Origin of the sequence: Proteus sp. fly-1013, from assembly GCF_040140245.1 — a bacterium.
GTDB classification, from domain to species: domain Bacteria; phylum Pseudomonadota; class Gammaproteobacteria; order Enterobacterales; family Enterobacteriaceae; genus Proteus; species Proteus mirabilis_B.
In genome coordinates this window covers 57,672-115,342 of the sequence record NZ_JBEEWD010000010.1, presented here as the reverse complement: position 1 = coordinate 115,342, position 57,671 = coordinate 57,672, and the positions used below count along the sequence as shown (strand labels likewise).

The following is a 57,671-nucleotide window of genomic DNA, read 5'->3' as shown; positions in this document are numbered from 1 at the left end:
GATGCAAAAGATGTCTTTATTTTCCGCTATGCGCATAACTCATCAGCCGAATAATAATATATATGCTTTATTGATGAGCATAGGAGGTCAAAAATGAATGAAATGATATTTAATGATGATAATTCTAAATGCTTATTAATAAAGCAATTTACTAATAATGTTTTTATGATGTTAGTAACAGATATTAATGGCATCATTATTTATGCAAATGAAAAATATTGTGAATTTAATAATGTTCACTTTGAAAATATAAAAGGTAAAAAATACAAATTATTTAACTTAATTGATGAGAATCAAATTAATTGTTGTGTGAATGGCAATAATGATAATAAGGGAGTATATCGATTAGAAGCTAAGAGAAATAACGATACACAACAAGATGTATGGGAAGATATTAGTATTATCCCTGTGTTTGATGAAAGTAATTTAATTTCTCACTATGTGTTTATTAGCTTAGATATTACTGATAAGGTAGAGCTAAGAAACGAGTTATTTAATAAAAGCTATATTGATTCATTAACTGGAATATCTAATCGATTAAGTATTGTTGAAAAAATCGAAAATGAACGCTTAAATATTTCACAGCCATCTTCATTTTGCCTTGGTATTATAGATTGCGATAAATTCAAATCTATCAATGATCAATTCGGGCATCATGCAGGCGATAAAGTATTATGTGAAATATCAAAACGGTTGTCACAATTAGAAAATAATGAAGTCTATTGTGGGCGGCTTGGTGGCGATGAGTTTGCTGTGCTTTTCCCTAAAGGATTACGTTCTTGTTCTGTGATTTTGTTAGAAATAATAGAATCACTTTGGAAATCAATGGAAAAGCCCATCGATATTAATTCAGATTTTATGTTAACCCCTTCAATTAGTTTAGGTATTGCTGAATATCCTAAAGATGGAAAAACATTATCTGAATTATTAAAGTCTGCGGATGAAACACTTTATTCTATAAAAGAAATGGGTGGTAACAAATATGGATTTTATTCCGGATTTTAAATAAAAGATTTTAAATAGAAAGTTTTTTAGTAAAGATATATTAAAAATAACGTTATCTCTTTTTAACGAAGAGGGAGGTGACTGTTTTTAAAATATATCTAGCATTCCTGATGAAATATAAGAGTAAATTTAAAATAATACTAAATATTAGTTTTAGATAAATGTTTATTAGAGGATTTTATTATGATGAAAGCGGTTATCCCTGTTGCTGGATTAGGTACTCGTATGTTACCTGCAACGAAATCAATTCCTAAAGAAATGCTGCCTATTGTTGATCGCCCTTTAATTCAATATATTGTTGAAGAGTGTGCTCAGGCTGGCGTCGAGGAAATTATTTTAGTGACTCACTCTTCTAAAAATTCAATTGCGGATCACTTTGATACCAGCTTTGAATTAGAAAATATGCTGGAACAGCGTATTAAAAATAAATTATTAGAAGAAGTGCGTTCAATTTGTCCTGATAATGTGAAAATTGTCCAAATTCGCCAAGGTCACGCCTTAGGTTTAGGCCATGCAATTTGCTGTGCACGTCCAGTTATTGGCAATAATCCATTTATTGTTTTACTGCCTGATGTTTTATTAAATGCACACTATTGCGATCCTCAACATGATAATTTATCAGCAATGATAAAACGTTTTGAAAAAACAGAACGTAGCCAAATCATGGTTGAACCTGTGCCAATGAGCCAAGTGCAACAATATGGCGTTGTAGATTGTGAAGGTGTTTTCTGTCCTCAAGGTAATTGGGCACCTATTCGTCGTATCGTAGAAAAACCAAATCCTGAAGATGCGCCTTCTAACCTTTCTGTTGTTGGTCGTTATGTTTTTTCTGAAACTATCTGGGAATTATTAGATGGTCTACCTGCTGGCGTAGGCGGTGAAATTCAATTAACGGATGCGATTGATTTATTATTGAAAAAAGAAGTCGCTGAAGCATATACCTTGGTGGGTAAATCACATGACTGTGGTAATAAGCTAGGATATATGAAAGCCTTTGTTGAATATGGCTTACATAATTCTGCCTTAAAAGAAGAATTTGCTTCTTGGATGCAGGACTTTTGTGAAAAAACATTGTTACCCAAAACAGAAGTCATAGAAGAAGATGAAGTAAGTGAAGAACAAAAGATAGTTGCTATCTTTTGAGTTTATCTTGAAATAATATGCAATCTGCCGACCGAACTCAGATAGCGGTCGGCAATAGCAGGAGAGAAAGGCAATGTCTTTTAGGCACTTATCTCGTTGTAATTTTCTATTTTCTACCTTTTTTATTTTAGGTTTGTTGCTTATGGTTTCTCCTTCAATACAGGCAGCAGATACTCAAGTAGGATGGGAACAGTTTAAAGAGCGCTATATTAAGGATGATGGGCGAGTTATAGACAGCGCTAACAAAAATATTTCACACTCTGAAGGTCAAGGCTATGGCATGTTAATGGCTGTAATGAGTGATGATCATGAAACATTTAATAAGTTATGGCGCTGGACAGCTGCTTCTCTTTATCGTGGTGATTTAGGCTTATTTAAATGGCGTTATGAGCCAGAAAATAGTGAACATACCCCTGATCCTAATAATGCGACAGACGGTGATATCTTAATTGCGTGGGCATTATTAAAAGCGGGTGAGAAATGGAATGATGAAAGTTATCTTTCAGCTTCTGATTCTATTCAACACGCTATTTTGGAACATACTTTAGTTAAGACAAAAAATTATACCGTACTTTTACCCGGTATTAATGGTTTTAAAACGCCAGAAGAAATTATTATTAATCCATCCTATTTTATTTTCCCTGCATGGAAAGATTTTTACCGCACAAGCAACGATGTTCGTTGGAAAGTGTTAATTAATGATAGCCAATCTTTACTTAGAAATATGCGATTTGGTGAATATCAATTACCCACTGACTGGGTAAGCTTATATCCAGATGGAAAGATAGAGCCTAGTGAAAAATGGCCTGCGCGATTTAGCTTTGATGCAATACGTATTCCGCTTTATTTAGCTTGGGCACATGATGAATTAGCGCTACAACCTTTTATGCAGTATTGGCAGCAATTTGATCGTTATAAAACGCCTGCTTGGGTAAGTATTGATGCTCAAGAGCGCGCTGAATATAACCTTACTCCCGGCATGATGGCGGTGAGAGATTTAACGATGAAAACACCTATTGAAGATGTCGATTTAAGTAAAGATACGGATTATTATTCTTCAGCTTTACACCTATTAGCGGCATTTGCTCAAAACGGGCAATAAGTATATTTAGTTAATTTTAATGATAGATAGCTTAAATGCTTTTTAATACAGAAAGGCATTAAGCTATCTATTTTGTTTATATCGATAGTGCTAAAAATATCACTTTATAAATTATTTATACTTATTCGTTTTTAATAATTTAATAGTAATTTGTTATCTCTATTTTTCATAACGCTATGTTTATTAAATAATAAATAAACATTAAACTATGATCTAAGAATAATTTATTTAATGATATTTATGCTAAAGTTATCTCAGTAATTTGATAGTGTTATTAATATAATTTCTCATCAATAATAGAGGTGGATAAATGAAAGTTTCAGCACGCAATCAGTTAGTCGGTAAAGTTGTTGATATTATTGAAGGTGCCGTTAATAGCGAAGTGATTTTATCTTTAGCCCATGGTGAAAAACTTGCCACGATTATTACTAAAGAGAGCTGTGATAGTTTAAAGATCAAAAAAGATGGCGAAGCAATTGCCATTATTAAAGCACCGTGGGTTGTCTTAGCACTACCTGATTGCGGTTTAAATTTCTCTGCACGTAACCAATTTGCAGGTAAAGTAACTCATATCGCACAAGGTGCGGTGAACTCTACCGTTCATTTAGAAACAGCTAAAGGCTTAGAACTGACAGCTGTTATTACAAATGAAAGCTTACAAGAGATGAAATTGGCAAAAGGCAGTGATGTTTTAGCACTAGTGAAAGCATCAAGTGTGATTGTTGCGACACGCAAATAATTACAGGTTTATTTTTTGAAATAAAGAAAGAGGCTAAATATTTAGCCTCTTTCTTTTTGATATTACTTATCTTTTTGAATTTATTATCCCGATCATCTTTTATTCAGGTAATAAAAATTAATTATCTGTACTACCTGCGACTTTCAGTTTGTCATAGATATAATTTTTATAACTGTTAACTAATTTCTCATCTTCACAGTCATTTAATTTACCTTCACATAAATGGCGCATTTGAATGTTTGCTTTGTAGAAAGGAGATAATGGCAAACGAGCACGCTCTAAGATCATGCCGCCTAAGAAGCTAATATCAGTTAATTCACCCATTGTTATTGGCGCACCTTGCGACAGGTTATCTCTTAAGGTGAACTGAGTAATATACGAAGGGTTATTAAAAGGTGACTGATAATTTTTTAACTCTATATTAGGTTGATGATCACCAAAATAGAGGAACATCGTTGGCTTTTCTCTTTGTGCAACAAAATTGGAAAAATCTTTAATTGCTGGATCACTGGTAACGATTTTTTCCATATAGTGGCTAAATTTACCCGGTGCATTACTGCTTTCGGTATGACCTGCAATTTGGTACATATCTCTGTGCGATTCATCATAAGGGCCATGTTCATACATGGTTAATGAGAATATGAACAAGGGTTTATCTGTGCGTTTCTTCAGTATCTCTTCAACGTAACCCAGCATATCGACTGTCGATATTTTCCAGAGGTTTTCCTCTAATGTTCCCGGGTAGCCAAGCTCTTGAGGTTGAATGATTTCATCAATTCCCATTTTTTCATAAGCGTAACCAGCATGGTAAGCACTACGATTAAACGGGGTGAGTAAAACGGTGTAATAACCTTCAGCTTTTAGTTGGCGGAATAAACTTTCATTAAGATTATCGACAACAAAATAGAATACAGAGTTTTTACGCGCACCAAAATCATCCGTATTTAGCCCTGTTAATACAGAAAATTCAGAAAGCCAAGTACCACCACCAAAGGTTTGTACACGTAAAGGGCTTTGCGCACTGACATTTTCATCTTTTTGGAACATAAATAGATCAGGCAGTGCAACATTGGTATCAAATTGATAAATATGAGGGTTAACTGTCGATTCCTGTAATAAAACGACAATGTCAGGTTTTATGTCTGTCTGTGTTTCTGGTAATACGGTTTTATTGGCTTGTTCAAGGAAGTAATTCGCATCTTCCTTGAAATAAGGAGGATGATAAGCCGTTTGGTAGCCAGACATGATTAAATTAGTGACAGTGCCTCGTCCTCCCGGAAGTGTACCTTCCCATTCGGCTTGCCATTTTTCTACGGTGAAATGGATGGTAGTAAATCCGATGACTATTAAGAGTAAGCTACTTATACGCAAGGCTGGGCGTGATTTTTGGGAAAAACGCCAAGCAATAGACATATTGATAAGAAGCCATATTAGCATCGCAACCAATGCAACACCGGCTTCCCAATAATGACCTAATGTCCCTAAATTCGAGCTATCAAAAGCCAAATCAAAGTCAGAGAACATTAATGTTTCTTTGTAATAATGGACTTTGAGCTGATTAATAAACTTAGTTATCAGGAAGAGTGTACCGGTGGTAATAGCCGAAAATAAGATACGAGCAGATAAAATAAAGCAAAGAGAGAAAAGAATAAAATAAGCACCAACTGAAAGAAGTGCCGTATAAATAAATGTTGTTTTCTCAAAAACAATAAAGAGTGAGGCTATAAGAATAAGTGCAAGATAAGCACTTCCTAATATTTTTTTCATATCTCTTCCGAGTATAGCGATAAAGAATAAAGGGGTATTTTACAAATATTGTAGGCGATAACCTTAAATAGGCTAAATAATTTTATTTAGCCTAAGTTAACATCTGTATTTAGAATAACCCTTTGTCTCGTAAAATATGAAGATCTTTTTTGCGGCGAGTAAAACCTGTGCGATCAAAATATTCTAAAATTTGCACTGCTAATTTACGCCCAACGGATAATTCATCACGGAAGTCTGCGGCGGTAACACTGCCATTGCTTTCATTATATTTCACAATGATAGATGCAAATTTTTCTATTGCTTGGTGTGTATAATAGCGATCAGCAATAATCGGAATAATTAAACCTAATTGCGCTGCTTTACGTAATAATGAGCGGATCACCTTCTCATCATTTTTCATTTCATTGGCAAGATCACGTACCCACCAAGGTTCAGATTGCTCAAAGTAGACTTTGGCATTTTGCCATAACGCATCTTGTTCTGGAGAAAAGGCAAGACCATGAGTTGGAAGATGAAGCCAGCCACGACTTTGGCTAATAGCACCGTCTTTACGTAATTGATCAATTAAGTGGTAGACCAATTCATCATGATAAGTAGGTAGTGCCATTCGTTTTAAACGAGAGCGACCCACACCCATTTGATCATTATGTTGTTGGTGATATTCCTCAAGGGTATCGAGTAATTTCTGTTTTGCATTATCAGCATTCTCTTTAGAAAGAATAACGCCTGCAACACTGACTAGGTCAAAGGTTTCTAATAACTGAGTTAGCGCACTCTCTGTTAATTGCTGAGCCCAAGCAAACTGACTTAGAGAGAGCTCACCTTTTGGTAAACATAACGCTAAATGGGCACTAACGCTGTCTGCGCTATCAAGTTGGTGTAGCCAAGTTAAGAACTCAGCTTGTCGTTTACCTCTACGTGGCGAGTGCAAATGTAAGACTTTCGCTGCGGCTAAAGTGCGTTGAGCGCTGATATCACGCAAGATAAGTCTATCGTTATCCACCAGCCAAAGGGGTTCATCAAGAATAAGCTCAGCTAACGGTGGTGTTTCATTAGCATCATTTAAAAGAGCAACACGACCCGTAATATGGCGTGTACCGTGGTGAATATGTACAGGCTGCCAATGCTTTAAAGGTTCATCTACAATTAAACTGACTAATATTTTATGCGATTGATAGTTAGGTGCTTGAGAAAGCAGCCAATCACCACGAGAGACGTTTTCTTTACTGACATCACCTGTGATGTTAATTGCAATACGATGACCTGCACCAGCTCGCTCTACGGGCTGATTTTGTGCATGTAAGGCTCTTATTCTTACTGGTTTATCTGCACCAGTTAGCCAAAATGTATCGCCAACAGAAATTTGCCCTGCAAGTGCGGTACCTGTGACAACTAATCCTGCCCCTTTAATGCTAAAAACACGGTCTATTGCTAAACGAAAACGCTTATGCCATTGAGGGTGTTGTTGCTCTTGTTGATGCAACTCAACAAGATAGTCACGAAGTGCTGGAATACCTTCACCAGAAGGGGCTGCGGTGACAAAAATATCAGGTTGTTGCCAGCCTAAATTGGCTAATACGTCGATTGTTTGTGAACGAACTTCTTCAATTCGCTCAGGTGTAACGCGATCTGCTTTGGTAAGAATAACGGTAACTTGAGGACAGCCAGCAAGACGTAAAATAGAAATATGTTCGATGGTTTGTGCCATAACGCCATCATCACAAGCCACAATTAATAGTGCATGAGAGATCCCACCGACACCCGCGAGCATATTTGAAAGGAATTTCTCATGGCCGGGAACATCCACAAAACCAATTGAGGTACCATTATCTTGACGCCAATAGGCATAACCTAAATCAATGGTCATGCCGCGTTTTTTCTCTTCAGGTAAATGGGTAGTATCTACCCCAGTAATGGCCTGTATAAGAGTGGTCTTTCCGTGGTCTACGTGACCTGCTGTCGCAAAAATCATAGTAAAAGTGCCTGTATTAATGCATTTTCATCCTCAAGACAGCGCAGATCAAGCCACAGGCGACCATCAGTAATTCGACCAATAATCGGCTTTTCTAAATTACGCCAATGCGCAGCTAGCGCATCTAACTGGCTACCTTTTCCATCTTTGGCTTCAAAGGTAAGTGCTGCACTCGGTAAACTTTCAATAGGTAACGAACCACTGCCTATTTGAGAAGCACATGAGGATATCGTGATATGGTAGTTATCCCCATAATATGCCTGAAAATGAGGCAATAACCGTTGCGCCATATCATTAATTTCTGTTTGTGTCCGAGTTAACAAACGTAATGTCGGAATTTCAACAGCCATTTTTTCAGGTTGCTGATAAAGGCGTAATGTGGCACCTAAAGCGGCTAATGTCATTTTATCAACACGTAATGCACGCTTTAAAGGATGGCGCTGAATAGCCTCAATCCACACTTTTTTACCAAGGATTATCCCTGCTTGTGGACCACCTAATAGTTTATCGCCAGAGAAGGTAACAAGGTCGATACCTTGTTGCAGATAATCCTGTGGCATTGGCTCTGAAGGTAAACCTAAGGCGGCTAAATTAGTCATTGAGCCACTACCTAAATCGATAGCGGTTGGTAAGTTCATCTCTTTACCAAGCGCAGCAAGTTCGTCGCCATGCACTTCAGCGGTAAAGCCTTGAATACAATAGTTGCTAGTATGAACTTTCATTAGCAAACCCGTATTCTCATTAATGGCGTTACGATAATCTTTAAGGTGAGTTCGGTTTGTTGTTCCGACTTCTTTGAGTGTACAGCCTGCTTGTGTCATCACATCGGGGATACGAAAAGCACCGCCAATCTCAACTAATTCACCGCGAGAAACAACAACCTCTTTATTGGGTGCTACCGTTGCGAGCATCAATAAAACAGCTGCTGCGTTGTTATTCACGATACAGGCATCTTCTGCCCCTGTTAATTCACATAATAAGTCAGCGATAGCGCGATCACGGTGTCCTCTTGAAGCACCATCAAGAGAATACTCTAAGGTTGCTGGTGAGCGCATAACTTGGCTAACGGCTTCAATGGCGGATTCTGCCATTAATGCACGCCCTAGATTGGTGTGTAAAACAGTACCTGTTAAATTAAAAACAGGTTTAATTGAGGATTTTCGTTGTAGTGTAATGCGATTTTTTAATTCATTAGCCCAATGGTTGTGCCATTGTGGTAACTCGTTTTCTTGACGAATAATGATACGCGCTTCTTCTTGTAACTTTCGTAAATGCTCTGCAATAAATGTCTGACCATAAGAAGCCACAAGGGCTTGAATGTCTGCTTGGTGCAGTAACTTATCAATAGACGGCAGTTGGCTATAAAGTGAGCGCGTATCATTTGTCATGCTAATACCTAATTGTTATTCATTTGGGAACAGGAATGGATTAATGCTACTACGAGCAAAGCCTTCTTCTTCCATTTTTGCATCAAGAACAATAGACGCTAAATCATCAGCAACAGCATCTACATTGGCATCTTTTTCTTGATATAAAATTTTCAGATAGCTTCCACAATCACCGCAGCTTTCTGCTTTCACTGGGGCATTTTCGCTGTCTAAAGACCAGTAATTTAATTTACCTGTTAATTCACAGTTGGTGCATTTAATGCGTACAACATGCCACTGTGTTTCACATAAATTACAGTGTAAATAGCGTAAACCTTGTGTTGTGCCGATTTGTACCATGCTTGCCACTGGCATACTGTTACAAACTGGGCAGAATTGACGATTTTCACCGTATTCTGTTTTCGCTTTACCTGGAATATTTGCTGCTAATTGTGCCCAGTACAGAGACAGTGCTGCCCAAATAAAGACAGATTTATCAGCTGAAACTTTTGAATATTCATCATTAAGTAATGCTGTTGCCATCTCTTCTAATTCAGTTTCAGAAGCTTTAGAGAGGTTTTCTAAAGTGATAGTGGCACTTTCAGGCACAACTGGGCGTAATTCAGCAATAATCGAGGCTAATAAAGCATGCCAATGTTTACTGCGTTTAAATGTTTTTCTATCTAAAGGCGCTACGCCGGCTTGTTGTGCAAGGAGTGGGGCAAGATCAATGACAAGTGGATTGTCATGAAGTGCTTTCTCTTGAGCCTTGACAATTTCTGCTGCAAATTCAAGGTAGTCTGCGAAAGGATTATCTTTTGCTAGTGTTTGAAAACGTTCAGCACGACGTTGATAAAGGTTTTTCAGATTAGGGAATAATACGGGTGGAATAAAACTGATCCCTTTTTCTGATTGCTCTTTACCTAATTGCTCTTTAGGAACGATGCGAATACTCATAACGTTCTATCTTCCTATTATCATAAATTTTATAGTGAATACCCACAGGATTTGGCTTCAGAATAAATCAAAAGCAAACATGAAGCCATGACAGTGGGTAATAATAGCGTGATTTTATTGTTTTTTTACGTCTTAAAAACGGGCGTAAATTGAATAAAAAACGGAGGCTGATCAAGCCTCCGTTTGTTCAGAAATACACTTTAGGGCATTATTTCTGTGACTGTTTTTCGGCTTCTTTTTTCTCTTCTTCGAGAATTTCACGATACCAACGAGGGTGATGCTTTTTAGCCCAACCACGAGTTACCCAGCCTTCAATCATGCTACGAATTGAACCTTTCACCCAGAATGCCGCATAAGCATGAACAAATACGGTGATTATCAGTAAGATTGCTGATAATGAGTGAACTAATAAGGCAATTCTAATTACTGGGATCGAGAAATACTCGGCGAAATAAGGACGCCAAATGATAACACCACTAACTGTCAGTAAGATCAGACTGATACTTAATGTCCAGTAGATCCCTTTCTGACCAAGGTTGTAGTGACCAATATCGCCAGCTTCTTCATTTTGCAGCACTTTATGAATATTTTTAGCCCAGACTAAGTCATCTTTATCGATAAAGTTGTGCTTCAGATATCTGAAGAACATAAAGAGAAAGAGGAACGCCATCACGCTACCCACGAATGGGTGTAACAGACGCGACAGTTCTGGTGTACCTAAAATATTCATGAACCAGTTCAGAGATGGGAAGAAGAAACCCAATCCGCTGATAGCAGTAAACAGAAATACAATCACTACTAACCAATGGTTAATACGCTCAGAAGCGGTGTGGCGAAGAATTTTATCGCCTTTCTTCTTCATCATTTCTGCTCCTCCTTATTCACAGAGGTCTGTGTTTTAGAAGATGCTTCCATCTCTTTGAGCGCTTCTTCTTCATCTTCTTCAGTTGTACGGTTTGGACCGACACCTAAATAGTGGAAAATTGCACCCGCGAAGGTTGCGGCAAAACCAACGGCTGCTAATGGTTTCCAAATACCTTTCCAGAATTTAACGGTTGAGCTAATTTCTGGGTTTTCTGGTAAACCATGATACAGATTAGGTTTGTCAGCATGATGGAGAACATACATCACGTGTGTACCACCCACACCTTGTGGATCGTAAAGACCAGCATTGTCGTAACCACGAGTTTGCAGTTCAGAAACACGCTCACTAGCAAGATTGATCATGGCTTCTTTCGAACCAAAATGAATCGCACCTGTTGGGCAAGTTTTCACACATGCAGGCTCTTGACCAACTTCTACACGGTCAACACATAACGTACATTTGTAAGCACGGTTATCTTCTTCATTAATGCGAGGCACATCGAAAGGACAACCTGCAATACAATAACCACAACCAATACAGTGTTCTGATTGGAAATCAACAATACCGTTAGCGTATTGAATGATGGCACCTTCTGCTGGGCAAGCTTTTAAACAGCCCGGATCAGCACAGTGCATACAACCATCTTTACGAATTAACCATTCCAGTTTGCCGTTCTCTTCCACTTCAGAGAAACGCATCACTGTCCATGATTTCGCAGTTAGGTCAGTTGGGTTATCGTAAACACCGACGTTAGTGCCAATTTTATCGCGAATATCGTTCCATTCAGAACAAGCAACCTGACAGGCTTTACAGCCGATACAGGTTGTTACGTCGATAAGTTTTGCCACTTCTTCCTTGTAATCCCGCACCTGAGGCGCAGGAGTGAGGGAATTGGTAGCAGAGCGACGAATAATGTCTTGGGATTGCAGTGACATAATTTATCTCCTTACACCTTTTCCACATTAACAAGGAACGCTTTAAACTCAGGCGTTTGTGTATTCGCATCACCAACGAATGGCGTTAACGTATTCGCAATAAAGCCTTTCACTGCGACACCTTCAAAGCCCCAGTGAATAGGAATACCAATGGTATCCACTTTGCGCCCATCAACATCAAGGGTTCTAATACGTTTAGTAACCACCGCTTTAGCTTTGATATAACCACGTTTTGAGCTGACTTTTACGGTATCGCCTTGAACAATGCCTTTTTCTGCGGCTAAACGCTCACCAATTTCAATAAATTGTTGTGGCTGAATAATCGCATTTAAGCGCGCGTGTTTAGTCCAGAAGTGGAAGTGTTCTGTCAGACGATAAGTTGTACCGACATATGGGAAATCTTCTGCTTTACCCATATCTTTCCAGTCATCTTTAAAAATACGCGCTGCTGGGTTTGAAACCACATTTGGATGTAGTGGGTTAGTACCCAATGGTGTTTCAATTGGCTCATAGTGCTCAGGGAATGGACCTTCTGCCATCTTATCGATAGCAAACAGACGTCCCATACCTTCCGGCTGCATAATAAATGGACCAACATCAGAACCCGGTGCAGCGTTGCTATAGTCAGGTACATCAATACCAGTCCATTTGCTGCCATCCCATTCGATTAACTTACGTTTAGGATCCCATGGTTGACCTTGTGGGTCTGCCGATGCGCGGTTATAAATAATGCGACGGTTAAGAGGCCATGCCCATGCCCAACCTAATGTATTACCCAATCCTGATGGATCGGAGTTATCACGGTTAGCCATTTGGTTGCCTTTCTCTGTCCAGCTACCAGCGAAGATCCAACAGCCACTTGCTGTGGTACCATCATCACGTAACTGAGCGAACGAGCTAAGCAGTTGACCTTTTTTCAGAATGATATTGCCATCAGCGTCTTTTAAATCGACTAATGCTCTACCATTACTTTCTTGTGCAACTTCTGCGGATGTTGGATTATCAGGATCAAAGTAATCCCAAGTCATATTCAACACCTGCTCTGGCATCGCGCCGCCTTCTTCTCTATAGAGTTGGCGTAAACGATGGAAAATACCAGATAAAATCTCAGCATCAGGGATAGCAACACCAGGGGCATCACCACCTTTCCAGTGCCACTGTAACCAGCGACCAGAGTTAACGATAGAACCGTCTTCTTCTGCGAAACAGGTTGTTGGCAGACGGAAGACTTCTGTCTGGATATCTGCTGTTTTAACGTCGTTCTCTTCACCGTGGTTCTGCCAGAAACATGAAGTTTCAGTATTTAGCGGATCCATTGTGATAAGGAATTTCAGTTTTGATAATGAACGAACAACTTTGTTCTTATTCGGGAACGATGCAACTGGGTTAAAGCCTTGGCAGATATAGCCGTTGACTTCACCTTTATCCATCATATCGAAGTATTGTAGAACGTCGTAAGGTTTGTCCCACTTAGGTAACAGTGAGAAGCCCCAATCATTATCACGTTGAGCATTATCACCATAGAATGTCTTCATCATACTGACGAAGAATTTAGGATAATTGCCCCAGTAGTTAACTTGTCCCGGTACTGTCGCTTTTGGCGTATTCGCAGCTAAGTAGGTTTCTAATGAAGTCTGCTTTTCAGAAGGCAGAGTCATATAGCCCGGTAAGCTTTGAGATAATAGACCGAGGTCAGTTAAGCCTTGAATATTGGAGTGACCACGTAGTGCGTTAACACCGCCACCAGCCATACCCATATTACCTAACAGTAATTGGATCATTGCCATGGTACGAATGTTTTGGGCACCAACGGTATGTTGAGTCCAGCCTAATGCATACAGGAAAGACGCTGTTTTATCTTTCGCTGCTGTTTCAGCAATATATTCACAGACTTTTAGGAAATCGTCTTTTGGTGTACCACAAATCTGAGTAACTACATCAGGCGTGTAACGGCTAACGTGTTGTTTTAACAGATTCCAGACACAACGAGGATGTTGTAATGTGGTGTCGCGTTTTGCGAAACCATTTTCATCCATCTCGTAGTTCCAAGTGGTTTTATCGTATTTACGTTTTTCTGCATCATATCCGCTGAATAAACCATCATCAAAATGATAGTCTTCACGGACAATCAAGCTAGCATTGGTATAAGCCTCAACGTATTCTTTTTGATATTTCTTATTTTCGAGCAGATATAAGATAACGCCCGATAAGAACGTAATATCAGTACCAGAACGGATAGGCGTATAGAAATCCGCAACAGCCGCAGTACGGGTGAAGCGAGGATCAATAACAATGAGCTTGGCGTTATTATGGATTTTAGCTTCCATCGCCCAGCGGAATCCCACAGGGTGTGCTTCTGCCGCATTACCGCCCATAACGACGATAAGGTTGGCGTTTTTCATATCAACCCAGTGGTTGGTCATCGCACCGCGACCAAATGTTGGAGCAAGACTTGCTACCGTTGGTCCGTGTCAGACACGCGCTTGGTTATCGACAGCTAGCATCCCAAGAGCTCTTGAGAATTTCTGAGTTAAAAACCCAGTTTCATTGCTTGCTGCAGAGGCGCAAAGCATACCGGTTGTTAACCAACGGTTGACTTCTACACCTTCTTTATTGAATTTCTGGAAGTTGGCATCGCGGTCTTTTTTGATTAAGCGCGCAATACGATCAAACGTTTCTTCCCATGAGAGTTTTACCCATTTATCCGAGCCGGGTGCACGGTATTCAGGGTGTTTTAAACGACCTTCACTGTGGATGAAATCCACAAGACCAGCACCTTTAGGGCATAATGCACCACGGTTTACTGGATGGTCTGAGTCACCTTCAATATGGAATATCGTTTCTTTTGCGTTTTTCGCGCCATCGCCCAGACTATACATTAATAGTCCACAACCGACAGAACAGTACGTACAGGTATTGCGGGTTTCGCGGGCTCTCAGTAATTTATACTGACGTGAACCTGCTAGCGCAACTGCTGGTGCAAAACCGAGCGCCGCCGCTGTAGTACCTGCCATACCGCCAGCACAGATCTTAAAGAACTGTCTTCTGCTGACCTGCATGGGGTCTCTCCTCATCATACATTGCTTTTACTGACTCTGATTTTCTTCACGAAAATGGAGCTGATTGTTTTTTTATTCCTATTATCCTTAATAGGATCAGGTTCATTGCCTGATAGGTAGTGTAAAATCGTTTTACCCGTATTGTTATTATGTATTAATAAATTTAGGAATTCATCTTATGGATGAAACAAAATCGACAAAATTGTTAACTAAACGTGTAATCATTGGCGTAGATCAAACAATTGTGCAACACAAAGGATCGCTTAACAGACAAGAAGACGATTATATTGCACTCGAAGTTCCTGTTGCATTAGTGTACAACGGAATTTCTCACGTCGTTATGATGGCAAGCCCTAAAAATTTAGAGTTGTTCGCTGTCGGATTTTCTTTATCCGAAGGCATTATAGAATCTTCTAATGAAATTCGCAGTATCGAAATTGTGGAAAGTTGTAACGGAGGTATTGAAGTTCAAGTTGAATTATCAAGCCGACGTTTTATGGGATTAAAAGAGCGTCGCCGCAATATGACTGGTCGTACTGGCTGTGGTATTTGTGGTACTGAACAACTGGAAGAGATTTTCCGACCGATTACTCCGTTACCTTTTACACAAACATTTTCACTTTCAAATCTTGATAAAGCCTTAGAACAGATGACAACCGTTCAAGAAATTGGTGAGCTAACGGGTTGTACACATGCTGCTGTTTGGTTGTCGCCAGAAGGTGAAATGCAAGGGGGATGTGAAGATGTTGGTCGTCATGTCGCACTTGATAAGCTTTTAGGTATGAAAGCACAAGAAAAATGGAGTGAAGGTGCGGTATTAGTTTCGAGTCGTGCCAGTTATGAAATGGTGCAAAAAGCCGCTATGTGTGGCGCTGAGATTTTATTCGCTGTTTCTGCGGCAACCTCTTTAGCTGTTGAAGTAGCTAATAAATACAATGTGACGCTGGTGGGTTTTTGTCGTCGCGGAAGAGCAACAGTGTTTACTCATCCACAACGACTGATTGACTAATTAATATCGTGGAACATCCAAAGGTTGGGTTCAAGATAAGTACCAAATTGGTGTTGAATATCAATACTCACCGGCGCAAGCCCCATAGGAATGGCATAATCACCATTTGTTGGAAATTGTAGCGACGTCCATTGTTCCCACGTTTCTATCGGGGCTTCGATTTTCATAGACTGTGGGGCTATTTTGATAACCTTTGCACCTAATCGCCAGTGTGTCCGTATCCAAGGATCAAAAGGTTCATTATTATGATTCTGCCATTGGCAATATTCTTCAAAAGAGTGCAGTGGATAGCGGTGTTTTAATGTGGGGCGAACGGGAACCACAACACCAAGATAACCTTGTTTTCTTGCGTATACTTTTAATGCATTAATTAAAAGCTGGGGAATACCTTGGCCACGATAGCGGTTATCAACGGTTACAGATAATGCTGAAATAAGTTGGCATGGGAGCTGTTTTTCATCTGCTTGCATACCTAATTCAAATACACAATCCCAGCCATTATCAGGAAGTGCATCAAAACTGTTGTGTTCCCAAGGTAAAGCGACAGCGTTTATTACACCAACGACTTCTTCTTGATCGTTTTCTTTTAATACTGCGAGAAATTGATAATCAGAAAAAGGAGGTGCATATAAGCGATCCCAATAGCTTTCATTAACCGATGTTCCCATCATAAAAGCAGGCCAATGAGCTGCTATCATTTTTTCTGCTTTTTCGAGTAAATCAGTACGGGACTGAAAATGTGTAATTACGATATTCTTCATAGTTAATTAATTTATTAATAAACGTAGTCAGCCGATTATGACCACAATGCACCTAATTTGTAATCCCACTCTTTAGGTTTGATGGGGATACGTCCTGCATTTGGAGTAAAAGTCATTTCGCTAAAGATAAGCCTATTTTCAGACATTAAAAAATCAACTCGGCAATAATTAAAGTCATTTGCCATTTTAGCGGCTAATTGCAACATATTTTCAAATTGAGCCGGTTTTTCAACAAGTTCTGGAGTGTTGGGATCTTCTAATGTGATAGGTTGTAACTGCCAATTTGTATCATACACATTAATGTACTCATTCCCTTTGGTGTCAGAAATATCAATTTCAGCATAAAGAGGCTGACCATTAAAACAGTGAAGACGACAAGTCGTTGGTATCATTGGATTTTGTGTATCAAATAAATCAATATATTCTTCACAAAGAATTTGAGCTTTGATTTTTTTATAATGCCATTCACGAGTGACAGGATAGAGATTACGTTTTAAATGAAACTGAAGCTTTTTCTTTGCTTTTTCAAAATCAAAAGTGGCTTTATCAAGGCAGATGATTGTACTACCACTGTCATGATTACATTTGAGTACAAAACGTGAAGGAAGTTGAGTGATATCGATTTCATCAGGATGAGAATAGGTGTTAATGATAGGAACCAGATAGTGTGGGCCAATCTTTTCTATCACATAGTCTCTGACTTTGATTTTATCGGCTAAGCGCGTATAAATTGGATTTCTATCAAATAGCATACGAGCATTAATTTTTTCATTAAGCGATGTCGGTATTTTAAAGTTAGGTTGATAACCTAGGTTACGAATAAACTTGTTCTTTAAATACACACGATCAGGTAATGCGATAGTGCGAAACTGTTTGAAATAATATTCTATGATTTTCATAAGCTAATGATTATTTTAAATAGATAAGTGAAATAAAAACTAACTTTTCTTTGAATTAAACTTCTATATAAAGAAATAATTAAATTAAATAGAAATTAAGAGAATAATGTCAGTTATTGATATTCTTATATTTTTTATTTATATAAACTTAAAAAGTATTAACGTAGGTTAATATTCAAAGTACTTATTTTAATAAAAGAAAAAATGACGACATTAAGAGAGAGTTAACAAAAAGGAATATTGATTAAGAGTATATTAATTTGATGACCACTTAGTTATATGAATTGGTTTATCCCAATTATTAAAGCGTAATCCTTTGCCTGTTCTGTTTCCATGAGCATCTAATATCTCATAATACTCTTCAACGATTTGGCTACGGCCACGTTGCCATTCATTGGTTGTTGCAAAGGGATCAATTAAATAGATATCGCCGACCACGGTATATAGCTCACCTAAATAGCGAATTTTCTTCGTACTACTATTTGAATAGTGAGAAAACATAATTTGGTAGGTTTTATAGTGCTCTGGCTGACCATAAGGGCCATATTTCATTGCAATATAACGAATACCTTGAGGATCAGAATGGCTTGCACCACCCGGAACGGGCATATCTGGTGTGATATTAAAAAGAGTATATCGAGAACTTGCTGTCGGCTGTCTTAATGCTTGTCGATAGCTTTGTGTATCTAATCCAGAAGCTGGCCATGTTCTATCCACTAAGCCATCTCCCGCCAAACAGGAAACCGATAATCCTAGTAATGAAAGAATTATAAATAGGGACTTAGCAGACATAAATACTCCTTTATTGCCATTATGATGCCAGAAAATAAGGTATTTATTCCATGAAACAGAGGTGCAGAACCCTGTTATTTCTTGCTGTTATCCTATTTCATTCCAAAAGGTTATCAAAAGTAGAGAATAAGTGATTATCTTTTAAGCAATAAATACGTTTTTATATTGAGAGAAATACAGGGCTTAACAGGTAAAAACGTATGAACACACCTAAAACATTACGCGTTGCAACTGTGCAGTTTCAGCATAAAGCAAACGACAAAGCTTATAATTTAGCGAAAATTCATCAATTTATAGATAATGCAGCTAGTCAGCAGGTGGATGTATTAGTGCTTCCTGAAATGTGCATTACAGGATATTGGCACGTTCCTCAATTGCCAGAACATGCAGTCTACGCATTAAGCGAACGTGTTTCTGATAGTGAGTCTTTAGCGTTAATCAAACAAAAAGCGATAACGCATCAAATGGCGATAGGTGTTGGGCTTATTGAGCGAACAGAAGACAATACACTCTATAATACATGGGTTGTTTGTATGCCTGATGGCTCTTTGCATAAGCATCGGAAATTACATGCCTTCGAACATCCGATCATCAAAAGTGGTGAGCAATACACCGTATTTGAAACTCCTTGGGGCGTTAAAATGGGAGTATTAATTTGCTGGGATAATAACTTAGTAGAAAACGCACGCGCTAATGCATTATTAGGTGCCGATATTTTACTTGCACCTCATCAAACAGGTGGAACAAATTCACGCAGCCCACATAGTATGAAGCCTATTCCTATGACACTTTGGGAGAATCGACATCAAGATCCCAAATCATTACAAGAGGCATTTCAAGGTGAGCACGGAAGAGGCTGGTTAATGCGTTGGTTACCTGCAAGAGCGCATGATAATGGCATGTTTGTACTATTTAGTAATGGTGTAGGTCGTGATGAGGAAGAAGTTCGTACAGGGAATGCAATGATCATCGACCCTTATGGACGGATAGTAAAAGAGAGCAAAGCGATTAATGATGATATGGTGATTGCAGATATTGATCTCTCATTATTAGAAAACTCAACCGGAAGACGTTGGCTAACAGGGCGAAGACCTGAACTTTATTCGATATTAACGACAAAATTAGGAAATGAGCAAGATCCTATTTCAGTTCGATTTGGTAAAGCGTAATTCAATAAAAAACAGCTTTTATTTTGTTAGCTGTTTTTGTTTTGGTTAAAGAATAATCTCAATTTAATCTATTTGTTTTATTTATTAATATATTGGCGGTGGTTATTAATTTTATTTATTTATTCTATGTTAGAATAATAAAAGGAAAAATAAGATAGGATTAATGATTAATCATGGATACCCGTTTATTGAATGCTTTTGTTGTTTTAGCTGAAACAGAACATTTTGGTGAAGCTTCATCAAAGCTTTGTATTAGCCAACCGGCGCTAACTAAGCAGATAAAAACATTAGAATCTCAATTGGGTGTCACTCTTTTCCAGCGTGGACGTCACGGCGCAAAATTAACCCCTGAAGGACAGTATTTACTAAGCCAATCTCAATCAGTTTTAAGAGAAGCCCGTATTCTAGAAAAACAAGCTCGCCAATTGAGTGCTCCTCAAAAAGTAGAGCTGTATGCAGGATTTGGTCTGTCCTCATTAAATTTTATTACACCACTATTGGCAAAATTTAATCATGTTCATCCTGATATCACCGTTCATATTGATGATATGCCTTCTAACACAATGGAAGATAAATTACTTTTAGGTGAGCTTGATCTAGCGTTTTCACGTTTACCGGTTACAGAGCCACTAAAAAGTATTTCGTTAGTGCAAGAGCGATTGATGTTAGCCATTCCCACGCAAACTATTATGGTGCTAGAGGCTGATGATGATCCACTACACTACTTTAATACGCTTGGGCTTATTCAGTTGTCTCCTGAAAAAGGAAAAAAACTGTATCAACAAATCCATGATTTTCTGAAATATCATCAAATCAAACCTCGTGTATTACAACAATCGCAAGATATTCAAACGCAGCTAGCATTAGTTGCCGCAGGATTAGGAATGGCATTGGTACCTAAAAGTGCAGAACTTATTTGTGATAAACAAAAAGTTACTTTATTGCCACTCTCTGGTTTGTATACACAATGGGAAATAGGTGTTATTTGGAATAATAATATTCAGAATAAAGATCGTGATATTTTTATAAAAATAATTTCTGAGGAAATAAATAAAATATAATGAATGAAATAGGTTTCTAATTTTATTAATGATTATATTTATAATATATAACTTATAAGAAAGCTAAAATACCTAATAAATATTAATTAGTCTCAAAACAAATAAAGATAAATAATTGCGAGATTGTTCACAAAAATAAACATGAAATATTTGTTGATTTTTTATGTATTTAAATAAAAAATCAAAGTAAATCATTTAATTAATTTAATTCTCATAACATAAATAGGGTTAATTAAAATCTCTCTAATTAAAATGTGTTATTTACAACAAAAGAGATTTATTTAATATTACCTACGAACAACACAGCAAACTTTATATTCGTAAGTGAAGTTGGAAAGATAGATAAAATATTAATATTTCTGTAAGTGGCTACTTGTTATTTCTATTTATAATAAGTAGCCACACCCTCCAATGAATAATAAGGAAGTTATTATGAAAAAACGTAATAAATTAGTCTGCGCATTATTTATATTAATGGGCTCTCATGCAGTACATGCTGAAATTCATTCTAATCAAAGCGGGCCTTTAAACATCATGACAGTGGGAGCAAGTGATGCTGTTCAATACGGCTCTCATCAAATGCCTGGTGGAGAGCCGGGAGTTGGTATTAGCACAGTAGGAGGCGGGAAAAAAATTGGTTTTGCTTCATTAACCTCGCCAATGATGAGTAGTGGAGCGGATAGTAATGGAATTTATACTATTCAACCTAATGAAAGTACGCCTGCTAGTCATAGTGATATGGGTGTTTTCCACTTTGCCAAAATCACAGATGCTAATGTTTATTTTGGTGACTGGGCAAAAACAACATCAACGACAGATGCGACACACCAAACCTATTATGTCGGTAAAGATGTTACAACCACATTACCAACAGATAGCGCTACTTATACGGTAACGGGTATTAGTCAATATAGCGGCAGTAACTTACTTTCAGGTACGTTTGATGTTGATTTTTCACAGAAGAAAATCGAAGGTTCGCTGACTAATAGTCAACGTACGGTTGATTTAGCAGGAGGAAATCTTTATACCGCAAATAATCAAGTGACGTTTTCTGCAGATGCAAATGAAGGGTCAACATCAGGGGTTGTTGAAGGCGCTTTCTTTGGTGAAAGTGCAGAGGCGTTAGCAGGTATTGTGGTGTTTAGTTCAGATCATAAAAAAGACATTAGTTTTGGTGGTACGAAAAATAGCAGTGACAGTGAATAAATGACAGCAAGCATGGACGCTTCTTGATTTTTTCAAAAATAATATTATAGATTTATTTGGTAATACAATCGGTTAATTCTTTTTAAAGTGGTATTAGTGGTCATTACGCTAAATGTTAGCAACAGATAATCTGGTATAGGGTTATCTGTTTTTTTTTATCTAAATTAAGCCGATTTAAAGGAATTGTTCTTTTGTTTTTATAAGGATATACCATGAATTATTATCGACCTTTAATAAGAGGGTTATTGGCTTTATTGCTTATTTTATTTTCATTTAATGGGAGTGCAAAAGAGAGCCGTGACAAGCCATTTTATTATCTTGAAACAACGAATACAGCTGAAATTGGTCAGCAACTTTATCACTATTTGCAACAACAACAGTGGCAAAAAGCAGAAAGATTATTGCTTTATTATCAACAACAATCTCAACATGAAGTATTACTTGTTAATTACGCAAAGGCGTTATTGGCACAAAATAAAGGTGATTTTTTAAACGCTGAATTTTATTATCAGCAACAACTTAAGCAAAAATCCGATTTTATCCCAGCCCAAACAGGATTAATTCAACTTTATTTTCATTTACGAGAATATAAAAAAGCACAGCAACAACTTAATCAACTGAGCAATATCGTTGATTTATCTAAAAATATTATCCAGTCTATTGAGTTTTATAAGGTTAAGTTAGCCTCTTATTTTCAAGGCCAACGTTTCTATCAACTTGGCTTTTTTTATGATGATAATATTAACCATGCACCTTACTTATCTGAAAAAATTATTTCTCAATCAACCCAAGGAAAAACGACGCTAAGAGGTGCAAAACCTATTGCATCTACAGGAATTACTCATTATTTTTCTTTTTATCAACCTTTTATTATTTATTCTCATCATACTTTTTCTTCTTATACTTATGCTCGATATATAGATTATCATTCTCACCGTAACGCCAATTTTTTTGCATTATATACACAACTGGGTTATCGCTATCAAAAACCGCAATATCAGTGGTCAATAATACCTTATTACGAAATAAAATCATCACGGGAACAATATGAATATCAAGCGTGGGGAAATGAAACACAGTTTTCTTATTTTATTAATAAAAAGCAAACTATTAATTTAAGTTTTGATTATAAAATAAAGAAATATCAAAAAGCGTTAAATAATTTAAATAGTAAGCGAGTAAGTTATAGTACTTACCATAACTATTATTTTAATAATAGAATGCAGTTAGTTAATCAATTAAATTATCAGTTAGATCGTAAAAAAAATACTTTATTAAATTATCAGTTGTATGGTATAAAAACTGGCGTTTATTATCCATTATCAGTGAATTGGCATATCTCTCTTTTTTTACAGTATCAATTTAAATATTTTAATAACTATAACCCTTTATTAAAAAAGAGAAGAAAAGATAATGGTTTTATTTTTACAGCTAATATTAAAAATAAATCACCTTTTATTTTAGGGTTTTATCCCACAATAGAATTACGTTATACCCGAAGATTAAGCAATGTGGATTGGTTATATCAATATCAGCAACATGAAGTGTTATTTAAATTAGAAAAACAATTTTAATTAAATAAGTGACTTCCTTTATTAATTGAATAGGTAAAACAATGCATGTAATGCTTTTTAAAAAGCGAAAAATTGTTTCAATCTTCGTTTCTCTATCGCTATATTCTCCTTGCTTTTATCTGCAAGCCAAAGAAGATAAAACCGATCTTGGTCATATTCAAATTTCTGATAATAAAGAAAAAGATAAACAGGGTTATTCACACGTTTATGAGAAAGATGTTTCTAATGTTTATTTAGGAAAAGAGCTATTAGAGCGTTATCAAGGCGTTTCTCCCGCTGATTTACTAAAAAGCGCCATTGGTGTTTATAGTGGCGAAGCGCGTAATGGTGGGGCGCTTGATCCTAATATTCGAGGTATTCAAGGGCAAGGTCGGATACCTGTTACTGTCGATGGGACCGAGCAGGCAATTACTGTTTATCGAGGTTATAGTGGTGCATCTAATCGTAACTATATTGATTCTAATCTGATTAGCAGTATCTATATTGAAAAAGGTCCCTCATTAACACCTGATATGAAAACGGGTATTGGTGGGGGTATTGCAGTAAAAACTTTAGATATTCGAGATATTGTACCTATTGGTGATTCTTTTGGGATTAATTTTAAAGGAGATATTAGTAATAACTCTACACGGTATAAAGAAGTTTATACAAATATGATTGAAGATTACCGCTATTACCCAAAATTTTACCAGCAAAATGCTTACATTATTGATCCTGCTTTAGAAATAACCCCTCAAAAAAGTAAAGTACAAAATTTTCAAGATTATTCATTTCGACTTGGGGTGGGATTTGAAGAAGAAAATTTTAACTTATTATTTGCTTACGCACTACGAGAAAAAGGAAATTACTTTGCAGGAAAAAGAAATGCCAAAAAATATAGTGAGAATAATAAAGACTTATTAGAATCCGTTCATGTAAGGGATGGAACAAGAAATTTTGAGCCTTATTTACCTTTTATTGCTCATATTTATCGTCCTGATAATGAAGTCCCTAATACCTCTAATCGTAGTCGTTCTCTTTTAGTTAAAGGAACATTATTCCCTGAATCAACACATCGTTTTTCAATTAACTATCGATACACAGATTTGCTGTTTGGCGATATTATGCCATCACGCCTAAGTTGGGTTCGTTATGATAAAAATTTAGTCAATCAGTGGCCTCTGGGAAATATTACACAACAAGCAGGAATATTAACTTATCAATATAAACCAGAAGATAAAAAAACAGATTTACTATTAAGACTATGGGGCAATTTAACTACAGGTCATACTAATACACGAGGAGGAAAACCAAGGGAGCCAAAACAAGTTGACTCATTTTCTAGTAGAAATACACAATGGGATCTCAGTTATGAAACTGGATTTATTGATACATCTTCTCTTTATCAAGAGAACAATCGCTATGGTATTGATATATCCTCGATATTTAAATTATCACCTCAATTTTCTATTTCATTTTCTAGTAATTATCAATTTGAAAAATTAGACAGTGATGAATTAGAAGTACCAGCCGGTTTTGATTTTGTTACCTCAGGGCGAGCAGGGCAACGTCATGAAATTAATTTAGCCCTTTCCACTGATTGGAAGCCGTTTTCTTGGTTAGCTATTACTGCGGGTGGCAAATACCATTATTATCATTTAACAGATACTTTTTTAAATAATAAGCGACGGAATAACGTAAAAGGTTATGAGAAAACTCCCTCTATTAGAGGATATTTAGTAAGTTATAAAAGAACATTGACACAGGAAGAGTGTTATTTAGTTGGCACTCTATGTGGAATTACGGAACAACAGTTACCAGAAAAATATAAAAGAGTAATAAGAGATCCTGAACTTAGAGAAAAAAGAAGGATAGTACAAGAGTATAAATTAACTCATCCAGAGTATGAAAAACTACCTGGTAATATAAAAAAAGAAATTAATCGTATAATAAAAATTTCAAAACAAATGCATTTTGAAAATAGAACATATCTCCGTGATGAGAAAGGGAATATTGTTTTTAACTCTACTACTATGAGACCAATGAAAACGGAATTATTATATTGGGGTCTTGATGAAGATGGAGAGTTATTAAAAAGCAATAATATTTTGTTAAACGGTTATCTTAATATGGATGAAAAAGTAGCTCACCCAATTACAGGTAATTTAGTTAATAAATATGAAATGGGGGTTTCTAGTCCTACACCTATCTATCTTGATGATGATAAAGATAAATTTGCACCAGAGCCCAGTTATCATCATGGTGCATTTTCACCCTTAGTGTCTGCGACGGTATATGCCAACGATATATTGCGTTTTTATGGACGTTATACCGAACAACTACGGTTACCTAATCTATTTGAAAATACCAGTGGCTTTTCTGGGTCAAAAGCGCGTTATTACGGTTTTAAATTAAAACCCGAACGTGCAAAAAGTACTGAGTTAGGTGTTGTGTTTGATTTGACAGATTGGCTAAATGTGGAGCACCATGCCGATATTAAAATTAATTATTTTCGTACCAATATTGAAAATGTGTTTGATAGAGATACGAACTGGCAAATTAGGCAATTTGAAAAGCAAATATTAGAGGGATTAGAGGTTCAAGCTCGCTTTGATAATGGTTTTATTTTTATGGATACAGCTTTAGTTTATAGCCATAAAAATAAAGTATGTGATAGAAATGCTTTCAGTAACTACGATCCTTCAGGGTTATTAGGTGTTAAACAATGTATGACGGGTGGTTATCCCGGTGGTTTTTTACGTACCTCTATTCAACCTAAATATTCGGTTAATTTACATTTAGGGACTCGTTGGTTAGATAATAAATTAGAAATTGGTAGTCGCTGGCTTTATTCATCAGAAGTGGAAAATAAAGATGAAAAATGGCTAAAAGAAAAATTACCACGAGAAATGTACGGTCAAAATAATAATCCAATGCGTTGGGCAAAAGTCTTTACCGTTGATGCTTATATTAACTATCAATATAGCCCTAATTTATCTTTTGAAATAACGGGCAGTAATTTATTAAACGAATACTACATTGATCCTTTAACGCGATCAGGTATGCCTGCACCGGGAAGAACATTCCGATTAGGTGTGACTGCACAATTTTAATTAAAAGAGAGTAAGGAGCTTTTATTTATGTTGGCACTTTCTGTCAGGCATCCGTTTAATATTTATTATTGGCTGATTGGCATATCGTTAGTTTATATCGGCGTATTAAGTTGGGTGTTACGTTCACTTTCTATGACAGAAAGTGCGCACCATATTCATCAGCAACAAGAAAATACATTATCCGTTTACCAAGTGGTATTTTCACCTCCTCAACAATCAACAGTCGTGCCGGAACCTTTAGTGGAAACGGAACAACAAGAAACGCCCATTGTTTTACCCATTGCCGAAAAAGGGGAGTTTGTTGAAGCACCAAAGAAAATACCTGAAAAAATAAAAGAAAAGCCTATACCTATAAAACCAATTACACCTGTAAAAAAACAGGTGGTGCAAGAAAAAGTAGAGCCGATAAAACAGCGTGATTTAGAAAGCCAAGTAGCGCAAACGACTTCAGAAGCATCGGCAGAAAGCGTAACGCAACATACGGCAAGCTCGTTAGCAGGAAGAAGTCATGCATTAAGCGAGAAAGGAATAGGGCAAGGCGAATCTGATAATCACTATATTAGTTCACTGCGTCGAGAAATAGAGCGCCATAAACGTTATCCATCACAAGCACGTCGCATGCAACATGAAGGTCAGGTGGTGGTGAGCTTTTCACTAACCTCTGAAGGTGCGATTTCAAGGGTTGAGATAGAAAGTACCTCGGGTATTTCCTCTCTTGATAATGCGGCTATTGCTGCGGTTAAACGTGTAAAGCCCATAGGCCCTAAACCTGAAAACCTATTGAATCCTTTGATTGTTTCATTAGATTTTCAATTAAATTAATAAAATAACGGAAACACCTGAGTACAACTTGGACTTGGGTGTTTTTTTATAAAGTTGTTTTTGTGCGCTCATTCTCACTTTTCCGATCACAAACCCATAAATCCTTATTGTTAATGATATTGATTATGATTAACATTAATAATTACATTTATTGTTTAAAGTAAAGATTATTTACTTGGAAAGTGGTCATGTTTAAATCCGTTGTCTCTATTGCTTGTCTTTTTATTTTTTCTTTTATTGTTAATACAGCAAATGCTTCTGATGTTGGCGCTGATAGCCAATCTTGGCCTCGCACTTTTACCAACGTTGATGGCACTAAAACTGAAATTAACGCAAAACCTCAGCGTATTTTATCGGCATCAGTTTCTATCACCGGAACGCTCCTTGCTATGCAAGCTCCGTTGGTTGCTAGTTCAACGGCGGCAAATGGCCAATTTTTTGCCCAATGGGATAAAGTGGCAAAAGAGAGAAAGGTTGAAAAACTGTGGTCTGCGGGCAGTGTTTCATTAGAGATGGCTTATCTTTATGCACCTGATTTAATCGTTGTTTCCATCAATGGTGGTGATACGGTCTATCCTCAAGTTGAACAATTTAAACAAATCGCGCCTACCATTGTTTTAGATTACGGCAAACAGAGTTGGGAAAGCTTAGCGTTACAATTGGCACAAGCAACAGGACAAGAAGAAGAGACCGGTACACTACTACAGCGTTTTGCGAACGTAGTAAAAGAGGGGAAAGAAGCGCTACAACTCCCTGAAGGTCAGGTCAATATTATCTCTTATTTTGGTGCTGGTACTGTTAATCCCGTTTCGCTAACCACCAGCCCTCATGCGGTATTATTACAACAACTCGGTTTTACCATTGAAAGTGCAGATCTTGCGTGGCAACCGAAAGATAAACCCGTTTCAGATTTTGTGTGGGCTCAATATGAGCATTTAACACAACTCACCGCACCTACAACGTTCCTATTAAGTGGAACTGCCAAAGAAGCCGATGTATTTATGGCTGATCCCATTCTTGCAAATCTACCTTCTATAAAGAATAAGCAAGTTTATGGTTTAGGTGCAAACTCGTTTCGTATTGATTATTACAGCGCGCAAGAAATTATCAGTGATATGGTTGCGCGCTTTAGTCAACATAAGTAATAACGCATGTTTACTTCTCACCACAGCATAAAGTGGGGAATAAGAGGCGCTATTCTTCTGTTGCTCTGTTTTGCACTATTAAGCTTATTTGTAGGAAGCCGACCTGTTTCTATGTACACAACATGGCAGGCTTTTATCGATTTTGATACGACAAATAGTGAGCACTTATTAGTGCGCTATCTACGCTTTCCTCGCACATTATTAGCGATAGTGATTGGTATCGCATTAGGCGGAGCCGGAACACTAATGCAAGCTCTGACACGTAACCCACTCGCTGATCCGGGCTTGTTTGGTATTAATGCTGGAGCCATGGTTGCGATTGTCTCTTTAATTGCGCTAACGGGGATCACTGATGTCACTATTTACATGTGGTTTGGTTTATTAGGGGCTTTCTTCGCGGGTGTTGGTGTTTATCTTCTTGGTGGTGTAAGACATGGACTTAATCCTGTGAGAATGGTGCTTGCAGGTGTTGCGCTTTCCGTTGTTTTACTCGCTATTACACAGCTTGTTACGGTAAATAGTGATGAACGCGTGTTCGATCAATTCCGTCATTGGGTTGTGGGTTCATTACAAGGACGTAGCTTCGATGTTTTGTACCCAATTACGGTATTAGTGGTAATTGGAAGTGTGATTGCTTACTCACTCACGCGTTCGTTAGATATCGTGACGTTAGGTGATGATATTAGCCATGCGTTGGGCGCTAACCAAAAACGAGTTTGGTTATTATCGGCTTTTGCAATAGTGCTTCTTGCAGGGAGTGCAACCGCAGCCGTTGGACCTATTAGCTTTTTAGGGTTAACCGCTCCCCATTTTGCTCGTCGTTTAGTCGGTGCTGAATATCGACGTATCTTACCTATGTCAATGTTGATTGGTGCATTAGTGATGTTAGTCGCAGATTGCTTAGGGCGGTTAATTGGCACACCGGGGGAAATTAGCGTTGGTATTATGATCTCACTGATTGGTGGACCTTTCTTTATCTATCTGGTTAAACGTTGGCGGATCATTACATTATGAAACTTAAAAATAATGAGATTATCTGCCAATTAGGTACATGGTCTTGGATCTTCTCTCCAAAAGATATCATCATCGCCTTTATTTTGTTTTTATTGATGATTTCTCTGGCATTTTTCGCTCTTACAACAGGTAAGTTTCCTATCGAATTTTCTACATTGATAGATATTGTTGTCGGGCAATCAGAAGGCGGCATTAAAGAAAAAATCGTCATGGATATCCGTTTGCCTCGTCTGCTTACCGCAATGGGCGTTGGCGCTGCATTAGGTATTTCAGGGGCTATTTTCCAGTCGATTTCTCGTAATGTTTTAGGTTCACCGGATGTTATTGGTTTTACAACAGGTGCAGCAACAGGTGCATTACTTCAAATCATTATTTTCAATGGCACCGTTGTGGATATCGCTATTTCTACGTTAATAGGCGGAATGGCAACGGCGCTAATTGTTTATCTGCTGTCATTAAAAAATGGTGTTATGTCTGGTTACACCATGATTTTAATCGGTATTGGCATCGGTGCCATTTTACATGCCTTTAATGGGTTATTGTTGGTAAAGGGCAATATTGATAATGCCATCATGGCTAACCTTTGGCTTGCGGGCTCACTAAATGCCCGCACTTGGCAACATGTTTATCCTACCTTTATTGGTTTACTGATCCTTGTTCCACTTATTATTTTTTATGCTAAGTCATTAACGTTAATGGAAATGGGCGATGACATGGCACAGCAATTGGGTGTCCATGTGGGTAGAGTCAGATGGGTGATGATTTTTAGTGCCGTATTACTTGCCTCATTAGCGACAGCCAGCGCAGGGCCAATTGCCTTTGTCGCACTCGCTGCACCTCAATTAGTGATCAGATTAAGCCATTCAGGAAAGTTACCCATTGTGGGCTCTGCATTAATGGGCGCACTCCTTTTACTTTCTGCTGATGTGTTATCACAAAGCCTACCCATAAATATTACGATGCCAGTTGGTTTAATGACGGGTGTTATTGGTGGGCTCTATTTGTTGTGGTTACTAACAAGAAAACAGAGAACTTAAAATAATAATAAAGGAAGTAAATATTTACTAACTTAAGGATGAGTCATGGGATGGTCGCCAGAAAGACTAATTAAACATTTGGGATGTAATGAGGGTATTTTATAAATCGTCTAATGGCATGCTCTATGGCATGAAAGGTATAGACTTATGTCTACTGTTCTTACTCTACGCGCTAAAAAAGCCACAATAACAACACTAGTGCAAACAGCTTTATTAGGAACTTTATGTATTGCCGTTCCTAGTATAAATGCACAAGAAATAGAAAAAACGTCAACGTCACAAGACAACAAAAAACACGATGAAAAAGTGGATGTATTAATTGTGACCGGTGAAAAACTGAATAAATCTATCTATGACACAGGCTCAAGTGTCACGGTTTATGATGCGAAAAAAATAGAAGCCACACCAAATGCAGATGTGAACACATTACTGCAAATGACACCCAACATTGTTGATAACGGGAATAGTAATGCATTACCCGCTATTCGAGGTGTTGATGGTTCTGGACCTGCACAAGGTGCGATTGCCTTTTTAGGTGGTACTCGCCCTAGAGTTAATTTCTCCGTTGATGGTCGTTCATTTACCTACAACGAATTTGGTTATGGTGCTCAATCGCTATGGGATGTGAATACCGTTGAAATTTTCCGTGATCCGCAAAGCTATGTTCAAGGTCGTAATGCGATTGCTGGTGCGATTTTGGTGAAAACTCAAGATCCCACATTCTATTGGGAAAATGCTGTAAAACTGGGGGCGGGTCAGCAAGATCTTCGTGAATATGCCGTGATGACTTCAGGGCCACTGATTGAAGATAAACTAGCATTTCGTTTTACCGCAGAAAGACAAGAGCGTGAAAGCTTTGTTCATATGGATAAATATTCACCAACGGGTGATCCACGCGATATTCATTCCAATACATTTCGTGGAAAACTGCTTTATGACTCTTTAGATAATCCTGATTTTAAAGCCAAGTTAACAGTCAGCCATCTTGATAGTCGATCACCGCAAAATGAAGCCAATATGGCAAGTAATTTAGCGCCAAATGCTCCTTCACGTTTTCGTCCGGTTATTAAACGTAAAACAACCAGCGGTATTTTAAATACCACATGGGAAGCGAATGATAATTTGAGTGTTGAAAACACACTGATTTATACTGATTTTTCAACACGCCGCCTGACAGAAGCACAAAGCCCTCGTGCAGATATTGATGCTAAAGAGTTTGAATTTGAACCTATGCTCCGTTTTAAAACGGACAGTGAAGCATTAAGCGGAATTTTTGGTTTACGTTATTTTCATGCCAAACAAGATGAATTTGTGAATATCTTTGGTGGTAGCTATTTTGATGATAAAACAGAAACAGCTTCCGCTTACGGTTCATTAACTTACACACTATTTCCTGAAATTGACGTAACGTTATCAGGGCGTTTTGAACGAGAGCACCATACCCGTAATGGGGGAAGTGCGGCCGTTGCTATCGATTTTGATGAAACCTATAACACGTTTCTTCCTAAAGCAGATATCGCGTGGAAACCTGCTGTGAATCAAACCGTCGGTTTTGCTGTCGGTCGAGGTTATAACGGTGGTGGCGCAGGTGTGACGATTGGTAAGCCGATCGTTACTTACGTGTATTCACCTGAATATGTATGGAATTATAGCCTTTATACACGTAATAGCCTGTTGGATAACAAGTTAAGTGTTATGACAAACTTGTTCTACAACGATTATAAAGATATGCAACTGCCATTTTATTTAGGGCCAAACTCTTCCACTATTCGTAATGCAAAAAAGGTTGAAACTTATGGTGCTGAATTAACGGTTGCTTATCAACCAATAGACTCTCTTGAATTAAATACAGGTGTTGGTTTATTAAAAACGAAAATTAAAGACTTTGGTAACAGTGGTATTGAAGGAAAAGAGTTAGCTCGAGCACCAAGTTATACTGCGAATGTCGGTGCTAAATATCAATTAACACAGGCGATGGATATTAGCGGTAATGTTCAGTTCTCGGGAGACTACTTCTCGAATGCGAATAATGCAGATAGTGGCAAAGTAGATAGTTTTTGGTTAGCTAATTTACAGCTTGGCTATAACTTTAAATGGGGTAGAACAACGTTATTCGCTCAGAACTTATTTGATTCTGATAAACGAATTCTTATTCCAGATAATAATAAAGATACCGCTATTTACCAACGCCCTCGTATGGTTGGTGCTTCAGTAGAAGTCAGGTTCTAAATATAAATCACAGCAAAGGGTGGTGTTAATTTATCACCCTTATTTTGCTTAATGTGATCATTCAATAAAAAGATAATGTTATGCACAATAGCCGATTACAGACACACAGTTTAAAGTTGGGATATCAACAGACAACGATTTGCCAAGATATTTCGCTTTCTATTCCTGATAAAAAGATCACCGTTATTATTGGTCCCAATGGTTGTGGTAAATCAACGCTACTGCGTAGCTTGTGTTGTTTATTAAAACCGTTATCAGGTTATGTTTCATTAGATGACCAGCCTTTAACAGCATTGCCAACCAAAAAGTTAGCCCGTCAAATTGCGTTATTACCACAAACGATGCAAGCGCCTTCAGGGATCACCGTGGCTAATTTAGTGGCAAGAGGACGTTTTCCTCATCAAAGTTTTATGCATCAATGGAGTCGAGAAGATAAGTTAGCCATAGAAACTGCAATGAAAGAGACTGGAATTGTAGAATTTGCAGATAAAACAGTGGATTCGTTATCTGGTGGTCAACGGCAACGTGTTTGGGTGGCGATGATATTAGCGCAACAAACAGAGATTTTACTGCTAGATGAACCAACAACATATTTAGATATTGCTTATCAAATTGAATTACTCAATATATTTCGAAAACTCAATCAACAACAGGGGCGTACCGTTGTTGCCGTCTTACATGATTTAAACCAAGCGTGTCGTTATGCAGATAATTTGGTGGTGATGGTGAAAGGAAAAATCATTGCGCAAGGAGAGCCAAAATCTATTATCAATCAAGCGCTAATCAAACAAGTTTTTGATTTGGAATGCCAAATTATTCCTGATCCTGTTGTTGGGACACCGATGATTGTGCCTTGCTAACTATATAACTAACTATATTGCTGACTATATAGCTAAGAAAGAAAAAAGCGGCTTTAGCATAACTAAATACCGCTTTTAGATTTGAGTTAGCATAAATTATGCTGTTTTTGGCCATTTATTGGCAACCCAAAGTCCACTCATTTTCATCGAGTAACCAAATAAAACGCCAACGATTAATGAAGGGATGGTTTGAGAGAGATCCCCTTGAGCGGCAAATATAGTGCATGCTCCAATAAAGGTACCGGGAATATAAGCGAGTAGGGCACTTTTAGCTTGAATACACATCACAAAGGCAATAACACCAGTGACAGCATAGCCAAAAATAGACATATCACTAAATACTTGGCTACCATAAATAATCGCCAATGCCCAAATTACGCCACTCATAATGGTAGCCATAGTGACAGCTAATCCTTTAATACCCTCTTTAGGATAAGCAAAATAGGCGGTACAACCTAAAAAGCCAGCCCAGCTTAATAAGTCAAACTGATTAGCAACAAATGCCCAAATGGCAGAAAGAATGCCTGTTGTCAGCGCAGTAAAATAAAGCGTTCTCACGATAGACTCTTAAATATAAGGGGGATATTTACCCAGTTAACTAAAAACGAAGTTTAGCATTGTCATTGACTGATTTTCTATATTTAGATCATTAAAAAGCACATTTAATAATGGTATTAATACGTGTTAGATATATTGATCTTTATTCAAGATAGAAAAAGTAAAAAGTAAACGATTGCGTAATCAGTTTTATTTATTAAATGTAAAAATAAATATTTTAACTAAGTATTATTTATTGATATTTAATTTATTATTATTCTTCAATAATATGAATATAAAGAGTGCGAAGAGAATAAGGACAATTGTTTTCGGTTTCAATTAGTGTAAAACCATGTCTTTGATAAAGTTGAATTAGATTTTTATTATTTTCGCATTCTAATATAATGATCCTACCACCAATAAGGGCTTTTGCTTCTGATAAGACAGCATAAATCTCATTCAAGATTAACTTTAAAGAAATAGGGTTATTTATTATAGATGTGTTTTTCCCAATTTGACCAATAAGAAAAGCTTTAATTCTTTCAGCTTTTTTAGAAATTCCATCGAGTTGTTGTATTTTTGTTTTACTTATTTTTGTATTATCAAGAATAAGTTCTTTAAAGGATAAAGAGAAGTAAGCAAGAATTTCACCATTATCATTTAATATTAAATAGGTTTGTGCATTATTAGTTTGCTCAAATCTTATTGCTTTAGTAGAAGAAGTTAAAAATTTCTCAACGTCACAATTTAAATTATTAGAAAAACTACTTAAGAGTTTAATTGTTGTTTCTTTACCAAACTCTTTTAGTAGTTTTCCAAGTTGGACAATCGTTGTTTTAATAACGCAATTCCTTGTCTATTTTCTGTTTCGTAATTCCGTTTTACTATTTTTATATGTCGAGGATAACTTAAAGCATTCTGTATAAGTTCAATAGACTGTTTGTCCTTAACAATAAAATTTTTGCTAAAAGAAGTCGTGGCCATAGATATCTCCTATGATTTTCTTTCCGGAAAATATAGCAATGTTGATTAGTATAAACAAGGATTAATTGTTTGAAAAATGAACTGCAAGGAGGAGTAAAACTATCACTTAATTATTAAAAAACGACTATAGTGTGTAAAACGGACTTTACCTGCTATAACCGTTAAATTAAAATTTACACGGTATAGTAGGTAAATAGCTAAATATTGGCTAATCTTGCCGAGCGTGCTTTCATTCCATTCAATATCTTATTGCGAATTTCAGAAGGGAAATCATCAGGTAGTTGTTGTTTTACGCGTTTGATGGCATCGTCCATTTCTTTATAAAAATAACGAAGAATATCTGTCATCAATAAAGGATCGAAACTGGCTGCTTCAGCTGTTTGGTAAAAATGGCGAGGGAAAATTTGCTCAATAGCATATTTTTTTCCTCGACTTGCTTGTAATCCCATAGCGAGTTTTGCATCTCGTGGATTAAGTCCTTGTCCTCCAAAATTGGGATAGATAGACATGATGTCATAAAGAGGAGTGAGGTGAAAACGTCCTTCTTGATTGATAAAAATAGAAAAATTCTTTGCATGTCCATCTGTTGCAGCTAAAAGCCAAAATAGTACTTGTGCCTTCATAAAATGAAAACGGTCTTGATCAGCATTTGATGAACCAAGCAAATAATTCATAATATCAATAATGCCAGGTCCTCCTTCATTTTCATATTTTAGAGCTGAAGGTATATTTAGAATTTGGCAAAAATCTTCTTGGGGTAAGCGTATTATCCACGATTTATCTGATGAGTATTTTCTATCAAAGCGTTCTACAGCAAGCGCTTTAATATTTTCTGTTTTAACAATAAAGCAGTGAGGAACAGGAAGATCAAATTCTTTGGCAATTAAGGTACAAAGATATTCATTTTCTACACTATCGGATAAATCCATTGTGTAGGAATGCCCTTCAATAACACCAATGGGCAGCTTAATAATATGTGTAGTCGGCGTATTATTGTGTGGCACACACCAATGATCATCTTTTAAAAGTAATGCTGTTTTTTCTTGTGCACCAGCAATAGAAATTCTGAAATCAGTATATTCTTCAAGCATTCCGAGTGGTGTATTGGATTGATATCCTAATAGTATTTTTTCAAGTTCAGCGTTATCAAGTTTGTTATATTCTATTTTTTTTATATTAGCTGGCGTACTACCACTGGGAAGTAACCGTAATGCACCAACTGTATCCGCACCTACGGCAGCTAATAGATCAAATGGTTGATTTGAGTTCGCATTATAGCGACTCACAATACGATTTCTAATTTCAGTATTATCAGGTAAAAGATTATCAAAGAAATTATAGACACAATCTCCTTGATATTCTTGAAGTTGTAGTGGCATAGAAAGAGATATAGGACGACTTCCCGGTTGATTAACCCAATCTTCAGCATATTGGAATGAATGCGCACCTGAGCTTTTTTTAGTAAAAATGCCCACATGATATTCATTCATATACACATCAAGGCTCGCCATTTACCACTCCTCTTTCCATTCACTTTTGTGTGCTAAATTATTTTTAGCATCTTTAGGATGAATTTCCATCTCTAAATTTAGAGCAGAGAGCAGTTTGAAAAAGGTTTCTAGCTTGGTGGAATTAGGATTAAGTTCAAAATTGGATACAGTGTCTTGTCGAATTCCCACTTTTTGGGCGACTTTACCTTGAGAAAGCTTTTTTGTTAATCGGACATCTTTTAGATGTACGCTGAGTTGATAGGCGTTAATTATAATCATCATCTTCTACCGGTTATAGGCGTTAATGTCTAATATACCGGTTATAGCGTGTAGATCAAGGTTTAGTGGTTATAGCGTGTAAAACGGACTTTACCTGCCATAACCGTTAAATTAAAATTTACACGGTATAGCAGGTAAAATTTAGTGATTACTTCCCAATACAGAAACTTGAGAAAATACGACCTAATAAGTCATCTGAAGTAAATTCACCAGTGATCTCACTTAATGCTTGCTGAGCCAGTCGTAGCTCTTCCGCTAATAATTCACCAGATTTTGCATAAACCAATTGTTCATGACCTTGCTGTAAATGTTCTGCTGCGGTATTTAATGCCTGTAAGTGGCGACGGCGAGCCAAGAAACCACCTTCAGTATTGCTGTTAAAACCCATTGCTTCTTTTAGGTGATCGCGCAGTAATTCGATACCCATTCCATCACGAGCAGATAAGCGGATCATTGGGTAGTTACCTTGTGCCGTGATCTCGACATTTTCCCCTGTTAAATCTGATTTATTACGAATAACAGTAACAGGCAAGGTATTTGGCAAACGTGCCATAAATTCAGGCCAGATGTCTTCAGGTGTTGTGGCGTCGGTTGTGGTGCTATCAACCATAAATAGCACTCTGTCTGCTTGCTCAATCTCTTTCCAAGCACGTTCAATACCAATGCGTTCAACTTCATCACTGGCTTCACGTAAGCCTGCTGTATCGATAATATGCAAAGGCATTCCATCAATATGAATATGCTCACGCAATACATCACGAGTTGTACCAGCAATATCTGTGACAATAGCTGCTTCTCGACCTGCTAATGCATTTAATAGGCTTGATTTGCCCGCATTAGGGCGACCAGCGATAACCACTTTCATCCCTTCACGTAACAGGCTACCTTGGCGAGCTTGAGCACGAACGTCATCTAATTCAGCAATAACCGCGTTAAGTTTTCCTTCAATGATACCGTCAGAAAGAAAATCAATCTCTTCATCAGGGAAATCAATGGCAGCTTCAACATAGATACGTAAGTGAGTTAATGATTCCACCATTTCGTTAATATGAGAGGAAAATGCACCCTGCAATGAATTAATTGCTGAACGAGCCGCTTGTTCTGAGCTGGCATCAATTAAATCGGCAATCGCTTCTGCTTGTGCTAAATCAAGCTTGTCATTTAAAAATGCACGTTCAGAGAATTCCCCTGGGTTTGCAATACGCACACCGGGAATTTGTAAAATACGTTTTAGTAATAAATCTAGAATAACGGGGCCGCCATGGCCTTGTAGTTCTAGAACATCTTCACCTGTAAATGAGTTCGGATTAGGGAAGAAAAGGGCGATACCCTGATCAAGTACTGAGTTGTCATCATTGCGAAATGGCAGATAATCGGCATAACGAGGTTTAGGCAACTTGCCTAAAACAGTTTGTGCCACAAGGGCAGCTTTAGGGCCAGAAACGCGTAGGATACCAACACCGCCTCTTCCCGGAGGTGTGGCCTGAGCGACGATAGTATCAGTGCTATGCATGGTGTACTCGCTTAATCAGAATAATCATATCAATATAAAAAACAGAAGGCGGTCATTGTAGACCGCCTTCGCTATTTTATGTCACTTTCCTTTGAATGTAACCAAGGAAGAGGTTTTTCCTCATGTGACCTTATTTTTTGTCTCTGCTGTGTAAGCCACGTTTTTCCAGACCGCGGTAAATTAACTGCTGCTGGATAATGGTCACTAAGTTACTGACGATATAGTACAGAACCAGACCTGATGGGAACCACAGGAAGAATACGGTAAATACAACCGGCATAAAGGTCATGATTTTTTGTTGCATCGGATCAGTGACTGCTGTTGGAGACAGTTTCTGAATGATGAACATTGTCACACCCATTAATAATGGCAGGATGTAGTACGGATCTTGCGCAGACAAGTCTTGGATCCATAACATGAATGGTGCATGACGTAATTCAACAGAGCCCATCAGCATGTAATACAACGCAAGGAAGATTGGCATCTGGATAATCAGTGGTAAACAACCACCCAGAGGATTCACTTTCTCTTGTTTGTATAACGCCATCATTTCTTGGCTCATACGTTGTTTGTCATCACCAATACGCTCACGCAGTGCAGCCAGTTTTGGTTGCAGTAAACGCATTTTCGCCATGGAGGTGTACTGTGCTTTAGTCAGCGGGTACATGATACCACGAACGATAAAGGTGATCATGATGATGGAGAAGCCCCAGTTACCGATAAAGCTGTGAAGGAATTTCAACAGTTTAAACAGTGGCTGAGAGATAAACCATAACCAACCGTAGTCTACAGACAGGTCTAAATGTGGCGCAATGGCTGACATTTCTGACTGAATTTCAGGACCAACCCATAATGTTGAGCTGATATCAGCACTGCTATTTGGTGCAATTGTCACTGGTGCTGATTTATAACCAATCAGAGCAATAGATTTGTTTTCTAAAGTGATAGAGTAGAAGTTATTGTTCTGACTATCTTTAGAAGGAACCCATGCTGTTGCAAAGTACTGTTGTAACATTGCAACCCAACCATTATTCGTGGTTAGAGATAAGTTTTTATCTTCGATATCACCAAAACTATATTTTTTATAGTTGGTTTCATCTGATGAGTATGCCGCACCACGATAAGTGTGTAGCGCAAAGTTGCTGCTACCTGTATCACGGCTTTCTGGCAATTTAACAGATTGTTTTAACTGGCCGTAGAAGTTCATGGTCAGCGTTTTATCTGTTGTATTCTCAATTTTGTAATCAATACCGATATCGTACTGACCTTTCTTCAGAATGAAGGTTTTGACGAATTTCACGCCTTCTTCATTTACGAAAGTCATAGGTACGCGTAATTCATCTTGGTTTTCACCAAGTACGAATTCGTTTTTATCAGCACTATAAACTGGGCGAGATTTCTGATCTGGACCATCTGGGCCGATTAAGCCACTTTGAGCCTGATACAGGAATTGTGGTGTAGTTTCCAGTAAACGGAAAGGTGTCTGTGAATTAAGCTCGGCGGGATAGGCTAACAAATCAGCCTCATCGATAGTACCGCCCTGAGTATTGATACGAATATCAAGTACGTCAGTTTTTACGGTAATCAATTTTGCCTGCTCATTGCTGTTACCAGTTACAGCAAGACTATCACTGCTTGGCACGTCCGCTTGTTGCGAGACCTGAGCGGTAGTGGTGGTGTTTTGTGAAACTTTATCACCCTCCCACTGCTGCCAGATCAGGAAAGAAACGAACAGCAAAGCGATGAATAGAAGATTGCGTTGCGAATCCATCGTTAATTTTCTCTGTTATCGTCGTTTTTTCTAGGTGGGACAGGATCATCACCACCTTCGTGTAAAGGGTGGCATTTTAATATGCGTTTCACTGTTAACCAACTACCTTTTATCATTCCAAACCTGCGCAATGCCTCAATTCCGTAATTAGAGCATGTAGGATTAAAACGACAACGAGGCCCCAACAGAGGACTAATCCCCAGTTGATAGCCCCTAATCAGCAAGATCAGGACTTTTGAGCCAAGCGACAATGACGACGCCATAATTTACCCAATACTTCCGTCAATTGATGGTTATCAAGTTCAGCAACCCCTTTTCTTACTAATAGCACAAAATCCATCGGCGGTAATTCATGCTGATGTAAACGAAAGTATTCACGGGCTAATCGTTTAATGCGATTACGCTCATGAGCACGTTTAACGTTTTTCTTTGCGATTGTTAGACCGATGCGGGGATGCCCCAGCTCATTCTGGCGACCCAAAATAGTAACTTCTGGAGAACTCGCACGTTGTGGTTGCTGGAAAACAAAATTGAAATGCTTGGGAGTTAACAAACGTAACTCCCTTGGAAAAGCGAGCTTAACCACGGAATGGTTAGCTTTTATTATTTCGAAGAAACGGTCAGACGAGCGCGGCCTTTCGCACGACGGCGAGCCAGAACCTGACGACCATTTTTAGTGGCCATACGAGCGCGGAAGCCGTGGTTACGGTTGCGCTTCAGTACAGACGGTTGAAAAGTGCGTTTCATGGCGATTTCTACCTACTTAATATAATTACTGATTCAGCAAATGCGTTGACAGACAGGCGTGCAATAAATAAACAAACCGGTACTTCAATCGCAGCATCAATGATGGAAAGATGCGGGATTGTAATAAAATCACTCAAATGCGTCAATGAAGATGACGCTTTAAGTACCGATTTTTGTCGTCTTTTTTAGCAAACCCGATAATCAATCCTGACTTATGCGCAACGAGTACGCTTATTAGCGGCCTAAAAAAGGTCTTAATAAGTGACTTTGTTGGTACAAGCACGCAGGGTGCAAGATTATACGGACTCATGGTGAAAGCGCAAGGATCTTTAGTGGATCAAATGAGAGATATTTGATCACTTACTATAAGAAAGGGAGATTTATGCAAAGAGAAAGTTATCCCCAATTGCTATTTATAGGACGACTCAAGTACACTAGAACGCCTTTGCATATTTCATTTGGTGAATTATCGTAAATCAGCAAGCCTGTGGATAAAAACCATAAAAACTGTGCAAAAGAAAGAGGATCTTCGTTTCATTTTGCGATATGATCCCCCGTCACGATCAGAATAGCCAGTCTGCGATCGTGAATCACGATGTAAAAAAAATCGTTGTCACCAAGAGTTGTTCCTTATTAAGAATTGAAGAGGAACGGTGTTGTGCACTTTGTATTTAGGCACACAGTGTTTAACTGCATTTTTCCTGTTTATTTTTTAGTCTTGTTTTTTTAGGGGAGTCCGCCGTGTCACTTTCGCTTTGGCAGCATTGTCTTGCCCGATTGCAGGATGAGTTACCTGCCACTGAATTTAGTATGTGGATACGTCCCTTGCAGGCAGAACTAAGCGATGATACGCTGGCGCTGTATGCACCTAATCGTTTTGTTTTAGATTGGGTGAGAGAAAAATACATTAATAATATCAACGCATTATTAGTGGATTTTTGTGGCTCTGAAGTCCCTTCTTTGCGTTTTGAAGTCGGTAATAAACCCGCATCAACACGTACTACGGAAAGTATTCCTAAAGCGGTTGTACATCCAACAGTGAATACGGCTCCAACGCATAGTCAGCCTATTCGCCCAAGTTGGGATAATCAACCCGCTTCTCAATTGCCTGAACTTAATTATCGTTCTAACGTTAACCCTAAACATAAATTTGATAACTTCGTTGAAGGTAAATCAAACCAGTTAGCAAGAGCTGCGGCAAGACAAGTTGCTGATAACCCTGGTGGTGCTTATAACCCACTCTTTTTATATGGTGGAACAGGGCTTGGTAAAACGCACTTATTGCATGCGGTGGGTAACAGCATTATGGAACGTAAAGCGAATGCAAAAGTCGTTTATATGCATTCTGAACGTTTCGTACAAGATATGGTAAAAGCGTTACAAAATAACGCGATAGAAGACTTTAAACGCTATTACCGTTCTGTGGACGCACTATTAATTGATGATATTCAATTTTTTGCCAATAAAGAGCGTTCACAAGAAGAATTTTTTCATACCTTTAACGCATTGTTAGAAGGTAATCAGCAAATCATTTTAACGTCAGACCGTTATCCTAAAGAGATAAATGGTGTTGAAGACAGATTAAAATCACGCTTTGGTTGGGGATTAACGGTTGCTATTGAGCCACCTGAACTTGAAACCCGAGTGGCGATTTTGATGAAAAAAGCGGATGAAAACCAAATTCAGTTACCTGACGAAGTGGCCTTTTTTATTGCCAAAAGACTTCGTTCTAACGTCCGTGAGCTTGAAGGTGCATTAAACCGAGTGATTGCTAACGCAAACTTTACAGGTCGTGCCATTACTATCGACTTTGTACGTGAAGCATTACGTGATCTGCTCGCCTTGCAGGAAAAATTAGTCACTATTGATAATATTCAAAAAACGGTTGCTGAATATTATAAAATTAAAGTCGCTGATTTACTGTCAAAGCGGAGATCTCGATCGGTTGCCCGTCCGAGGCAAATGGCAATGGCGCTGGCGAAGGAATTAACAAACCACAGCTTGCCTGAAATCGGGGATGCCTTTGGGGGTCGTGATCATACAACTGTACTTCATGCGTGCCGAAAAATAGAGCAATTGCGTGAAGAGAGTCATGACATCAAAGAAGATTTTTCTAACTTAATCAGAACATTATCATCCTAGCGCTATGAAATTTATCATTGAACGTGAACAGCTTCTTAAGCCGCTACAACAAGTAAGTGGCCCTTTAGGTGGTCGTCCAACATTACCTATTTTAGGTAACCTATTGCTTAAGGTTACTGAAAACACCTTATCGCTAACAGGGACTGACCTTGAAATGGAGATGGTGGCAAGAGTTAATCTTAGCCAATCTCATGAAATGGGTGCTACAACTGTTCCTGCGCGTAAGTTTTTTGATATTTGGCGTGGGCTACCAGAAGGTGCTGAAATCAGTGTTGAGCTTGACGGTGATCGTCTCTTAGTGCGTTCTGGTCGTAGCCGTTTCTCTTTATCAACATTACCTGCATCTGATTTTCCTAATTTAGATGACTGGCAAAGTGAGGTTGAATTTACTTTGCCTCAAGCAACATTAAAACGTCTGATTGAGTCCACTCAATTTTCAATGGCGCATCAAGATGTACGTTATTACCTCAACGGTATGTTGTTTGAAACTGAAAATACAGAGTTACGCACAGTTGCAACAGATGGACACCGTTTAGCGGTATGTTCAATGGATATTGGACAATCTTTACCGGGGCATTCTGTTATTGTTCCTCGTAAAGGTGTCATTGAATTGATGCGTTTACTTGATGGCGGTGGTGAAAGCTCACTGCAACTACAAATCGGTAGCAACAATATACGTGCCCATGTAGGTGATTTTATTTTCACCTCGAAGTTGGTTGATGGTCGTTTCCCTGACTATCGTCGTGTATTACCGAAAAACCCAACGAAAACAGTAACAGCGGGTTGTGATATTCTTAAACAGGCATTTTCTCGTGCTGCAATTTTATCTAATGAAAAATTCCGTGGTGTGCGTATAAACCTCACCAATGGTCAATTGAAGATTACAGCGAATAATCCTGAGCAAGAAGAAGCAGAAGAGATTGTTGATGTTCAATATCAAGGTGAAGAAATGGAAATTGGCTTTAATGTCAGTTATCTCCTTGATGTACTTAATACATTGAAATGTGAGGAAGTTAAGCTGCTGCTAACAGATGCTGTTTCAAGTGTTCAAGTGGAGAATGTGGCAAGTTCTGCGGCTGCTTATGTTGTTATGCCAATGCGTTTATAATAGTCACTAACATGATTTTATCCCGTTTATTGATCCGTCATTTTAGAAATATTGAACAGGCGGATCTGCCATTAGCGGATGGCTTTAATTTCCTTGTTGGACCTAACGGGAGTGGTAAAACAAGTATACTTGAAGCGATTTACACTTTAGGTCATGGACGCGCATTTCGTAGCTCGCAAGCTAATCGCGTGATCCAGCATGATGAAAATGAATTTATTCTTCATGGGCGTTTAAGTGGACTCAATGAAGAGAGCCGTGGCTATGCGATTGGATTAAGTAAAGATCGCGAAGGCAATAGCACAGTTCGTATTGATGGCAGCGATGGTCATAAAATTGCAGAGTTAGCAAAATTGTTACCCATGCAATTAATAACACCTGAAGGCTTTACACTACTGAATGGTGGGCCTAAATATCGTCGCGCTTTTATTGATTGGGGTTGTTTTCATAATGAACCTCGATTTTTTGCTGCATGGTCAGATTTAAAACGTGTATTAAAACAACGTAATGCAGCACTAAGGCAAGCAACGTCTTATCGACAACTGATGCCTTGGGATAAAGAACTTATCTCATTAACAGAACAGATAAGTGAATGGCGAGCTCAATATACCGAAGATATCGCTAAAGATATTGAAGAAACGTGTCGTCTGTTTTTGCCTGAGTTTTCGTTGAAAGTGAGCTTTCAACGGGGATGGGATAAAGAAACAGATTATGGTGAGTTGCTAGCACGTCAATTTGAACGTGATAAAATGCTAGCGTATACCTCACTTGGTGCTCATAAAGCGGATTTACGCATTAGAGCAAACGGCACGCCAGTAGAAGATATGTTGTCACGAGGCCAGCTCAAGTTATTGATGTGTGCTTTGAGGCTGGCACAAGGTGAATATTTCACTCGTAAGAATGGGCAAAGATGCCTGTATCTGCTCGATGATTTTGCTTCCGAATTAGATGCAAGTCGGCGTCAGTTGTTAGCCGAGCGTCTAAAGTCTACGCAAGCTCAAGTGTTTGTCAGTGCGATAACACAAGGGCAAGTGAAAGATATGCTAGATGTAAATAGCAGGCTATTTAGCGTAGAACGTGGCAAAATAGAGGTTAAACCATAGGAATAAAGCGAGAAACGTTGATGTCGAATACATATGACTCCTCAAGTATCAAAGTATTAAAAGGGCTGGATGCGGTGCGTAAGCGCCCGGGGATGTATATCGGGGATACAGATGATGGAACCGGTCTGCATCACATGGTCTTCGAGGTGGTCGACAACGCAATCGACGAAGCCCTCGCGGGTTTCTGTGATGAGATAATTGTCACTATCCATTCAGATAACTCCGTCTCTGTTCGAGATGATGGTCGTGGAATTCCAACCGGCATTCACCCAGAAGAGGGTGTCTCAGCGGCAGAGGTTATTATGACCGTTCTGCATGCGGGGGGTAAATTCGATGATAACTCCTATAAAGTCTCTGGTGGACTTCATGGTGTAGGGGTTTCTGTTGTTAATGCGTTGTCTGAAAAACTTGAACTGACAATCCATCGTGATGGAAATATCCATCAGCAAATTTATCGTCATGGTGTGCCTGATGATCGCTTAAAAGTCATTGGCGATACTGAAAAATCAGGGACATTTGTACGCTTCTGGCCAAGTCTTGAAACCTTTAAAGGCGAGACTGAATTCCAGTATGAGATCCTAGCAAAACGTCTTCGTGAGTTGTCTTTCTTAAACTCAGGCGTTTCTATCCGTTTAATTGATAAACGTGATAACCGTGAAGATCATTTCCACTATGAAGGCGGTATTAAAGCATTCGTTGAATACTTAAGCCGTAATAAAACGCCAATTCACCAAAATGTATTCTATTTCTCTACTGAAAAAGATGGTATTGGTGTTGAAGTGGCGATGCTGTGGAATGATGGTTTCCAAGAGAATGTTTACTGCTTTACCAACAATATTCCACAACGTGATGGTGGTACACACTTAGTTGGTTTCCGTACTGCAATGACACGTACGTTAAACAACTATATGGATAAAGAAGGTTTTAATAAGAAATCGAAAATCAGTGCAACGGGTGATGATGCTCGTGAAGGTCTGATTGCGGTTATCTCTGTTAAAGTGCCAGATCCTAAATTCTCATCACAAACAAAAGATAAACTGGTTTCTTCAGAAGTGAAAACAGCGGTAGAAACGCTGATGAATGAGAAGCTGGTGGAATATCTGTTAGAAAATCCAAACGATGCGAAAATTGTTGTCGGTAAAATCATTGATGCTGCTCGTGCTCGTGAAGCTGCGCGTAAAGCTCGTGAGATGACACGTCGTAAAGGCGCATTAGATTTAGGTGGTTTACCGGGTAAATTAGCAGACTGTTCTGAACGTGATCCTGCTTTCTCTGAACTGTACTTAGTGGAAGGGGACTCTGCGGGCGGCTCGGCAAAACAAGGTCGTAACCGTAAAACACAGGCTATTCTTCCGTTAAAAGGTAAAATCCTAAACGTTGAAAAAGCGCGCTTTGATAAAATGTTGGCTTCTCAAGAAGTTGCAACGTTAATCACTGCATTAGGTTGTGGTATCGGTCGTGATGAATATAACCCAGATAAACTGCGTTATCACAGCATTATCATCATGACGGATGCGGACGTTGATGGTTCTCACATTCGTACTTTGCTACTGACATTCTTCTATCGTCAAATGCCAGAAATTATCGAACGTGGTCATATCTTTATTGCTCAGCCACCACTTTACAAAGTGAAGAAAGGTAAACAAGAGCAATACATCAAAGATGACGACGCAATGGACGAATATCTGATGTCGATCGCGCTTGATGGTGCAGCACTTTATGTGAGTGAACACGCACCAGCAATGCACGGTGAGCAACTTGAAAAACTGGTTGTTGATTACCATGCAGCGCACAAGATTATTCGTCGTATGGAGCGTATCTATCCTCTTAGTATGTTAAACAGCTTGGTGTATCACTCAACGCTTACAGAAGATGCGTTATCTGATAAAACTAAAGTTGAAGAGTGGATGAGTGGCTTGGTTAACCGTCTAAATGAAGCGGAAGATCAAGGCAGTACTTATAGCTACACTATCGCTCAAAACGATGAAAATCGTCTATTTGAACCTGTATTACGTATTCGTACCTATGGTGTGGATACAGACTACAAACTGGATTATGACTTTATCCACAGTAGCGAATATCAACGTATTACTCATTTAGGTGACATTATCGGTAACCTGATTGAAGAGGGTGCGTTTATTGAGCGTGGAGAGCGTCGTCAGTCAATTTCAAGCTTTGAAGAAGCACTTGAGTGGTTAACAAAAGAATCACGTCGTGGTCTTGCTGTACAGCGTTATAAAGGTCTTGGTGAAATGAACCCAGAGCAATTATGGGAAACCACCATGAATCCAGATACACGCCGTATGATGCAAGTGACCGTGAAAGATGCGATTGCAACTGATGAATTATTTACCACCTTAATGGGTGATGCGGTTGAACCTCGTCGTGCCTTTATCGAAGAGAATGCACTGAAAGCGGCAAATATTGATATCTAGTTTTAGATTAAGTTAGATAAAAAAAGCGGAGCCATGAAAATGGTTCCGCTTTTTTGTTGGCGTAAATAATTACGCTTATCCGCGTTGTCCGACCAAACGACACAGCATCTCTGTTACTAAATAGCTCTTTTCAAATGAGCTAACAGGTAAAAACTCAAAACGAGAGTGGAAATTCAATGCACCAGTGAAATAGTTTGGTGTTAGTAATCCTCTTGCTGAAAGTGCAGAGCCATCTGTACCTCCTCGCATTGGGATCACATTAGGTTGAATATCTAATCGTTTTAATGCCTCAAAAATAAGTTCGATAGCGGTGCGATCTTCCCCAATCGAATCACTGATATTGCTATACACATCGACAATCTCATAATCGATTAGCGCACGAGGGTGACGAGCTTGGATCAACGCAACAGATTGCTTAATAAACTGTTTACGGGCTTCATAACTTTGTTTGTCAAAATCACGGATAGCCATTTTAATCACTGCATTATCAGGATTGGCGATTAAATCTGTGACATAGAAATAACCTTCGCGGTGTTCAGTGTGCTCTGGTGTATCAAAGCGGTCAAAACAGCCAATAAAATCATGAGCAACACGAATTGGGTTTAATAATACGTTTTTCGCTGACATTGGGTGCGCAGTAATACCTTTTACAGACACTTTAATTGATGCCGCATTAAAGGTTTCATACACCACTTCGCCTAATGCACAGCAATCAATGGTGTAAGCAAAATCAACGTTGAAGCGAGATAAATCCATCAGTTTAGAGCCGCGTAATCCAATCTCTTCATCTGGTACAAACGCAACATAGATATCGCCACAATCAAAATCAGCATGTTGAAGTTTATCCATTAACTCCATAACTACGGTGATTGCCGCTTTATTATCAGCACCTAATACACTTGTACCATCACTGAAGATAATCTCTTCACCAATATAAGGTTCTGCTTCAGGGTGTTCTTGAGCTTTAAACCAAATATCTTTCTCTTTATTTAAGCAGAGATCTTCCCCTTCATAACGCAGTGTTTGAGGGTGAATATCAGGTGAAATGCCCACATCAACAGTATCAAGGTGAGCAACAAACCCAACTTTAGGCGCATTGGGTTTAGTACCCGGTCTCATTGCATATAAAATGGCATGAGAATCGATATAGATATCTTTGAGTCCATAAGTTTCTAGCTCTTTAGCCAGTAATTTTGCTAACTCAAGTTGCCCTTGTGTGCTGGGCACAACAGAAGCAGATGCATCACTTTGGCTTTCAATTGCCAGATAACGGAAGAAACGCTGTTCTAACTTTTGACCTAGGGTGTTCATTATAATGTTGTTCCTAATACAGTTGTTTTTATAAGTGTGAGTTATGATGCCGGTTGCCATGTATATCCACTGTCAAAGCCAAGTGGAATATCGAGTCCCCAGAAGACAAACAGTGTTGTCGTTAATACAATAAGCAAGCCAATAGTGAAAGGGATCATCATTGAGCACAGTGTACCGATACCAGCCCCTTTATAGTATTTTTGGCAATACATCAAAATCAATGGGTAGAATGGGAACATCGGTGTACTCACATTCATTGCGGAATCACTGACACGGAACGCAGCTTGCGTTAATTCAGGTGAAATTCCGACAGCCATTAACATTGGCACTAATACCGGAGCAATAACAGCCCATTTTGATGTTGCTGAGGTGATCATAATATTTAAAATCGCAGTCAGCAAAATCACACCTAATACCGTCATACCTGAAGGCATATTAAGCGTACGCAGTAACTCTGCACCCGATAATGCTAATAGAGTCCCTAAATTCGAGTGTTGGAAAGAGTAAAGAAACTGAGCCGCAAAAAAGGCAAAAACGATAAATGGGATCAGCGATTTAGTGATATTTTCCATTGCTTTGACGATATCTTTTGTGGAAGCAAAAGACTTGGTCATATAGCCATAGATTAAGCCGGGTACAGAGAAGAAGATAAACAGTAAAGGCACCACAATTTGCATAATTGGCGCTTTAGGGCTGGTTAAACTGCCTTCTGGTGAACGTAATGGTGAGGTTTCTGGTAATAACAGGGCAAATAAACCAATTCCCATCAATACAACCGCCCAACCTGCAAAACGGAATGCACGTTTTTCTGTTGGTGTGATTTCACCTAACTCTGCATCCTTGGTATCAATCCCTGAAGAGACAGGGCAGTTTTTGTTTAACCAAGGTTCAACAATTTTTTCAGTGATATACCAACAAGTTAAAATAACGCCAAATGTTCCGCCTACGCTAAAAAAGTAGTTACATAAAACGTTAACGCTATATCCCGGAGCCATAATTTGCGCCGCTTCTTGAGTAAAGCTTTGCATTATTGGATCAATAATTGATGGTGTATAACTTGCGGTAAATCCACCCGCTAAACCTGCAAATGAGGCAGCGATACCAGCTAAAGGGTGACGACCACTGGCATAGAACATCATCGCAGAGACGGGCATAAGAATAACGTAAGCAGAGTCAGAAGCTAAGTGCGCAACAATACCAACAAATACAACGGTGGGTGTTAGCATTTTAGGAGAAATAAACGAAAGCATCTTTTTTAATGCTGTTTTAATAAAACCGCTGCTTTCTGCAATACCAATCCCTAAAGTTGCAACAATCGTTATTCCAAGTGGAGGAAAACTAATGAAATTTTTTACTGCACTTGTCACAAATAATATGATTTCTTCATATTGAAACATATTAATAACGGCGATTTTTTCTTTAGTCACTGGATGGAAATAATCAAAATGTACAAAAGAGAGGAGAAATGAAAATATCCAGCAGATCACTAAAGCGTAAACGAACAGCATCGTAACATCAGGCATGATATTACCAATACGTTCTACTCGGTTTAAAAAACCTTTTTTATTGGGTTGTGTTTGTGTTGTCATATTTATAATGCATCTTTTTATAAAAGTAATAAAAATCACCATAAATAAATGACAATACAAAGTAAATTTATTTTTAAATAATAAGTAGTTACCGCAGTTTCTATAAAATGAAGAGAAAAGGAATAATATATTAGAAATTGTTATATTTAGATTTTTGTCATCATTACTTTTCAGTTGTTAAAAAATACTTTATTTATTTTTGCACTCTATTTTGAATAAAAATAGGTGGATTATGCTGAATAATCTGCCTGAATTCTTTAGAGTTATTTTTGAAACTATTGTAGGAAACGTATTTTATAAAGCACCCTAAAATTAAAAATAAATAAAATATGAAAAATTAAAAAATAGTTTTATGAAGAAAGAAGGAGGGGGAAATAAGAAATGAAGCTAATAGCTATTGAGAATAAGAATATCAACCATTTCTATTTTCTAAAAATGGCCGATATTCTAAAAAATTAATATTAACGTAGAATATTTAGCATACGGCGTAAAGGCTCTGCGGCACCCCATAACAGTTGGTCACCCACTGTAAAGGCTGAAATAAATTCAGGGCCCATATTAAGTTTACGAATACGGCCTACTGGTGTACTCAATGTACCGGTAACTGCGGCAGGTGTTAATTCACGTATAGTTAATTCACGATCATTAGGAATGACTTTTACCCAATCGTTATGGCTTGCAAGTAATTGTTCAATTTCCGCAACAGGTAAGTCTTTTTTCAGTTTTAAAGTAAATGCTTGGCTATGGCAACGTAATGCACCAATACGAACGCAAAGACCGTCTACAGGAATGATATTTGAACCTGTATTTAGGATTTTGTTGGTTTCTGCTTGCCCTTTCCATTCTTCACGGCTTTGACCGTTTTCTAATTGTTTATCAATCCAAGGGATCAAGCTACCTGCTAGAGGAACACCAAATTGCTCAGTTGGCATCGCACCACTGCGTGTAAAGTTAGTGACTTTACGCTCAATATCCAAGATTGCAGATGCTGGGTTTTCTAGCTCTTTAACCACTTGATTATGCAAAGAGCCCATCTGTGACAGTAACTCTCTCATGTGGCGAGCGCCAGCCCCAGAAGCCGCTTGATAAGTGGATACGCTCGCCCATTCCACTAAATTGTTAGCAAACAGGCCACCTAATGACATCAGCATTAAACTGACGGTACAGTTACCGCCGACAAAGGCTTTAATGCCTTTATTTAAGCTGTCTTGAATATGCTGTCCATTAACAGGATCGAGAATAATCACGGCATCATCATTCATACGCAGTGCTGATGCTGCATCAATCCAGTAACCTTGCCAACCTGCTTGGCGCAGTTTTGGATAGATTTCATTGGTGTAGTCACCACCTTGGCAACTAATAATAATATCGAGTGATGCTAAGGTATCAATATCATAAGCATCTTGCAGAGTGCTACGGTGATTACCATAAGCGGGTGCTGCTTCACCTAATTGAGATGTGGTGAAGAAAACAGGGTTTATCCCATCAAAATCACGTTCTTCAACCATTCTTTGCATTAAAACGGAGCCGACCATACCACGCCAGCCCACAAAACCAACATTTTTCATTGTAATTACCCTGTCTTTATCTGTAGGAATAGTGAGAGACCTCACACTAACCTGACAAAATATAGAGATGGGTGCAAGTTAATTTATTGATTATTTACCAAAGAATTAGAAGTGTTTCTTATAGTCTTCGTAGAGTTAACAAAAGAAAGCCGCAGAACGAACAAATATCAATGAGTTGTTAAAAAAGAAAATGAACCAACCATAAAAGTGTAAGAATAATCTGCTATATCTTATTTTCTTTTTTTTGATAAATAAAAATATATTCTTGTTTAAGAAAATAGAGTAAAAATAGAAAAATGTAAAATAGTGTAATATATAAGAAAAACGTATTTACTTAGAGATGACTCCAAGCTTTATACTGAAAGTCATTATTCAATAGATGATGTATTTTCATAAATAAAAAATAATGATGAATGTTCTTCATTTAATCTAATTTTTATTTTACCTTAATTAAAAGGCACTAGGAGGCGAAGATGGATATATCCACATTCATTCCATTATCTACATACTACTCATATTTAAAACGGTTTGTGATCTCACCAACCACCATGGGTACTATTGCGCCTTCATCTCGTTGGTTATGTTATGAAATGTTAGATAAACTCAATTGGCAACAGGATCTTCAGGTTGCTGAGCTAGGTGCTGGTACGGGTGTTATTACTCAACAGATTTTAAAAAGAATGTCGTTGAATTCATCATTAGATGTTTTTGAAATAGAACCCAGTTTTGCGACAGAATTAGATAAAATTAACGATAAGCGCTTAAGGGTTTATACCGCATCAGCAGAAAAATTAAATAGTCATTATAATATGATTATTTCAGGGCTACCTTTTTTATCTATTCCTAAAAAAACAGGTTTAAGAGTTTTAAAACGAGTACATAAAGAGTTATTAAAAACACAAGGTTGTTTTGTATTATTTCAATATACAACGCGATATGAAAAAACGTTATCTCGTTATTTTCATTTAGAAAAAAAATTGGTAATGCTGAATGTTCCCCCTGCTTGGGTTTATTATTGCACGCCAAAAAATAAAATAGGGTAAATACAAAGCTTGCTCGACGTTTATATTGTAAATAACAAAGATGTTATTTATTTAGATAATGTTTGAGCAAGCAAAATAATACTCTTTTCAATTTCAATAGGATCATGAGCCGCATACCCTAATAATACGCCTTGTTTTGGGTAAGTTTGGATGCAGTAACGGGATAAAGGCTGTATAGCTAATCCAATCTCTCGTGACTTTTTCACAATATATTCTTCTGTATAGTCAGCCTGTAACCAGCAGACAATATGGATACCTGAGTCTGTCGGTTCAACACTGAAAACATGAGATAGATGTGTTTTTATGGCATTAGTTAACACTTGATAGCGTTCATAACAGGCTTTTCGTATTCGCCTAACATGGCGTGCATAATGCCCTTGAGAAATAAACAGCGCCAATGTAGCTTGCTCTAAAAAGCCAGAATGTGAATCGGTATAGTATTTAGCAGCTTTAAAGGCATCAACTAAAGGTAAAGGAACCGCTAAAAAACCTAAACGAAATCCGGGATACATCATTTTTGAGAATGTGCCGGCATAAATAACGCGCTGGTATTTATCTAATCCTTGTAGAGATTGAATGGGTTTAGAGTGATAGCGAAATTCACTATTGTAGTCATCTTCGAAGATCCACACATTATTGGATGATGCCCACTCTAACAACGCAATACGGCGTGAAAGTGAGAGCGTATTACCTAAAGGGAATTGATGAGAAGGTGTGGTAAAAACAAGTTTTGCTTCAGGGCACTGCTCTATTCCTTGATAAATATCCATTCCGTCAATATCTGAATTTATTGGATGTGATTTTATACCATAAGATGTGAAGATCCCCCGAGCACTGTCATAACCAGGATCATCTAACCAAACAGCATCACCTTCTTTTAATAATACTCTGGTGGTGAGATTAATCGCTTGCTGTGTTCCATTCACAATAATGATTTGCTCAGGTTGGCAAAAAAGTCCACGAGTTGATTGCATGTATTGGCATATCATTTCTTTTAAAGGCGTGTAACCTGTTGGCGAATTAAATGTTGCTAGTGCTTTTTTCGATTGTCGCCAAACTCGCCCTAATAATCTTCCCCAAAGCTCATGTGGAAAAAGATCAACACATCCAATACCGACATGAAATATCGGGTTACTATTGATATTGGGTTGCGACTGTTGCCAAAAAGCTTGTGCTTTTTGCATATTGGGGTTTAGTGTTTCTAATGGGCTTACGATTGCTGGTAATGAATAAGAGTGAGTTGTTTTGATCCAATTATCCGAAATAATGGCATCAGGGATTGTACTTGCAACAAAAGTACCTGCACCGCGTCGAGTAAATAAATAGCCTTCATCAATTAAACGTTCAAATCCTGCGATAACAGAATTGCGGGAAATCGACATCATTTCAGCTAAGGTACGGCTTGATGGTAAACGACTACCTGACGATAAACGCCCATCTAAAATCGCCTTTCTAATCGCGTGATAAACCTGAGAACCAATGGGTCCTTCTTCTAAAACAAGATTAGGAAAATACGCTGTTTTTTTCTGTTTCATAAAGTGGACCCTATAAAAACACAAAAAGTGTACCTTATTGAGAACCAAAATTAAACGTACCATGACCACGATTAAAGGCAGGTGATACCTTTTTATAGCATTTATGAAAGTAGAAGGAAGTGAAGAGATGAGCACAACACCAATAACTGTTTCAATTCAGTTTGTTGAACAAGAGCATTATGCTCAATGGTTGCCACATTGGTTAAGTTATCAAGCATTTTATAAAGTTGAGTTATCAGAAGAGACAACATTAAAAACATGGGCACGTTTTTTTGATGAAAAAGAACCTGTTTATTGTGCAGTAGCGATGGAGGGTGAAAAGGTATTGGGTTTTGTTCATTATCTTTTTCATCGTTCAACATGGGCTGAAAGTGATTTTTGTTATTTAGAAGATTTATTTGTTTCACCAGATACGCGTGGTCGCCATGTAGGTAAGCAACTTATTGAGTTTGTTAATCAACAAGCCAAAGAGCGTGATTGTGCTCGTCTATATTGGCATACACAGGAAACTAATTTACGTGGTCAGCGCTTATATAATTGGGTAGCAGAAAAACCGGGTGTGATTGAATACCGTATGGCGCTATAAAAGAATATTAGGTAGGACAGACAGGGTATAAAAGAGATGGCGATATTTACCATCTCTTTTCTGAGTTAGGGTTATTTATTTGATTTTGGGTTAATTAAACTCTTGTTGGCAATAAAACTCATTGCCAACTTTTTTTGCTTCTTCACAAGCCTGTTTCATTAATTCATCTGCTTTTTGCTTGTTAGGCTCAATAATATGATATTGGCCTGAGAACATAAAAGAAGCCATTGCTTGAGCGAATCCTTCAAAAGTCATTTCATTAGCTTTTGCAAACCACATATTCGCTTTTTCAGTATCTACAGGCACATTGTCAACCCCACTATAAAGAACACCTAACCAAATCGGAGCGTAAACAAGTTCTGGTTGATGAGTCGCTGCAACTTCTTCTAATAATACAATCGCTTTTTTGTGATCTGTTTCTCCAGATAATGGCGCAATGAGAGCTGTTGCTAAACTTATTTTTCCTCTTATGCTTCCTTTATTTACTGCGAGAGTAGCTAATTTTTTTGCTTCGATATAATTATTTTTAAAATAAGGGTCGGCATTAAATAAGTAAATATCAGCAAGTAATGCATAGGCATCGGCATAGTCGTTTTTTATTGCCTCATTTGCCCACAGTTGTGCATTAAGAAGGTTTTTTTCTACGCTTGTTCCCATCGAATACATTTCAGCTAACTGATATTGAGCTTGTGCATTATGGTTTAGTGCTTCTTTGCGAGTATCTTCAAATTTTCTTTTGTCTTGCTCTTCAAAATTAGCATGCAAAGAAAAGGAGAAAAAAAGTGTAATTAGGCTGATAAAGGTCGAAATATATTTAATAAATGTCATGTAGGGTACCGTTTGTAATGATTTTGAAAATCTTACCAATAATAATGGTATAAAAGCAGTTTATTTCTTCGGCTTAATCAAATAAATAACAATATTGGGAGCGCGATAATGGCGATTGATCTTAGCAATCTTGTCACGGAAAGTAGAAATCATAACAGTGAAAATATAGACACACTTTCAACCTTCGATATGCTAAAAGTTATTAATAATGAAGATAAAAAAGTGCCATTAGCCGTCGAAAAAACGTTACCTGAGATTGTTCAATTAGTTGATAAAGTTGCGACCGCTTTTTCTCAAGGTGGTCGTCTTATTTATTGTGGCGCTGGTACATCGGGGCGATTAGGGATTTTAGATGCCAGTGAATGTCCTCCAACTTATGGTACACCTCATGAAATGGTGATTGGATTAATTGCTGGTGGACACAAGGCTATTTTACAAGCTGTCGAGAATGCAGAAGACAATATTCAACTAGGCGAACAAGATTTACGCCAGCTTAATTTTAACGAGAAAGATGTTTTAGTAGGTATTGCTGCAAGTGGTAGAACACCGTATGTGATAGGTGCTTTGCAGTATGCAAAATCATTAGGTGCAACAACAGGGGCGATAAGTTGCAATCCAGAAAGCCCGATTGCCAAACTTGCTGACATTGCCATTACACCGATTGTGGGTGCTGAAGTGGTAACTGGTTCATCGCGTATGAAAGCCGGCACAGCACAAAAACTTATCTTAAATATGATAACAACAGGCGCGATGATAAAAATCGGCAAAGTTTTTGGTAATTTAATGGTGGATGTTGAAGCAACCAATGCCAAATTGGTTGAACGCCAAATTCGTATTGTAATGCAAGCAACTGAGTGTGAAAGAGCTATCGCTGAAGAAGCATTATCACAATGCCATCGTCACTGTAAAACGGCAATTCTAATGATCTTAGCAAATGTAGATGCACAGCAAGCCACACAGATGCTTAATCAAAACAAGGGATTTATTAGAAAGGCATTGGGTGAGTGATTTTCATTTATTAAATAGAGAGTTAAATTTTATTCTTGATTAAAGCCAGCAAATACAAGGTATCTACTGGCTTAATGATGGGCTGTAAACCGCTAAGAAATCTTACTCAATGTTTTGGATCTGCTCGTGGATTAGATAATATTTTCTATTAAAAATCAATTGCTTATATTGATTTTTTGCCGTAATTCAATCTTCACACTTACCAGTTCACTCACCATTTGGCAAAAGTGAAACAATACCAGCTTAGAGCACCATTCAGGCACAATCATACAGCAAGACTTGCCTTTATTCCGTTACTTCTGCATCCATGCTAATAGATCCGACAACAGCCATACTGTGCTGCCGCCAACTCTTTTACGCCGTGGGACTTCACCAGACCTCTCCAGCCGCCACCAGGTTGTCCTGCTGATGGCGGTGATGCGTTCGCGCTCGGCCTCTTTGATCAACCGTTCGGACTCATTGTAGGCACGGAGAATCTCTCCCCGAATCTCCGTTGGCGGAGGAGAGTATCTGCTA

Annotated in this window: 50 protein-coding genes (3 of these 50 running past the window's edge); 24 read left to right on the top strand and 26 right to left on the bottom strand. The window is 38.1% G+C overall.

The window, feature by feature from the left end:
* From bcsD to ABN236_RS17300, 5 genes are all read left to right on the top strand, one after another.
* Nucleotides 1-54, top strand: partial view of a cellulose biosynthesis protein BcsD gene (gene bcsD / locus ABN236_RS17320; RefSeq protein WP_088494167.1) — the 3' portion only. Its footprint begins 417 nt before the window's first position; the window shows 54 of its 471 coding nt (coding positions 418-471); its start codon lies beyond the left edge, outside the window; it ends in the stop codon at nt 52-54.
* A 39-nt stretch (nt 55-93) separates the two neighbouring features.
* Entirely contained in the window at nt 94-1,005 is a 912-nt protein-coding gene (locus tag ABN236_RS17315) for a diguanylate cyclase (protein ID WP_349474494.1), read from the top strand.
* A gap of 183 nt (nt 1,006-1,188) precedes the next feature.
* The gene (gene galU / locus ABN236_RS17310) at nt 1,189-2,148 is read left to right on the top strand and encodes a UTP--glucose-1-phosphate uridylyltransferase GalU (RefSeq protein WP_228766717.1); all 960 of its coding nucleotides are present in this window, start codon (nt 1,189-1,191) and stop codon (nt 2,146-2,148) included.
* Between the two features lie 73 nt (nt 2,149-2,221).
* Nucleotides 2,222-3,250 (top strand): family 8 glycosyl hydrolase, encoded by a 1,029-nt coding sequence (locus ABN236_RS17305; RefSeq protein WP_349474493.1) that lies wholly within the window; start codon nt 2,222-2,224, stop codon nt 3,248-3,250.
* 310 nt (nt 3,251-3,560) lie between these two features.
* On the top strand, nt 3,561-3,989 hold the full coding sequence (locus ABN236_RS17300; protein WP_194951518.1) for a TOBE domain-containing protein: 429 nt from the start codon (nt 3,561-3,563) through the stop codon (nt 3,987-3,989).
* A gap of 117 nt (nt 3,990-4,106) precedes the next feature.
* On the opposite strand, the gene ABN236_RS17295 is transcribed toward ABN236_RS17300, so the two are convergent.
* The 7 genes from ABN236_RS17295 to fdnG all read right to left on the bottom strand — a co-directional run bounded on the left by ABN236_RS17295 (nt 4,107) and on the right by fdnG (nt 14,911).
* The gene (locus tag ABN236_RS17295; protein WP_349474492.1) at nt 4,107-5,756 is read right to left on the bottom strand and encodes an LTA synthase family protein; all 1,650 of its coding nucleotides are present in this window, start codon (nt 5,754-5,756) and stop codon (nt 4,107-4,109) included.
* Nucleotides 5,757-5,865: 109 nt separating this feature from the next.
* Nucleotides 5,866-7,728 (bottom strand): selenocysteine-specific translation elongation factor, encoded by a 1,863-nt coding sequence (gene selB / locus ABN236_RS17290; RefSeq protein WP_349474490.1) that lies wholly within the window; start codon nt 7,726-7,728, stop codon nt 5,866-5,868.
* Complete coding sequence (selA, locus tag ABN236_RS17285) at nt 7,725-9,116, bottom strand: L-seryl-tRNA(Sec) selenium transferase (RefSeq protein ID WP_194951521.1); 1,392 nt, start codon at nt 9,114-9,116, stop codon at nt 7,725-7,727. The genes selB and selA overlap by 4 nt, the downstream gene beginning before the upstream one ends.
* A gap of 15 nt (nt 9,117-9,131) precedes the next feature.
* The gene (gene fdhE, locus ABN236_RS17280; protein WP_088494160.1) at nt 9,132-10,052 is read right to left on the bottom strand and encodes a formate dehydrogenase accessory protein FdhE; all 921 of its coding nucleotides are present in this window, start codon (nt 10,050-10,052) and stop codon (nt 9,132-9,134) included.
* A gap of 208 nt (nt 10,053-10,260) precedes the next feature.
* Complete coding sequence (fdoI, locus tag ABN236_RS17275; protein WP_072070496.1) at nt 10,261-10,917, bottom strand: formate dehydrogenase cytochrome b556 subunit; 657 nt, start codon at nt 10,915-10,917, stop codon at nt 10,261-10,263.
* Nucleotides 10,914-11,852, bottom strand: a complete 939-nt coding sequence (gene fdxH, locus ABN236_RS17270; RefSeq protein WP_194951522.1) for a formate dehydrogenase subunit beta — start codon at nt 11,850-11,852, stop codon at nt 10,914-10,916. The genes fdoI and fdxH overlap by 4 nt, the downstream gene beginning before the upstream one ends.
* Before the next feature lie 11 nt (nt 11,853-11,863).
* A complete protein-coding gene (gene fdnG / locus ABN236_RS17265; protein WP_311755672.1) occupies nt 11,864-14,911 on the bottom strand; it encodes a formate dehydrogenase-N subunit alpha in 3,048 nt (1,015 codons plus the stop codon).
* A gap of 178 nt (nt 14,912-15,089) precedes the next feature.
* Between fdnG and fdhD the strand changes: the two genes are divergently transcribed.
* Entirely contained in the window at nt 15,090-15,920 is an 831-nt protein-coding gene (fdhD, locus tag ABN236_RS17260) for a formate dehydrogenase accessory sulfurtransferase FdhD (RefSeq protein ID WP_349474489.1), read from the top strand.
* Here fdhD and ABN236_RS17255 read toward each other — a convergent pair.
* The 3 genes from ABN236_RS17255 to umoA all read right to left on the bottom strand — a co-directional run bounded on the left by ABN236_RS17255 (nt 15,917) and on the right by umoA (nt 18,372).
* Complete coding sequence (locus tag ABN236_RS17255) at nt 15,917-16,681, bottom strand: GNAT family N-acetyltransferase (protein ID WP_075673726.1); 765 nt, start codon at nt 16,679-16,681, stop codon at nt 15,917-15,919. The two genes, fdhD and ABN236_RS17255, sit on opposite strands and share 4 nt — an antisense overlap.
* Nucleotides 16,682-16,716: 35 nt before the next feature.
* Nucleotides 16,717-17,580, bottom strand: coding sequence for an ATP-grasp fold amidoligase family protein (locus tag ABN236_RS17250; protein ID WP_349474488.1), 864 nt, complete (start codon nt 17,578-17,580; stop codon nt 16,717-16,719).
* A 255-nt stretch (nt 17,581-17,835) separates the two neighbouring features.
* The gene (gene umoA / locus ABN236_RS17245; protein WP_075673724.1) at nt 17,836-18,372 is read right to left on the bottom strand and encodes a UmoA family flagellar biogenesis regulator; all 537 of its coding nucleotides are present in this window, start codon (nt 18,370-18,372) and stop codon (nt 17,836-17,838) included.
* A gap of 200 nt (nt 18,373-18,572) precedes the next feature.
* On the opposite strand from umoA, the gene ABN236_RS17240 reads away from it, so the two are divergent.
* From ABN236_RS17240 to ABN236_RS17190, 11 genes are all read left to right on the top strand, one after another.
* On the top strand, nt 18,573-19,541 hold the full coding sequence (locus ABN236_RS17240) for a nitrilase family protein (protein WP_349474487.1): 969 nt from the start codon (nt 18,573-18,575) through the stop codon (nt 19,539-19,541).
* A gap of 173 nt (nt 19,542-19,714) precedes the next feature.
* Nucleotides 19,715-20,602 carry a LysR family transcriptional regulator gene (locus tag ABN236_RS17235; RefSeq protein ID WP_349474486.1) on the top strand — a complete coding sequence of 296 codons (888 nt, stop codon included), beginning with the start codon at nt 19,715-19,717 and terminating at the stop codon, nt 20,600-20,602.
* A 432-nt stretch (nt 20,603-21,034) separates the two neighbouring features.
* Nucleotides 21,035-21,808 (top strand): Slam-dependent surface lipoprotein, encoded by a 774-nt coding sequence (locus ABN236_RS17230; protein ID WP_349474485.1) that lies wholly within the window; start codon nt 21,035-21,037, stop codon nt 21,806-21,808.
* A 212-nt stretch (nt 21,809-22,020) separates the two neighbouring features.
* A complete protein-coding gene (locus ABN236_RS17225) occupies nt 22,021-23,382 on the top strand; it encodes a surface lipoprotein assembly modifier (RefSeq protein ID WP_349474484.1) in 1,362 nt (453 codons plus the stop codon).
* Between the two features lie 41 nt (nt 23,383-23,423).
* Nucleotides 23,424-26,474 carry a TonB-dependent receptor domain-containing protein gene (locus ABN236_RS17220; protein WP_349474483.1) on the top strand — a complete coding sequence of 1,017 codons (3,051 nt, stop codon included), beginning with the start codon at nt 23,424-23,426 and terminating at the stop codon, nt 26,472-26,474.
* A 27-nt stretch (nt 26,475-26,501) separates the two neighbouring features.
* Nucleotides 26,502-27,296, top strand: a complete 795-nt coding sequence (locus ABN236_RS17215) for a cell envelope integrity TolA family protein (protein ID WP_349474482.1) — start codon at nt 26,502-26,504, stop codon at nt 27,294-27,296.
* 188 nt (nt 27,297-27,484) lie between these two features.
* Nucleotides 27,485-28,441, top strand: coding sequence for a Fe2+-enterobactin ABC transporter substrate-binding protein (gene fepB, locus ABN236_RS17210; protein ID WP_349474481.1), 957 nt, complete (start codon nt 27,485-27,487; stop codon nt 28,439-28,441).
* Nucleotides 28,442-28,447: 6 nt separating this feature from the next.
* The gene (locus ABN236_RS17205; RefSeq protein ID WP_349474480.1) at nt 28,448-29,455 is read left to right on the top strand and encodes a FecCD family ABC transporter permease; all 1,008 of its coding nucleotides are present in this window, start codon (nt 28,448-28,450) and stop codon (nt 29,453-29,455) included.
* Nucleotides 29,452-30,492: a FecCD family ABC transporter permease gene (locus ABN236_RS17200; RefSeq protein WP_194951533.1), complete on the top strand. Its 1,041-nt coding sequence runs from the start codon at nt 29,452-29,454 to the stop codon at nt 30,490-30,492. Before ABN236_RS17205 ends, ABN236_RS17200 begins: the two co-directional genes overlap by 4 nt.
* A gap of 147 nt (nt 30,493-30,639) precedes the next feature.
* The gene (locus ABN236_RS17195) at nt 30,640-32,721 is read left to right on the top strand and encodes a TonB-dependent receptor (RefSeq protein ID WP_349474479.1); all 2,082 of its coding nucleotides are present in this window, start codon (nt 30,640-30,642) and stop codon (nt 32,719-32,721) included.
* Between the two features lie 80 nt (nt 32,722-32,801).
* A complete protein-coding gene (locus ABN236_RS17190; RefSeq protein ID WP_318620897.1) occupies nt 32,802-33,581 on the top strand; it encodes an ABC transporter ATP-binding protein in 780 nt (259 codons plus the stop codon).
* A gap of 96 nt (nt 33,582-33,677) precedes the next feature.
* Here the strand turns inward: ABN236_RS17190 and ABN236_RS17185 are convergent, their stop codons facing one another.
* The 9 genes from ABN236_RS17185 to rpmH all read right to left on the bottom strand — a co-directional run bounded on the left by ABN236_RS17185 (nt 33,678) and on the right by rpmH (nt 40,902).
* Nucleotides 33,678-34,139, bottom strand: coding sequence for a DUF1097 domain-containing protein (locus tag ABN236_RS17185; protein WP_349474478.1), 462 nt, complete (start codon nt 34,137-34,139; stop codon nt 33,678-33,680).
* A gap of 783 nt (nt 34,140-34,922) precedes the next feature.
* Nucleotides 34,923-35,102, bottom strand: a complete 180-nt coding sequence (locus ABN236_RS17180) for a hypothetical protein (protein ID WP_088494147.1) — start codon at nt 35,100-35,102, stop codon at nt 34,923-34,925.
* A gap of 197 nt (nt 35,103-35,299) precedes the next feature.
* On the bottom strand, nt 35,300-36,613 hold the full coding sequence (locus ABN236_RS17175; protein ID WP_349474477.1) for a type II toxin-antitoxin system HipA family toxin: 1,314 nt from the start codon (nt 36,611-36,613) through the stop codon (nt 35,300-35,302).
* Nucleotides 36,614-36,871, bottom strand: coding sequence for a helix-turn-helix domain-containing protein (locus ABN236_RS17170; protein ID WP_072070485.1), 258 nt, complete (start codon nt 36,869-36,871; stop codon nt 36,614-36,616).
* A 148-nt stretch (nt 36,872-37,019) separates the two neighbouring features.
* Nucleotides 37,020-38,384 (bottom strand): tRNA uridine-5-carboxymethylaminomethyl(34) synthesis GTPase MnmE, encoded by a 1,365-nt coding sequence (mnmE, locus tag ABN236_RS17165; protein ID WP_023583363.1) that lies wholly within the window; start codon nt 38,382-38,384, stop codon nt 37,020-37,022.
* A gap of 130 nt (nt 38,385-38,514) precedes the next feature.
* Nucleotides 38,515-40,155 (bottom strand): membrane protein insertase YidC, encoded by a 1,641-nt coding sequence (gene yidC / locus ABN236_RS17160; RefSeq protein ID WP_088494145.1) that lies wholly within the window; start codon nt 40,153-40,155, stop codon nt 38,515-38,517.
* Between the two features lie 2 nt (nt 40,156-40,157).
* Nucleotides 40,158-40,418, bottom strand: a complete 261-nt coding sequence (yidD, locus tag ABN236_RS17155; RefSeq protein WP_072064717.1) for a membrane protein insertion efficiency factor YidD — start codon at nt 40,416-40,418, stop codon at nt 40,158-40,160.
* Nucleotides 40,382-40,741, bottom strand: coding sequence for a ribonuclease P protein component (gene rnpA / locus ABN236_RS17150; protein WP_071788569.1), 360 nt, complete (start codon nt 40,739-40,741; stop codon nt 40,382-40,384). Before rnpA ends, yidD begins: the two co-directional genes overlap by 37 nt.
* A gap of 17 nt (nt 40,742-40,758) precedes the next feature.
* Nucleotides 40,759-40,902 carry a 50S ribosomal protein L34 gene (gene rpmH / locus ABN236_RS17145; protein ID WP_004246509.1) on the bottom strand — a complete coding sequence of 48 codons (144 nt, stop codon included), beginning with the start codon at nt 40,900-40,902 and terminating at the stop codon, nt 40,759-40,761.
* Nucleotides 40,903-41,643: 741 nt separating this feature from the next.
* Here rpmH and dnaA point away from each other — a divergent pair.
* From dnaA to gyrB, 4 genes are read left to right on the top strand one after another with little or no spacing between them, the layout of a single operon-like run.
* Complete coding sequence (gene dnaA / locus ABN236_RS17140; protein ID WP_098941507.1) at nt 41,644-43,044, top strand: chromosomal replication initiator protein DnaA; 1,401 nt, start codon at nt 41,644-41,646, stop codon at nt 43,042-43,044.
* A gap of 4 nt (nt 43,045-43,048) precedes the next feature.
* A complete protein-coding gene (dnaN, locus tag ABN236_RS17135; RefSeq protein WP_088494143.1) occupies nt 43,049-44,152 on the top strand; it encodes a DNA polymerase III subunit beta in 1,104 nt (367 codons plus the stop codon).
* Between the two features lie 11 nt (nt 44,153-44,163).
* Nucleotides 44,164-45,252, top strand: coding sequence for a DNA replication/repair protein RecF (gene recF / locus ABN236_RS17130; RefSeq protein ID WP_088494142.1), 1,089 nt, complete (start codon nt 44,164-44,166; stop codon nt 45,250-45,252).
* Nucleotides 45,253-45,272: 20 nt separating this feature from the next.
* Complete coding sequence (gene gyrB, locus ABN236_RS17125) at nt 45,273-47,687, top strand: DNA topoisomerase (ATP-hydrolyzing) subunit B (protein ID WP_349474475.1); 2,415 nt, start codon at nt 45,273-45,275, stop codon at nt 47,685-47,687.
* A gap of 75 nt (nt 47,688-47,762) precedes the next feature.
* On the opposite strand, the gene pepT is transcribed toward gyrB, so the two are convergent.
* The 3 genes from pepT to asd all read right to left on the bottom strand — a co-directional run bounded on the left by pepT (nt 47,763) and on the right by asd (nt 52,155).
* Nucleotides 47,763-48,998, bottom strand: coding sequence for a peptidase T (gene pepT / locus ABN236_RS17120; protein ID WP_502929629.1), 1,236 nt, complete (start codon nt 48,996-48,998; stop codon nt 47,763-47,765).
* 41 nt (nt 48,999-49,039) lie between these two features.
* Nucleotides 49,040-50,587, bottom strand: a complete 1,548-nt coding sequence (locus ABN236_RS17115) for an AbgT family transporter (RefSeq protein ID WP_311755683.1) — start codon at nt 50,585-50,587, stop codon at nt 49,040-49,042.
* A 461-nt stretch (nt 50,588-51,048) separates the two neighbouring features.
* A complete protein-coding gene (asd, locus tag ABN236_RS17110) occupies nt 51,049-52,155 on the bottom strand; it encodes an aspartate-semialdehyde dehydrogenase (protein WP_088494138.1) in 1,107 nt (368 codons plus the stop codon).
* 473 nt (nt 52,156-52,628) lie between these two features.
* Between asd and ABN236_RS17105 the strand changes: the two genes are divergently transcribed.
* On the top strand, nt 52,629-53,198 hold the full coding sequence (locus ABN236_RS17105) for a class I SAM-dependent methyltransferase (RefSeq protein ID WP_088494137.1): 570 nt from the start codon (nt 52,629-52,631) through the stop codon (nt 53,196-53,198).
* Nucleotides 53,199-53,245: 47 nt separating this feature from the next.
* Here ABN236_RS17105 and pdxR read toward each other — a convergent pair whose 3' ends face one another.
* Entirely contained in the window at nt 53,246-54,733 is a 1,488-nt protein-coding gene (pdxR, locus tag ABN236_RS17100; protein ID WP_349474474.1) for a MocR-like pyridoxine biosynthesis transcription factor PdxR, read from the bottom strand.
* A gap of 127 nt (nt 54,734-54,860) precedes the next feature.
* On the opposite strand from pdxR, the gene ABN236_RS17095 reads away from it, so the two are divergent.
* Nucleotides 54,861-55,319: a GNAT family N-acetyltransferase gene (locus tag ABN236_RS17095; protein WP_088495978.1), complete on the top strand. Its 459-nt coding sequence runs from the start codon at nt 54,861-54,863 to the stop codon at nt 55,317-55,319.
* A gap of 90 nt (nt 55,320-55,409) precedes the next feature.
* Here ABN236_RS17095 and ABN236_RS17090 read toward each other — a convergent pair whose 3' ends face one another.
* Nucleotides 55,410-56,147 carry a tetratricopeptide repeat protein gene (locus ABN236_RS17090; protein ID WP_349474473.1) on the bottom strand — a complete coding sequence of 246 codons (738 nt, stop codon included), beginning with the start codon at nt 56,145-56,147 and terminating at the stop codon, nt 55,410-55,412.
* Nucleotides 56,148-56,255: 108 nt separating this feature from the next.
* Here ABN236_RS17090 and murQ point away from each other — a divergent pair, with 108 nt between their 5' ends.
* On the top strand, nt 56,256-57,155 hold the full coding sequence (gene murQ / locus ABN236_RS17085; RefSeq protein ID WP_318620922.1) for an N-acetylmuramic acid 6-phosphate etherase: 900 nt from the start codon (nt 56,256-56,258) through the stop codon (nt 57,153-57,155).
* Nucleotides 57,156-57,448: 293 nt separating this feature from the next.
* On the opposite strand, the gene ABN236_RS17080 is transcribed toward murQ, so the two are convergent.
* A protein-coding gene (locus ABN236_RS17080; protein ID WP_148512287.1) for a helix-turn-helix transcriptional regulator crosses the window boundary here: on the bottom strand, nt 57,449-57,671 show its 3' portion. It continues 11 nt past the right edge of the window; only the last 223 of its 234 coding nucleotides appear in the window; the start codon falls outside the window, past its right edge; it ends in the stop codon at nt 57,449-57,451.
* A protein-coding gene (locus tag ABN236_RS17075; protein ID WP_158117003.1) for a helix-turn-helix transcriptional regulator crosses the window boundary here: on the bottom strand, nt 57,669-57,671 show its 3' end. 246 nt of this gene lie beyond the right edge of the window; only the last 3 of its 249 coding nucleotides appear in the window; its start codon lies off the right edge, out of view — the gene reads right to left on this strand; its stop codon occupies nt 57,669-57,671. Before ABN236_RS17075 ends, ABN236_RS17080 begins: the two co-directional genes overlap by 14 nt.

What these genes read in the sequence shown, in the direction of transcription:
- ABN236_RS17315 (WP_349474494.1), top strand. Translation starts at nt 94, where the DNA reads ATGAATGAAATGATATTTAATGATGATAATTCTAAATGCTTATTAATA.
- galU (WP_228766717.1), top strand. Translation starts at nt 1,189, where the DNA reads ATGATGAAAGCGGTTATCCCTGTTGCTGGATTAGGTACTCGTATGTTA.
- ABN236_RS17305 (WP_349474493.1), top strand. Translation starts at nt 2,222, where the DNA reads ATGTCTTTTAGGCACTTATCTCGTTGTAATTTTCTATTTTCTACCTTT.
- ABN236_RS17300 (WP_194951518.1), top strand. Translation starts at nt 3,561, where the DNA reads ATGAAAGTTTCAGCACGCAATCAGTTAGTCGGTAAAGTTGTTGATATT.
- ABN236_RS17295 (WP_349474492.1), bottom strand. Translation starts at nt 5,756, where the DNA reads ATGAAAAAAATATTAGGAAGTGCTTATCTTGCACTTATTCTTATAGCC.
- selB (WP_349474490.1), bottom strand. Translation starts at nt 7,728, where the DNA reads ATGATTTTTGCGACAGCAGGTCACGTAGACCACGGAAAGACCACTCTT.
- selA (WP_194951521.1), bottom strand. Translation starts at nt 9,116, where the DNA reads ATGACAAATGATACGCGCTCACTTTATAGCCAACTGCCGTCTATTGAT.
- fdhE (WP_088494160.1), bottom strand. Translation starts at nt 10,052, where the DNA reads ATGAGTATTCGCATCGTTCCTAAAGAGCAATTAGGTAAAGAGCAATCA.
- fdoI (WP_072070496.1), bottom strand. Translation starts at nt 10,917, where the DNA reads ATGATGAAGAAGAAAGGCGATAAAATTCTTCGCCACACCGCTTCTGAG.
- fdxH (WP_194951522.1), bottom strand. Translation starts at nt 11,852, where the DNA reads ATGTCACTGCAATCCCAAGACATTATTCGTCGCTCTGCTACCAATTCC.
- fdhD (WP_349474489.1), top strand. Translation starts at nt 15,090, where the DNA reads ATGGATGAAACAAAATCGACAAAATTGTTAACTAAACGTGTAATCATT.
- ABN236_RS17255 (WP_075673726.1), bottom strand. Translation starts at nt 16,681, where the DNA reads ATGAAGAATATCGTAATTACACATTTTCAGTCCCGTACTGATTTACTC.
- ABN236_RS17250 (WP_349474488.1), bottom strand. Translation starts at nt 17,580, where the DNA reads ATGAAAATCATAGAATATTATTTCAAACAGTTTCGCACTATCGCATTA.
- umoA (WP_075673724.1), bottom strand. Translation starts at nt 18,372, where the DNA reads ATGTCTGCTAAGTCCCTATTTATAATTCTTTCATTACTAGGATTATCG.
- ABN236_RS17240 (WP_349474487.1), top strand. Translation starts at nt 18,573, where the DNA reads ATGAACACACCTAAAACATTACGCGTTGCAACTGTGCAGTTTCAGCAT.
- ABN236_RS17235 (WP_349474486.1), top strand. Translation starts at nt 19,715, where the DNA reads ATGGATACCCGTTTATTGAATGCTTTTGTTGTTTTAGCTGAAACAGAA.
- ABN236_RS17230 (WP_349474485.1), top strand. Translation starts at nt 21,035, where the DNA reads ATGAAAAAACGTAATAAATTAGTCTGCGCATTATTTATATTAATGGGC.
- ABN236_RS17225 (WP_349474484.1), top strand. Translation starts at nt 22,021, where the DNA reads ATGAATTATTATCGACCTTTAATAAGAGGGTTATTGGCTTTATTGCTT.
- ABN236_RS17220 (WP_349474483.1), top strand. Translation starts at nt 23,424, where the DNA reads ATGCATGTAATGCTTTTTAAAAAGCGAAAAATTGTTTCAATCTTCGTT.
- ABN236_RS17215 (WP_349474482.1), top strand. Translation starts at nt 26,502, where the DNA reads ATGTTGGCACTTTCTGTCAGGCATCCGTTTAATATTTATTATTGGCTG.
- fepB (WP_349474481.1), top strand. Translation starts at nt 27,485, where the DNA reads ATGTTTAAATCCGTTGTCTCTATTGCTTGTCTTTTTATTTTTTCTTTT.
- ABN236_RS17205 (WP_349474480.1), top strand. Translation starts at nt 28,448, where the DNA reads ATGTTTACTTCTCACCACAGCATAAAGTGGGGAATAAGAGGCGCTATT.
- ABN236_RS17200 (WP_194951533.1), top strand. Translation starts at nt 29,452, where the DNA reads ATGAAACTTAAAAATAATGAGATTATCTGCCAATTAGGTACATGGTCT.
- ABN236_RS17195 (WP_349474479.1), top strand. Translation starts at nt 30,640, where the DNA reads ATGTCTACTGTTCTTACTCTACGCGCTAAAAAAGCCACAATAACAACA.
- ABN236_RS17190 (WP_318620897.1), top strand. Translation starts at nt 32,802, where the DNA reads ATGCACAATAGCCGATTACAGACACACAGTTTAAAGTTGGGATATCAA.
- ABN236_RS17180 (WP_088494147.1), bottom strand. Translation starts at nt 35,102, where the DNA reads ATGGCCACGACTTCTTTTAGCAAAAATTTTATTGTTAAGGACAAACAG.
- ABN236_RS17175 (WP_349474477.1), bottom strand. Translation starts at nt 36,613, where the DNA reads ATGGCGAGCCTTGATGTGTATATGAATGAATATCATGTGGGCATTTTT.
- ABN236_RS17170 (WP_072070485.1), bottom strand. Translation starts at nt 36,871, where the DNA reads ATGATTATAATTAACGCCTATCAACTCAGCGTACATCTAAAAGATGTC.
- mnmE (WP_023583363.1), bottom strand. Translation starts at nt 38,384, where the DNA reads ATGCATAGCACTGATACTATCGTCGCTCAGGCCACACCTCCGGGAAGA.
- yidC (WP_088494145.1), bottom strand. Translation starts at nt 40,155, where the DNA reads ATGGATTCGCAACGCAATCTTCTATTCATCGCTTTGCTGTTCGTTTCT.
- yidD (WP_072064717.1), bottom strand. Translation starts at nt 40,418, where the DNA reads ATGGCGTCGTCATTGTCGCTTGGCTCAAAAGTCCTGATCTTGCTGATT.
- rpmH (WP_004246509.1), bottom strand. Translation starts at nt 40,902, where the DNA reads ATGAAACGCACTTTTCAACCGTCTGTACTGAAGCGCAACCGTAACCAC.
- dnaN (WP_088494143.1), top strand. Translation starts at nt 43,049, where the DNA reads ATGAAATTTATCATTGAACGTGAACAGCTTCTTAAGCCGCTACAACAA.
- recF (WP_088494142.1), top strand. Translation starts at nt 44,164, where the DNA reads ATGATTTTATCCCGTTTATTGATCCGTCATTTTAGAAATATTGAACAG.
- gyrB (WP_349474475.1), top strand. Translation starts at nt 45,273, where the DNA reads ATGTCGAATACATATGACTCCTCAAGTATCAAAGTATTAAAAGGGCTG.
- pepT (WP_502929629.1), bottom strand. Translation starts at nt 48,998, where the DNA reads ATGAACACCCTAGGTCAAAAGTTAGAACAGCGTTTCTTCCGTTATCTG.
- ABN236_RS17115 (WP_311755683.1), bottom strand. Translation starts at nt 50,587, where the DNA reads ATGACAACACAAACACAACCCAATAAAAAAGGTTTTTTAAACCGAGTA.
- asd (WP_088494138.1), bottom strand. Translation starts at nt 52,155, where the DNA reads ATGAAAAATGTTGGTTTTGTGGGCTGGCGTGGTATGGTCGGCTCCGTT.
- ABN236_RS17105 (WP_088494137.1), top strand. Translation starts at nt 52,629, where the DNA reads ATGGATATATCCACATTCATTCCATTATCTACATACTACTCATATTTA.
- pdxR (WP_349474474.1), bottom strand. Translation starts at nt 54,733, where the DNA reads ATGAAACAGAAAAAAACAGCGTATTTTCCTAATCTTGTTTTAGAAGAA.
- ABN236_RS17095 (WP_088495978.1), top strand. Translation starts at nt 54,861, where the DNA reads ATGAGCACAACACCAATAACTGTTTCAATTCAGTTTGTTGAACAAGAG.
- ABN236_RS17090 (WP_349474473.1), bottom strand. Translation starts at nt 56,147, where the DNA reads ATGACATTTATTAAATATATTTCGACCTTTATCAGCCTAATTACACTT.
- murQ (WP_318620922.1), top strand. Translation starts at nt 56,256, where the DNA reads ATGGCGATTGATCTTAGCAATCTTGTCACGGAAAGTAGAAATCATAAC.